This is a genomic window from Tritonibacter aquimaris, assembly GCF_009617595.1.
GTDB lineage: Bacteria > Pseudomonadota > Alphaproteobacteria > Rhodobacterales > Rhodobacteraceae > Epibacterium > Epibacterium aquimaris.
Genome location: NZ_WIXK01000001.1, coordinates 57,672 through 115,342 on the forward strand (window position 1 = coordinate 57,672; position 57,671 = coordinate 115,342).

A 57,671-nucleotide genomic window follows, 5' to 3' on the forward strand; every position below is an offset into this window, starting at 1 on the left:
CCCGCTGGCGGAGCTGGTGAAGATCGAACCCAAAAGCATTGGCGTGGGTCAGTATCAGCACGATGTGGACCAGCACAAACTGTCCAAATCGCTGGATGCGGTGATTGAAGATGTGGTGAACGCGGTTGGGGTTGATCTCAATATGGCCTCTGCGCCTTTGCTTGCGCGGGTCTCTGGCCTTGGGCCGGGCCTTGCCGAGGCTGTGGTGGCGCATCGCGATGTGAATGGCGCGTTCGGGTCCCGCCGGGAGCTGTTGAAGGTGGCGCGTCTTGGTCCCAAAGCCTATGAGCAATGCGCGGGGTTTTTGCGTATTCGCGACGGCAAAGAGCCGCTTGATGCTTCTGCGGTGCATCCCGAAGCCTATGCGGTGGCGCGCAAAATGGTCTCGGCCTGTGGTCGTGATATCCGCGCGCTGATGGGGGACAGTTCCGCGTTGAGCCGCCTGCGCGCCGAAGATTTTGTTGATGATAGCTTTGGTCTGCCCACCGTACGCGACATTCTGGCAGAACTTGACAAACCCGGGCGTGACCCGCGACCTTCGTTCAAGACTGCGACATTCACCGATGGGGTGGAAGAGATCACCGACCTGAAACCGGGTATGGTGCTGGAAGGCACGGTGACCAATGTGGCGGCCTTTGGCGCGTTTGTGGATATTGGCGTGCATCAGGATGGGTTGGTGCATGTGAGTCAGCTGGCGGATCGTTTTGTCAAAGACCCGCATGAGGTGGTGAAAACCGGGCAGGTGGTCAAAGTCACCGTGACTGAGGTGGATGTGGCGCGCAAACGCATTGGTCTCACCATGCGCAAAGATGGTGGGGCGTCGGCCAAAGAGGCCCGCAATGAGCGTGGCGGCGAGGCGTCGACGGGGCGCAACCCGCGCCAGGGCGGCAAACCCCAGGGGGGGCATTCAAAAGGCACCCAGGCAAAAGGCACCCACGCAAAAGGTGGTCGCGCGCAGAGCGGGCGGTCGCAGGGCGCGCGCAACGCTGGTGGTCAATCTGGTAAAACTGGCAGTGATACCGGCGCGCTGGGCGCTGCGCTGATGGATGCGTTCAAAAAACGCTAATCCATCAGCCGGTGATGACCTCAAGGCCAGCGTCGGAAAATGAAACCGTCTGGCCTTGGGCGAGCTCTTCTGAGAAACATTCTTGCAAGAACCCCTGCGCGGCGTCCCTGCCGCGTGCCGCAAAGTGGCGCGGTGAGGGCACATGGGCATTGTTGGCAAAGCCCGCCGCCGCATGGGCCCATTGCAGCGGGTGAATTTCTTGCAGGTGATAGCGGGCGAGCCAGTCAGCGGCGTGGGAAATCTCCATGCGTACCGCATCCGCCGTAAGCGACTGTCCCATATTACGCTGCACCCCAATGGCGCAGAATGCGAGCAGCAGGTTCACAGTTTCCTGCGCAGGACGGTTGTGCAGAATGTCGCGCAGCCCATCCATGAAAAACGCAAGATCCACGGTTTCGCAGGCGGTATCATCCAGCATCAACGCATCAAGATAGGTCCAGGTGTAGCCACCGGAGCCCCAGATGGTTTCGCTTTGTACTGCGGCGCGGCGGGCTTCGATTTCAAGCAGGTTTTTTTCGCCGCTCAGCGCTGGGCGCAGCGCTATGCCGAGGTGGCGCATATTGCGAAAGTTGATCGGATCAAGCGCAATCAGCTGGGCAAACCCATCCGCCAGTTTGATCGGAGCAATTTCCTGTGTGATCTGCGCGCTGCAGCGGGTGGATTGCACAAAGGGGCTTGGGGAATTGTCCAGCGCCGATACCAGCGACCAGGCCCGATCAAAATGCACTTTAGCGCGGCTTTCATGGGTCTTGGTGATCGCGGCGGCAGCTGCGCCGCGCCAGGCCCAGCCCAGATCCAGATGGGCCTGCGCCACAAAGGCCGCCATCAATGGGTTGTCTTTCACTGCGAGGCGGGCCGCTTCGAGCGCCATGATGCCATCAACATAGAGCCGGTTGTCGACCTCGGTCCCTTCTTCGAGGGCGTGATCCACCGCGTTCACCACGTCGGAACGGGCGCCAAAGGCCAGAAGATCCGCAATTGGCAACCCGGCACCGGTGGCGGCGCGCTCTGTATCGGCGCGCATTAGCTCATGTGTCAGATCTTCCCAGCGTTCTTGCCGGGCCAGAAAAACACCGCGGCCGCGGGCCGCATCACATTGCGCCTCATCCTCTCCTTTGTCTTGCACCGGGATCACCAGTTTGGCCGAAAGCACTTCTTCGCGGGGGAGATGTTTTTGCAAGGCTTTGGGCAAGCGGACCCGGCGCAAATCCTGTGCGAAGGGCACGCGTTTTGGCAGGAGACCTGTCAGAACAGCGGGCATTGAAACGGGCCGGGGGGTGGTTGAAATCCTGCGCAGCGCAGATTGCAGCGCAGGACGAAGAGCGTTGGGCATTTATTTTTTCCGCAGATTGGCAGCATCTTAGGTCCTGCCAAGATCGCCCCAATTTTGGGCGCAAAAGTGGCGCTCTTAAGGTTTCTACAGCCACAGTTGGAAAAAAATTAACTTTCTGCTCACATGTGTGAGAGCGGGGCGGCTGCAGCCTCAAAACCGGCTGCAGCCCTTTGTTTTATGCGTCCAGGATGCGGCTGACCATTTCATTTGTGTCACCGCTGAGGCCGTCGCTGGCCAGAATACGCTGCAATTGGGCGCGAATCTGTGTTTGGCGATCCGCGTCGTAACGTGTCCAGGTTTGGAAGGCGGAACACATGCGGGCGGTGGTTTGGGGATTAAGCTTATCCAAAGCTATCAGATTGTCGGCCAGCAGTTCATAGCCCGCACCGGTTGCCAGATGGAAACCCGCGTGATGGCCTGCAAGCGCGCCCATGACCGCGCGGAAACGGTTGGGGTTTTTGATGGTGAACAGCGCGTGCTGGGTCAGATCCCCGGCGACCTTGCTGGCGGTTTGTGGTTTTGCGGTGGCGACCTGCAGCGCAAACCATTTGTCCATTACCAGACGATCGTCTTTCCACTGCTGATAAAACGCCTCAGACTGGGCGGCACCGTTTTCAGCGCGCAAGAGGCAAGCAAGCGCCTGATACTGCAGCGTCATATTATCTGCGGCGTCAAACTGGCGCGCCGCCTGAGCACCACCATCAAGACGGGTCAACAAAGACAGAAGCGCGCCATTGAGCGAGCGTTTGCCCGCGCCTTCAGCATCAGGGACATAGGGGCCATCAACGGTGGTGTCGGCATAGAGGCGTGGCAAGCTGTCGGCGAGCGCCTGCGCCAGGCTTTGGGCAAAGGTTTCCGCCGCATCATGGATTTTTTCGGGATCCGGCGTGTGGCCTTTTTCAAACAGGACCTGTGCGATCTGCGACTGGCTGGGCGGTTGCAGCACCAGCGCGCGAAACGCCGGATCCTGACTGTCATCACGCACCAGTTTCACCAGCGCATCAAGATAGGCCGCATCAGGTGCCGCGCCGTTCAGGACCATTTTGATGCGGGTGTCAGTGGCGAGCGCATTGCCCGCCTCCCAGCGGTTAAACGGATCGGTGTCATGCGCCAGCAGGAAGGCGCGTTCACTATTGGTGCTCTCACGCTGCAAAATCACTGGCGCGGAAAACTCACGCAGGATTGACGGTACCGGTTTGCTGGCGAGCCCTTCAAAGGTGAAGCTTTGTTTTGCCTCGGTCAGCTCCAACACGGTGGTAGGCTGGATCTCATCACCGGTGTCACCCAAAAGCCCAACAGCGATTGGGATTACGCGCGGGTCTTTGTTGGGCTGGCCCGGTGTGGGGGCGGTTTCCTGGGCAAAGGTCAGTGTGAGAGTGCCGTTTTCATAGGCCTCATTCACCGTCACCCGTGGGGTGCCCGCCTGAGAGTACCAGAGTTTGAACTGGCTCATGTCGCGGCCGGTGGCGTCTTCGAAGACTTGCAGCCAGTCTTCGATGGTGCAGGCCTGACCATCGTGGCGATCAAAGTAAAGATCCAGCGCCTTGTAATAGGCCGCATCGCCAACCAGCAGTTTCAGCATGCCGATGACCTCGGCGCCTTTTTCGTAAACAGTGGCGGTGTAGAAGTTGTTGATCTCCTGAAAGGCCTCGGGGCGCGGGGGGTGCGCCAGCGGGCCGCCATCTTCGGGGAACTGGCGCGCGCGCAGCGCAATCACATCGTCAATGCGTTTCACCGGGGCAGAGCGCATATCAGAGGTGAACTGCGCATCGCGGTAAACCGTCAGCCCCTCTTTCAGGCAGAGCTGGAACCAATCGCGGCAGGTGATCCGATTGCCAGTCCAGTTGTGAAAATACTCATGGGCGATGATTGCCTCGATGCGTTCGAAGTTTGCATCGGTCGAAGTCTCGGGAGAGGCCAAAACACAAGAAGAGTTGAAAATGTTCAACCCTTTGTTCTCCATCGCCCCCATATTAAAGTCATCCACGGCGACAATGTTGAAAATGTCCAAGTCATATTCGCGACCGTAGACCTCTTCATCCCAGGTCATCGACTTTTTCAGCGCTTCCATACCAAAGGCGCATTTGTTTTCATCCCCCGGACGCACCCAGATGTTGAGCTCAACATCCTTGCCGGATTTGGTGGTGAAACGATCCGGGTGATTGATCAGATCGCCGGCGACCAGCGCAAAGAGATAGGCGGGTTTGGGCCAGGGATCGTGCCATTCAGCAAAGCCCGTGCCTGCCTCACCCGGATTGCCGTTGGACAGCAGCACGGGCGCGCTGCCCTCAATGCGTACGGTGAAGGTGGACATCACATCAGGACGGTCGGGGTAGAAGGTGATTTTGCGGAAACCTTCGGCCTCACACTGGGTGCAATACATGCCATTGGACATATAAAGCCCTTCGAGAGCGGTATTGCCCTGCGGGTTGATTTCAACCTCTGCTTCCCAGGTGAAAGGCTGGTCGGGCACGGCGCATTCCAGCCCGCCATTGATCAGATCGGGGGTGATGTCTTGACCGTCGATCTTGGCCCAGATCAGCTTCAGCTCTTCGCCATGCAGAAAAAAGCGCGGATCTGCGGCGTCTTTTTTCGGGCTGAACTGGATCTTGCTGATCACGCGGGTGGTTTCAGGTGCCAGTTTGAACGTCAGCGAAACCGCATCCACGTCAAAGCCAAAGGGTTTGTAATCCTTAAGGTAAATGGTTTCGGGCGCGGTGGCCGGTGCGGCATCTTTCATCGCAGCAGATCCTGTTTTGTCAGCTCTGTCTTATCAGTAGGAGTGATGCGCGCGCGCAGCAAGGGGCAGTTGCTGCACTATGCCCGCCTGTGCCACCCCTCGGCGATTTTTGAAACAGCTCCTGCCTGAGGGGTGAAAACCACCGGGCCAGGCTCATTGCTGGAGCGTGGGAATTGCGCTAGCCATTATGGAGACAGCCAGTTGGGAGAAGATCATGCGCGATATACACAACATCAAAGTGGCCGATGAACTGGCAGATTTTATTGAAGAAAAAGCCCTGCCGGGCACGGGTATTACCGCCGATCAGTTCTGGCGCGGTCTATCGGATCTGATCAACGGGCTGGGGGATGAAAACCGGGCGCTTCTGGCCAAACGATCTGAACTTCAGGGCAAGATTGATGCCTGGCATCTGGCGCACAAAGACAAACCTCATGATGCTGCCGCCTATGAGGCGTTTTTGCGCGAGATTGACTATCTCATCCCCGAGGGCGAGGCGTTTGAGATCGACACCGCCAATGTGGACCCTGAGATTGCCGAGATGTCCGGCCCGCAGCTGGTGGTGCCGATCACCAACGCGCGCTTTGCGCTGAATGCCGCCAATGCGCGCTGGGGCAACCTCTATGATGCGCTTTATGGCACCGATGCGCTGGGCGATCTGCCTGAGGGTGGCGGTTATGACGCCGCGCGTGGGGCAAAGGTCATTGCCTATGCCAAAGCGTTTTTGGATCAGGCGGTGCCGCTGCGGGGCACAACATGGGGTGAGGTGACAGATGTTGCTGCTGCGCCGCTGGCAGATAATGCGCAGTTTCTGGGCCAGATGCAGCAGGGTGACTGGCAGGGGTTCTTGTTCCAAAACAACGGGCTAAAGATCGAAATTCTGGTGAGTGCAGATAATGAAATCGGCCAAAATGATCCTGCACATATTGCCGCTGTAAACCTTGAGGCGGCCGTGTCGACCATCATGGATTGTGAGGATTCCGTGGCCTGTGTTGATGCGCCCGACAAGGCGCTGGCCTATTCCAACTGGCTTGGGCTGATGAAGGGCGACCTTAGCGAGACCTTTGAAAAAAATGGCAAGATCACCACGCGGGTGCTGTATCAGGATGAGACCTATACCGCGCCGGATGGCAGTGATTTCACGGTGAAATCGCGCTCGCTTTTGCTGGTGCGCAATGTGGGGCATCTGATGTCCACGCCTGCGGTGTTGGACAGCGCGGGCCGCGAGGCGGGCGAGGGCCTGCTCGATGCGATGGTCACCACGTTGATCGCGATGCATGATCTAAAGGCTGAGGGCGGCAATTCTCAAACCGGTTCGGTCTATGTGGTAAAGCCCAAGATGCACGGCCCCGAAGAGGTCGCTTTTGCGGTCAAGATCTTTGATAAGGTTGAAGACGCGCTGGGATTGCCGCGCAATACCGTCAAGCTTGGCATTATGGACGAAGAGCGGCGCACCTCGGTGAACCTGAAGGAATGCATCCGCGCGGCGAAATCGCGGGTGGCGTTTATCAACACGGGCTTCCTGGATCGCACCGGCGATGAGATCCACACCGCGATGGAAGCGGGGGTGATGCTGCCCAAGGGTGAGATGAAGGCAACGCCTTGGATCACTTCTTATGAGGACCGCAATGTTGATATTGGTCTGGCCTGTGGCCTGAAAGGGCGCGCGCAGATTGGTAAGGGCATGTGGGCGATGCCTGATTGCATGGAAGAGATGCTTGCGGCGAAGATTGGTCACCCAAAGGCGGGCGCATCTTGTGCCTGGGTGCCATCGCCAACGGCAGCGACATTGCACGCGATGCATTATCACATGGTGGATGTTGCGGCGGTGCAAGAGGGGCTGCGCGCAGCTGGCCCCCGTGGCACCTTGGCAGATCTGCTGACGCTGCCGCTGACAGCGGGGGAAACCCTTAGTGATGCGGAGATCACCAGAGAGATCGAAAACAACGCACAGGGCATTTTGGGCTATGTGGTGCGCTGGGTCGATCAGGGCGTGGGCTGCTCCAAAGTGCCTGATATCAACAATGTGGGGCTGATGGAGGATCGCGCCACCTGTCGGATTTCCAGTCAGGCACTGGCGAACTGGTTGCACCACGGGGTGGTGAGCGAGGCGCAGGTGATGGCGGCGCTGCAAAAGATGGCCGCCGTGGTGGATCAGCAGAATGCAGATGATCCGGCCTATCACCCAATGGCACCGGGGTTTGACGGTATTGCGTTTCAGGCGGCCTGTGATCTGGTGTTCAAGGGCCGGATGCAGCCTTCTGGTTATACCGAACCTGTGCTGCACAAACGCCGCCTTGAACTGAAAGCGGCAGGCTAGTCCTGAGCCGGAAACGGCGGGCTAGCCCCGAGGTGGAGGCGGCTTGGTCGCATTGAGCAAATGACAAAAGAGGCGTAAACCTCTTTTATCATTTTGGGAGGGGACCATGACGCTGACACTGGAACAGGCAAAGATCATTATTGAAACCACCCGCGCAAAGGGGCGCGAGATGGAGCTGAAGCCACTGTCTGTGGTGGTGCTGGATGCGGGTGGCCATGTGCTGGCGTTTGAACGCGAAGACAATGCGGCACCGGGGCGGTTTGGCATTGCGCAGGGCAAAGCCTATGGCGCGGTGATGCTGGGGATGGCAGGGACAGCGCAGATGGCACGTGCCGAAAGTCAGGCCTATTTTATGGCGGCGGTAAACGGCGTTTATGGTGGTCAGGTTGTGCCGGTGCCCGGTGGCATCCTGCTGCGCGACGCAGGCGGCGTGGTTGTGGGCGCGGTGGGCGTCACCGGTGATACCTCTGACAATGATGCAATTGCGGGGCAGGCCGGGGTCCAAGCGGCAGGGCTTGTTGCTGAGATCTGATCGCGCAAGGATGTGGTGTAATTTTACGCACAAATATTAGTGCGCCTGAAAACTGTGCGCAGGAAATTAACACTCAGTGTGCATTGTTGAACAATGGCTTGCGCTGGTCTGGGGAATTGGCAGGCTCAGTTAGTGGCGGTAAAACTGAGCCGTCAAGAAACAATAAAATAGGTGCCGTATGACGAGACCTCGCGTTGGGATCATCGGGAATTCTTATCTCTTGGATGACAGCTACCCGGTTCACGCCGGGGGCACCATGAATTCAGAGGCGGTGGCCGATGTGTCGGGCTGTATGCCGCTGATGATCCCGTCTGATCCGCGGTTTGTCTCGGTTGATGAATTGTTGGAAGCGTTTGACGGCTTTTTGCTGACTGGCGGGCGCCCCAATGTGCATCCCAATGAATATGGCGAACCCGAGACCGAGGCGCATGGCGCGTTTGACCGGGCGCGCGATGCGATTACCTTGCCGCTGGTGCGCGCCTGTGTGGAGCGGGGGCAGCCGTTTTTTGGCATCTGCCGCGGCTTCCAAGAGGTGAATGTCGCCATGGGCGGCACGCTGTACCCTGAGATCCGCGATTTGCCGGGGCGGATGAACCACCGGATGCCGCCGGATGGCACCATCGAGGAGAAATTCGCCCTGCGCCATTTTGTAGAGTTCACGCCGGGGGGCGAATTTGCCCGGCTGATGGGCTGCGACAAGGTGATGACCAACACATTGCACGGGCAGGGGATCAAACAGCCGGGTCAGCGTGTTGTGATTGATGGCACCGCCGAAGATGGCACGCCCGAGGCGATTTATATCAAGGATGCGCCGGGGTTCACCAAGGCAGTGCAATGGCACCCGGAATATCACGCGCCAACCGATCCGGTCTCACGTCCGCTGTTTGAAGCTTTTGGTGAAGCCGTACACAGCTGGGCCGGGCGGAGCTGATGTCTGGGTGGATCTGGCCGTACCGTATGTGATGGCCATTTGGCGTGGCCTGCTGGCTGGGGCATAAATGGCGATGACCCGCGCCCAATTGGGTGATGCAAGGTGCATCGCCGCCCGAATGATTGAAGATGATCCCCAAAAATGAGGCCCATCCTTGCGCGCCTGTGCGCAGGCTGAAGCCTATGGAGTGCGGGGCGCGCGCGGATCACAGCCGCGATGGATTGTAGAGATGTATTTGGCGGCCCTCTTGTCGCGGATGCCGCAGGGCGGTAGCCACATAGCGCCCGGTGGTGGGAGCCCCTCGCCGACTAGATAAAGGGGGCTCAACCGGCTGATGATTTGGCCGCTGATGCAACCCTTTTTGATGAATGCCTGTTGAGCGCCAGCATAAAAACGTACCGTGTTGATGTGAGGCAGAGCAGAGCCAACCAGCCCTGAATGCCGCGCAAATGTTACGGGGCATAGCAAAATTATCGCCAAAAGCGTCGCAAAAGGACTCAAAAAGGTCGAGAATTTTGGTGTACAAAGGTATGCATCCTGCAATATAAGCAAGCCTGAATGAATCAAAGCAGCCTGTGGTAGAACAAAATCGACCACAATGCCGCATTGCGGAAAATTTCCTTCCGCCAAGTCGTGTTTTACATGGCTTTTGTTCCCTATTGGGCTCCCTGTGACAGCTTGTCGCGGGACCAATTGCATTTTGTTCGCGAAACTATGTTGCGTGGCGAACAGGGAACCTTTCGGGTGTGATTAGCAAAATCGTAAAAAGATGGCTGGATATTCCGCCAGTGTGGTTGCTGTTGATGTGCGCAATTGTATGGACACAGGCAAAATTCTTGCCAATGGGTCCGCGCAATGCAATCTGGTTTCCCACAGGTCTTGTCTGGCTTGTGTGGGGCACCGCAGCAGCCTTGGTGGCAGCGGCGCTCTGGCAGATGTGGCGCCATCGCACCACGGTCCACCCGCATGATATGGCATCAAAGTTGGTGACCTCAGGGGCGTTCGGGATAAGCCGAAACCCCATCTACGTCGCTGATGTGCTGGTGCTTGTGGGTGTGGTTTTGCGGTTCGGCACTGTGGTGTCGACCCTCTGCGTCGGTGTTTTCATCTGGGTGTTGCAACGCAGATTTATCTTGGCAGAGGAGTTGCGGCTAAAGTCCCAGTTCCCGGCTCTATGGACGGAGTATAAAAATAAGACGCGAAGATGGATCTAGCGACTTTTTTGGGCAGTTCAGCACATAAATTGGGGATCGCGCGCTGCCTGATGTATCAGGTTACGCCATTTGGTTTGTATGACTTACGATCCGTGCCACTTCTCGGCGCGGACGTGACTAAAAAGGGGAACGTACGTGAAATTAGGTACGCCAAAGGAAACTTTTGCCGGGGAGGCGCGGGTGGCGCTGACCCCGGACTCGGCGCGCCAGCTGCAAAAGCTGGGGTATGAGTGTGCAATTGAAAGCGGTGCTGGTCAGGCCGCTGGCTTTAGCGACCAATCCTACACGGATGCGGGTGTTGAAGTCATCGAAGGTGCGGATGCGCTGTGGAAAGCAGTGGATGTTGTTGCCAAGGTGCGTGAGCCGGATGCAACCGAGCTGACTTACCTTGAAAAAGGCAAGACGCTGATCTCCTTCTTCAACCCTGCGGGCAATGAAGCGGGCATGGAAGCGGCCAAGGAATCCGGCGCAAATGTGATTGCGATGGAAATGGTTCCGCGTATTTCACGTGCGCAGAAAATGGATGCTCTGTCGTCCATGGCCAATATCGCGGGCTATCGCGCTGTGATCGAGGCAGGCAACAACTTTGGTCGTTTCTTCACCGGTCAGGTGACTGCGGCGGGTAAAGTTCCCCCGGCAAAGGTTCTGATTGTGGGGGCCGGTGTTGCTGGTCTGGCTGCAATTGGTACATCGACCTCGCTGGGTGCAATTACCTATGCGTTTGACGTGCGTCCCGAAGTGGCGGAGCAGGTCGAAAGCATGGGCGCGGAATTTGTCTATCTCGACTTTGAAGAAGAGCAGCAGGATGGCGCGGCCACCGGCGGTTATGCTTCTGTTCAGTCGGAAGAGTTCCGCAACGCACAGCTGGCGAAATTCCGTGAAATCGCCCCTGACATTGACATCGTGATCACCACCGCGCTGATCCCGAACCGTCCGGCCCCGAAACTGTGGCTGGAAGATATGGTTCAGGCGATGAAGCCGGGCTCTGTGATCATTGACCTTGCAGCCGAGCGTGGCGGCAACGTTGAAGGCACCGTCAAGGATGAGAAAATTGTCACCGACAATGGCGTGACCATTGTGGGCTACACCGATTTCCCAAGCCGGATGGCGACGCAATCGTCGAGCCTTTATGCCACCAACATTCGTCACATGATGACTGACCTGACCCCTGAAAAAGACGGTCAGATCAATCACAACATGGAAGACGATGTGATCCGTGGTGCAACTGTCACCCACGAAGGTGCAATCACCTTCCCGCCGCCTCCGCCAAAAGTGGCCGCGATTGCAGCCAAGCCCAAAGAAGTGGTGCCCGAGCTGACACCGGAAGAAAAACGCGCGCAAGAAGTTGCAGCGTTCAAAGCGCAGACCAAACAGCAGGTGACCTTGCTGACCATTGGTGCAGCGCTTCTGCTGGGTGTGGGCCTGATTGCGCCTGCAAGCTTTATGCAGCACTTCATCGTGTTTGTTCTGTCGGTGTTTGTTGGCTTCCAGGTGATCTGGAATGTTTCGCACAGCCTGCACACCCCGCTGATGGCGGTGACCAATGCGATTTCATCGATCATCATTTTGGGTGCATTGATGCAGATCGGCTCCGGCTCCTGGCTGGTGATCCTCTTGGGTGCGCTCTCGGTGTTTATGGCCGGGATCAACATCTTTGGCGGCTTCCTCGTGACACGGCGTATGCTCGCCATGTTCCAGAAATCCTAAGGAGTACAGGTAGATGGAATTCGGATTTACCACTGCGGCCTATGTTGTGGCTGCTGTTCTCTTCATCCTGTCCTTGGGTGGTCTCTCAGGTCAGGAAAGCGCGAAACGCGCGGTATGGTACGGCATTGTCGGCATGGCGCTGGCGGTGTTTGCAACCCTGATCGGCCCCGGTGCGGGTCTTTGGGTGCTGTCGCTTATCCTGATCGCCTGTGGCGGTTTGATCGGCTATATGCTGGCGTCCAAGGTTGAAATGACCCAGATGCCTGAGCTGGTTGCGGGCATGCACGCGCTTGTGGGTCTGGCTGCGGTATTTGTGGGCTTTAACGCCCATATCGAACTGGGCCGTGTTCTGCTGATGGATGACGCCGCCAAGAAAACGCTGGAAGGTTTTGCTGCGCTTCTCGCCAAGAAAGACGGTGTTGAGATCGGCATCCTGCGGGTTGAGCTGTTCCTTGGTGTGTTCATTGGTGCGGTGACATTTACCGGTTCTGTGGTTGCTTATGGCAAACTGTCTGGCCGGGTCACATCAGCGGCCACGAAACTGCCGGGCGGCCACCTGCTGAACATCGCAGCGGCTGTTATTTCGCTGCTGGCACTGTTCTGGTACATGGGCTCTGGCGGCTTCTTCCCGCTGTTCATCATGACACTGGCGGCGCTGTTCATCGGCTACCACCTGATCATGGGCATCGGCGGCGCCGACATGCCGGTGGTTGTTTCTATGCTGAACTCCTATTCAGGCTGGGCCGCGGCGGCGATTGGTTTCTCGCTTGGCAACGACCTGTTGATCGTTGTGGGTGCGCTTGTGGGCTCCTCTGGTGCGATCCTCAGCTACATCATGTGTAAGGCGATGAACCGTTCGTTCGTCAGCGTTATCCTGGGCGGCTTTGGCGGCACCTCTGGCCCTGCTATGGAAGTTGAAGGCGAACAGATCGCAATCGACGCCGATGGCGTGGCTGCGGCACTGGAAGAGGCCGACAGTGTGGTCATCATTCCGGGCTACGGCATGGCGGTTGCACAGGCACAGCAAAACGTGGCTGAGCTGACCCGTCGTCTGCGCGCCAAAGGCAAAGAAGTGCGCTTTGCGATCCACCCGGTTGCGGGCCGTCTGCCGGGCCACATGAACGTTCTTCTGGCTGAAGCAAAAGTGCCTTATGACATCGTGCTTGAGATGGAAGAGATCAACGATGACTTCCCGGAAACCGATGTGGCGATTGTTATTGGCTCCAATGACATCGTGAACCCGGCGGCACAGGAAGATCCCAACTCGCCGATCGCGGGCATGCCGGTTCTGGAGTGCTGGAAAGCCAAGCAGGTGTTTGTATCCAAGCGTGGTCAGGGTACCGGGTATTCCGGCATCGAGAACCCGCTGTTTTACAAAGACAACACCCGCATGTTCTACGGTGATGCAAAAGCCTCACTCGACTCTTTGCTGACCATGATCAGCTGATCTGGATCGATATAACAGATGAAAAGGCGCTCCATTCGGGGCGCCTTTTTTGTGGACTACTCTGCGGCCTGTTGCACGGCGGGATCCGGGAAACCTTTGTCGGGCAGCCAGCCCGCAGCATCCCATTTCAGTGCAACCTCATGCAGCGAGCGCAGCGCCTGATGCAGGTCGCGGCCCTGTTCGGTCAGCTCATAGCTGACCTCGGGCGGGATGGTGGATTTTTGTATCCTGAGCACAATGCCGTTTTTCTCAAGCATGCGCAGCCGGTCGGTCAGAACCTTGGCCGAGATCTGCGGCATCAGCCCCATCAGCTCACCAAATCGCAATGGCCCCTCGCAGGAGAGTTGCCACAAGATGCTGGTGGTCCAACGACCTGTAACGGCTTTGAGAACGGGATCCATCGGGCAGCCGGCAGAAGACATAATGTTCGGTTTCCTTTTGGTAACTGGTTACTTATTGGTAATTACTTACTTTTTGAATGTAGGTTTGCCATCTGTGCTGTGCAACCAGTAAGGAGAGTGCAGATGGCACGTATCGAAATTATTTATTTTTCTGGCTATGGGCATACGGCCAAACAGGCACAGGCGGTGCTGGACGGGGCGCAGAGCAAAGCTGATGCGCGTCTGTGGGCGGTTCCCGATGATGGTGTGGTGTCAGATGCGCTGTGGGCGGCGGCGGATGCGGCGGATGCGCTGATTTTTGGCGCGCCCACCTATATGGGCGGGGTGCCCTGGCAATTTAAGCGCTTTATCGATGCATCCTCTGGCCGCTGGCAGGAGCGCAAATGGGCCAGTAAAATCACCGGTGGTTTCACCAATAGCGCCAGCGCCGTGGGTGACAAAGGTGAGACCATGAACTACCTGCGCACCTTTACCGGCCAGCATGGAATGCTGTGGGTGCCGCTCAATCAGGCACCCGCCAATATGCTGAACTCGGGGCCGGATGATCGTAACTTTGCCGGGGGCTCCAGCGGCGCCTTGGCGATTTCGCCCGCGGATGCCAGGCCCGATCAGGCACCGGGCAAGGGCGATCTGCAATCGGCGCATGATTATGGAGCCTATATCGCCGGAATTGCCCAGCTGCATGCGGCGCGATAATCTGCGGTTTTGATCAGGCAGGGGGCCGTTGCGCCCCCTGTTTTTCTGTTGTTCCAGAGGTTTAGCGGGGGATGGGCCTGCCGAACCGTTTGGAACGTGTCGTATATGAATTTGGTGTTGTATACTTTGGTATCCAGTTAAGCCATTGAAACGAAAGTAATATTTACAAATTTAACGCGGTTGAATAGGGTCTGCAGGAAGATCAAGGAGCCGCGAATGACTTCCCTTCAAGACCACCCGCTGCGTTATCAGATGGCCAATGAGCTGCATGCGCGCCCATTTCCCGCAATGTCAGCACCCAGCACGGTGATCTTTTTTGCGGTGAAAAAGCCAAGCGAAGCGGTGGCGCGTGATCGCGGGCTGGATGTAGACCATCTGCTGGCACTGCTGGACCGTCACGGCCAGCCGCACCCCAAACCCGGTGCCACCCACCATTCCGCTGAGCTTGGTCGTTATAAGCTCAAATGGGAGCAACACACCGAATTCGTGAGCTATATGCTTTATTGTGAGGGGGTAGGGGATCGCGCCTTTGATTCGGCGGATTTTAATGCGTTTCCAGCCGATTGGATGGCACAGGCCCCCGGTCAAGTAATCGCTTCGGTGATGATCCGGGTGATGGAGCGACCTGGGGATAAGCAGGTGCGCAATACTCTCGAAAGCTGGCTGGTGACTGAAAGCCTGGCAGTGTCACAGGTGCTGGATGACAGTGCGGTGATTGCCGGTGATTTCCGCATTGATGCGGCGGGGCATATGCGGTTTGCGGTCTATGCAAATAAAGACACTGGCCCCAAGCGCATCGGCCGTGTGGTGCAGCGCCTGTGTGAGATTGAGACCTACCGCGCCATGTCGATGTTGGGGTTTTCGCGGGCGCGGGGCTTGATGCCAACAATTGGCGCGCTCGACAATCATCTGACTGATATGATGCAGGATATGACCGGGCAGACGGTGGATGCGGAGGCAACGCTGAAACATCTGCTGACGGTATCGGCCGAACTTGAATCCTTGGGCGCGCGGTCGTCCTTTCGGTTTGGCGCGACCGGGGCCTATCAGGCCTTGGTCAACCAGCGGGTGGAACTGCTGCGCGAAGAGCGGTTTCAGGGGTTTCAGACCTTTGCCGAGTTTATGATCCGCCGCTATGACCCCGCGATGCGCACGGTGAAATCGACCGAGGCACGTTTGCTGACACTGGCCGACAGGGCGCGGCGTGCCGGTGAATTGCTGCGCACACGGGTGGATGTGGAGCGCAGTGCGCAGAACCAGGCGCTTCTTGAAAGCATGGATCGGCGCGCGGATCTGGCGCTTAGGCTGCAGCACACGGTTGAGGGGCTCTCGGTTGTGGCAATCAGCTATTATGCGGTGTCGCTGGCGTCTTATGCGCTGTATCCGCTGACCAAAGCCTTTGGTATTTCCAAGGGGATGCTGACCGCTGGGGTGACAGTGCCGGTGATTTTTCTGGTGTGGTGGATGGTGCAGCGCATCAAGAAAAGCCTGCACTGAAAAAACATCACTGTGTCAGATATGAAAAAGCCGCGCTGCGAAGCGCGGCTTTGATGTTTCAGCGGCCCCGGATGCGCGGATCCAACGCGTCGCGCAGCCCATCACCCAGATAGTTCACGCTGAGCACGGTGAGCGAGATCAGCAGCCCCGGAAACACCACCCGTTCGGGATACAGCGTCATCCGATCAACCGAGTCATTCAACAGCCGTCCCCAGGTGGGAAAATCCGGTGGGAAGCCAAAGCCAAGGAATGACAGCGCGCTTTCGGTGATGATCGCCGTGGCAATGCCAAGCGTGGCCGAGACCATGATCGGTGACAGCACATTGGGCAGGATATGACGCATCACCATTTTAGAACTGGTGGTGCCAACCGAACGGGCGGCAAGCACAAATTCACGCTCTTTGATCGCCAGTACATCACCGCGCACAATCCGCGCGGTGGGCATCCAGCTGGTGATGCCGATGAGGCAGACGATCAGCACAAATACCCCACCTTCCGGGCCAATGGCCTGCGACAGGGATTCACGAAACAAAACCGCCGCAACCAGGATCATCGGCAGTAGCGGCAGTGCCAGAAACAGATCGGTGAGGCGCATGAGCACCCCGTCGAGGCGTTTGAAATAGCCTGCGGTGACACCCACAAGCGTGCCGAGGAACAGGGCCAGAACCATGGCGGCAAGCCCCACCGCAATAGACACACGCCCCCCCAGCATCAGCCGTGCCAGCGTGTCACGCCCAAGGTTGTCGGTGCCGAAAGGGTAGGCCCAGCTCACCTTGGCGCCGCTGTCCCAGATCAAACTGTAGATCGGGCGCATATCGCGCAGTTTGAGGAAATCGCGCCCGGTGGGCACAAATTTGGCATCATTCCAATAGATCCAGGGCCCAACCACCACCGTGAGCACGATGAAGAGGAACAAGAGCCCGCCCATCAACGCACCACGGTGAGATTTGAACTGGTCCCAGACATCCAGCCACTGGCTGCGGGGTTGGGCGGCGGTGGTGGTCAGATCAGTCATAGCGGATCCTCGGATCGAGAATGCCATAAAGCACATCGGCAATCAGGTTAAACAGCACGATAAGCACGGCAAAGATAAAGGTGAGGGTCTGCACCATCGGCAGGTCATTGGCTTCAATTGCGCCAATCAGCAGCTGGCCAATGCCATTAACCTTGAAGACCTGTTCAGTGATGATTGCACCGCCAAAGATCGAGGGAATGCCAAGGGCAATCACCGTGACCACCGGGATCATCGAATTGCGCAGCACATGCACCATAACAACGATGTATTCGCTGAGCCCTTTTGCGCGGGCGGTGCGCACATAGTCCTGATTGAGATTGTCGAGCATGGAGGCGCGCATAAACCGGCTGAGCTGCGCGGTGATCTGCAGCGCCAGCACCATCACCGGCATGATCATCTGCTTGAGCTGATAAGTGAAGCTCTCCCAATCCGTCACCTTGTGGGTGGTGTCATAGATCGACGGGAACCACCCCAGCTGCACCGAGAAGATCACAATCACCAGCACGCCGGAAAAGAACGGTGGCACCGAAAAGCCAACCATCGACACAAAGGTACCCATCTGATCAAACCAGCTGTACTGCCGGTAGGCGGAATAGATGCCAATAGGAATGGCAATCAGGATCGCCACCACATAGGCTGTGCCAACAACCCAGAGCGTCTGGGGAATGCGCTGCACCACAATATCCATGACCGGTGAACGGGTCTGCCAGGAAATCACCCGGAGATCGCCTTCGGAAAAGCTGGTGCCAAAAATCGCATCCACCAACACCTGGGGCTCGATCCAGAAGAATTGCACCAGCCATTTCCAGAACCGGATATGAATGGGTTCGCCCAGGCCCAGGGCCAGACGCATCTTTTCTTTAACTTCGGGGGGAACGGTGAGCGGGACCTGCGCCATCGGGTCGCCGGGGGCGAGCTCCAAAAGCAAGAAGATCACCAGGCTGATGAACAGTAGCGTTGGCACTGCCAGGATCAGCCGCCTGATTGTAAAGGTCAGCATCAGGTGGACGCCTTTATTGCGGTTTGTCTTTTGAAATGACGCCTACATCAGCGCCAATGTGCACCCTTTGGGGGGAGATGGATATGGGTGATCCCGACCAAAAGGCCGGGATCACCACGGGATAGCCCATCTTTATTTGATGCGGTACCAGTCTGCCGCGTTCCAGAATTCACTGTCCCAGACGTTCAGGTCCACACCACCCATAGTGTTGGAGTGTGCCGACAGACGACCACGGTGCACCAGCGGGATCATACCGCCGTTTTCAACCATGATATCGTTGAGTTTCTTGGCAATTTCAGAACGCGCTTCGAGACCAGCGGTTGTGGCAAGCTTGGCATAAAGCGCATCATATTCTTCGTTGCAGAAGCGGGAGATATTGTCACCCTGCCACTGGGTGGCTGGACGCGGTGCCTTGTCACACAGACCGTTGCCTTGATAGGTTTGCGGGTCGGTGCCAGAGAAGGTGTTCGCATACATCTGCACATCGGCATAGAACTTCTGGAAGGTATCCGGAGAGCCGGGATCGCCACCAAAGAAGACCGAGGCGTTGACATTGCGCAGCTCGGTGTCGATGCCGATTTCGCTCCACCACTGTTTGATCAATGCCTGGAAATCCTGACGCACCGCGTTGGTGGAGGTCTGATAGAGGATCTTCATCGGCTTGCCGTTGGCTTCGCGGATGCCGTCGCCATTGGTGTCGAGATAGCCCGCATCATCCAAAAGCTTGTTGGCGGCTGCAAGATCCTGGGTCGCGCAGTCAAATGTTTCAGAGTTATAGGCTGCAGGTGCGGGCACCCAGTTACAGGTGACTTTACCCGCCTGACCATAGCCGATTTCCACCAGCAGCGGACGGTCGATCGCCAGCGACATTGCGTTATAAACCGCCGGATCATTCAGGAAGGGGTGGCCGCGTTTGACCGAACGCTCATCCGGGCCAAGTTCGGGGCTGGGGTCGGTCTGGTTGATCATAATGCGTTCAACCAGCGGGCCAAAGCCAGCAACCGGCTTGCCTTTGCCGCCTGCTTCCATCTGCGCGATCACATCGGGGGCCAGCTGCAGGTTCCAGGCGTAGTCAAACTCGCCGGTTTCCATCACTGCACGACCTGCCGCGGTTGCGTCACCGCCGCCTTTCAGCAGAACCTTGGCAAAAGCAGGTTTGGCGGCATCGCGGTAGTTGTTGTTGGCTGAGAAAGTTACAACATCATTTGGCTTGAACTCATCAACCACAAATGGGCCGGTGCCGATCGGGCCAAAGTTTTCTGCGGTACATTCAGGCGCGCGTGCACCGGTGCAGTTTGCGAACTGTGCTTTTTGCAGGATGGGGGATTCAACACCCACAAAAGCGCCATAGGGGAAAGGGGTTGGTTTTTCATAGGTGATACGAACAGTCAGCGCATCCAGCGCCGCGACTTCGGTAATACCTTCAAAGAAGCGCAGCTGGGCGCAGCCGCCTTCTGGGTCCATGCAGTAATCAGCGGTGAATTTGACGTCCTGTGCGGTTACATCCGTGCCGTCAGACCATTTGACGCCCGGTCTCAGTTTCCAGGTGATCTGCGTGAGGTCTTCGCTGATGCCGCCGTTTTCAAGCGTTGGGATTTCGCTTGCGAGATAAGGCACCATTTTGCCGTTTGGATCGTACCGCGCGAGGGGTTCAATCACCAGCGATGCGGCGAGGCTGTCTTTGGTGCCACCAGACAAATATGGATTGAGGATCGAGGGCGCCTGCCACAGGATCAGGTTGACCTGACCGTCGCTGCCTCGTTCGGCAAAGGCGGCGGGCGACAGTGCGGTTGTCGCAATCGCGCCGAGCAGAAGGGACTTCAATTTCATAACACTCTCCTTGTCGGACAATTCAGTCCTGTTTCGCGGCAAGGTTGTTCCTCACCTGATGACGGCTTATGTGCTGTATTCTCGTGGGACGGGTAAGTCTCCCCCTTGTCCGCCCCTGGATCCTCTGCCTTCACATCAGATGAGAAGGAGCAGTGGAACCCCTGCGAATTTTAACGCTGGCACAACGCACCGCAGCGGTATCGAAGCAGAGTTCAGCAAAAATGCAACCCTTGGCTGGGCTAAAATTGACCATTTGGTTCAAATCGGATCAAAAAGTAGACCATTTAGTTTGATTTTGCCAAATCGCGTGCCATAGTCGGGGAAAAATAAGCTCAATCACACGGCCTCAAAAGATGTTGATTGCGCAACTATAGGGAGAAAAGCTGTGCTGGATCAACCGATTGCCCAGATCAATGGGCTGCGTGTAGAGTTCCAAACCAAAGACGGCCCAGTTGTTGGGGTGCAGGATGTCTCCTTTGACGTAAACCCCGGTGAAACCGTTTGTGTCGTTGGAGAATCCGGTTCCGGCAAGTCGGTTTCATCGCTGTCTCTGATGCGCCTTGTTGAATTTGGTGGCGGCACAATCGCAGCGGGTGAACTGCTCTTTAATCGCAAGAATGAAGGCGTTGCGGATCTCGCCAAAGCCGAGCAGGCGATGATGAAACAGATTCGCGGCAATGAGATCGGCATGATCTTTCAGGAGCCGATGACCGCGCTCAATCCGGTGTTTACCGTGGGGCGTCAGCTCAGCGAAGGGTTGCGCGTTCACAAAGGTATGAGCAAGAAACAAGCCGAGGCACGGGCGCTGGAGCTGCTCAAACAGGTGCGTATTCCCGAGGCTGAGCGCAGACTTAAGCAATATCCACATGAATTGTCGGGTGGCATGCGTCAGCGGGTGGTGATTGCGATGGCGATGGCCTGTGAGCCGCGCCTGTTGATCGCCGATGAACCCACCACCGCGCTGGATGTGACCATTCAGGCGGAAATTCTGGCGCTGATGGACCGGCTGAAGCGTGAAACCGGCACCGCAGTTCTGTTTATCACCCATGACATGGCGGTTGTGGCGCAGATGGCAGATCGCGTGGTGGTGATGTATCGGGGCAATAAGGTCGAAGAAGGCCCGGTGGAGCAGATCTTTACCGCGCCCCAGCACAGTTACACCAAGTCGCTTTTGGCGGCGGTGCCCAAACTCGGGGAGATGGCAGGCACCCATTATCCCGAACCCATGCGCCTGATGGGCGAAGAAGATGTTGAAGTTGCGCCGATCAAGGGCAGCGATGAAGTTCTTCTCGAAGTTGAAAATCTCGTCACCCGCTTTCCGGTCAAAGGCGGGCTGCTGAGACGCACCGTCAGCAATGTGCATGCGGTGGAGGATGTGTCCTTTAAGGTGATGAAAGGACAGACACTTTCGCTTGTTGGGGAATCTGGCTGCGGCAAATCCACCGTGGGGCGGTCGCTCTTGCGTCTGGTCGAGCCTCTGGCGGGGAAGGTCTCGTTTGAGGGGCGCAATATCATGGATCTTTCGCAGCGGGAGCTGCATAAGGCGCGCCAGGATATGCAGATGATCTTTCAGGATCCGTTTGCCTCGCTCAACCCGCAGATGCAGCTCTTGGATCAGGTGGCAGAACCTTTGCGCAACTATGGGTTAGCATCGGGGAGCGAATTGCAGGACCGGGTGGCCAATCTGTTTGATCGGGTGCATCTGCCGCGCAGTTTCATGCGCCGCTATCCGCATGAAATGTCAGGCGGGCAACGCCAGCGCATTGCGATTGCCCGGGCGCTTGCGCTCAATCCCAAGCTTATCGTTGCCGATGAAGCGGTATCGGCGCTGGATGTGTCGGTGCAGGCGCAGGTGCTTAATCTGATGATGGAGCTGCAGGCGGATCTGGGGCTGTCATTTTTGTTCATCAGCCATGATATGGCGGTGGTGGAACGGGTCAGCCATCAGGTCGGCGTGATGTATCTGGGGCGCCTGGTCGAAATCGGCCCGCGTGAGCGCGTGTTTGCCAATCCGCTGCATGCCTATACCCAGGCTCTGATGCGGGCGGTGCCGATTGCGGATCCAACCCAGCGCAAATCTGAGCGTGAGCTGAACTTCAAGCCGATCCCATCCCCCATCCATCTGATTGGGCATGAGCCGGAGCCCTCGCAGTATTTGGAAATTGAACCGGGGCATTTTGTTTTGTCCACCGATTGCGGCTACTGACAGTAAAGCAGGGGGAGGGTTCCCTGCTTTGACAGGATTTTTTGCGGTCTCCACCTTAGAGAGGCTTGTGAACGGGGCGACATATCATAGCTCATAGAGAGAGCCCTGTCGCCAAGGAGCGGCCCGGTGTGGCCAGCACCCTATTTTGATTAAAACACTTGCGCCCCGTGACGGGCTGCACCCAAAAGTAAGGAAGATACAGATGCCCGTTAAAAACCGATTTGCCGAGCTGCAGGAGGAAATCACGGCCTGGCGACGCGACATTCATGAACACCCGGAAATCCTGTTTGACACCCATCGCACCAGCGCTTTGGTGGCTGAAAAACTTAAGGAATTTGGTTGTGATGAAGTGGTCACCGGCATTGGCCGCACCGGTGTTGTTGGGGTGATCAAGGGCAAATCTGACAGCTCCGGCAAGGTCATTGGCCTGCGCGCAGATATGGATGCGCTGCCGATCCTTGAAGCCACCGGGCTGGAGTATGCCTCCAAAACACCAGGGGCGATGCACGCCTGTGGCCACGATGGTCACACTGCGATGCTGTTGGGGGCGGCGAAATACCTGTCTGAGACCCGCAATTTTGATGGCACCGCCGTGGTGATCTTCCAGCCCGCCGAAGAAGGCGGCGGCGGTGGCAAGGAAATGTGCGACGACGGTATGATGGAGCGTTGGAACATTCAGGAAGTCTACGGCATGCACAATTGGCCGGGGCGTCCTGTGGGTTCTTTTTCTATTCGTCCCGGCGCGTTTTTTGCAGCGACCGACACGTTTGAGATCATCTTTGATGGCCGCGGTGGTCACGCGGCAAAACCGCAGGAGGTAATCGATACCACCGTAATGGCCTCACAGGCGGTGCTGTCATTGCAGACCATTGCCTCGCGCAATGTTGATCCGGTGGAGCAGCTTGTGGTGTCGGTGACCTCGTTTGAGACCTCGTCCAAAGCGTTTAACGTGATCCCGCAGAGGGTGCATCTGCGCGGCACCGTGCGCACCATGGATAAAGCGGTGCGTGATCTGGCGGAAGAACGGGTGAGCGCGATCTGCAACGGGGTTGCAGCGACTTTTGGCGGCAGCGTTGAAGTGAAATACAACCGTGGCTACCCGGTGATGGTGAACACTGACGCGCAGACCGAATTCGCCGCCGAAGTGGCTGCATCGGTTTCAGGCAGCTGTGATGACGCGCCACTGATCATGGGCGGCGAGGACTTTGCCTTCATGCTGGAAGAGCGTCCCGGTGCCTATATTCTGGTGGGCAATGGTGACACCGCTGCGGTGCATCACCCGGAATATAACTTCAATGATGACGCGATCCCGGCGGGCTGTAGCTGGTGGGCGGAAATCGTTGAGCAGCGTATGCCAGCATCCTGATACAGGATAGCGTTGCAGGCGGGGGGCTCCCGCCTGTTTACTGCCGGTGGCAGACACAGTTGGGCGTGGCAGGGAAGCAAAGCCTCCCTGCGGGCGCTATTTTTGCAGCAGTTCGCGATAGATTTCGATGATGGCAGCGGCTTCGCCTGCGAGCTGGAAATTGTCGAGCACGTGCTGACGGCTGTCTTTTGACATCTGTGCAAGCTTTTCGGGATCGGACAGGCAGGCCGCAATGTCTGCGGTGATTTTCTGTAGATCTTCGATCTCGCATAGGGTGCCGGTTTTGCCGGGGACAACCAGCTCTTCAAAGGCGCCTACTTTGGTGGCCACCGCCGGGGCACCACAGGCCATCGCTTCAAGTGGGGTGAGGCCAAAGCCCTCCCAGCGTTGCGGCGCGACATAAAGATCAAGCGTCTGGAAATGACGCGCCAGATCTTCCACCGGCACCTCATCGCGAAACAGGATCTGATCCTGCAGCCCGGCGGCAGCAACCTGATCTTTCAGTCCTTGCAGAAACTCTGCATTGTCTGCGGTGGCGCGCCCCATCATCAGGGCACGCACATCCGGGCGGGATTTGCAGACTGCAATCATTGCCTGCACAAAGAGATCATTGCCCTTTTGGTGGCGAATGCGGCCGAAACAGCCCACCAAGAGCCCGTCTGTGGGCAGATCCAGCGCGGCGCGTAGCGCAGCCTTGTCAGGCACGGGTTTGAACTGATCGCAATCCACACCGTGGCGAATGACGGTGGCGTCGCGTTCCAGATAGCTGGCAGATTTGCCAGAGGTGGCAATCACATGATCCATTTGCCGGATCAGCCAGCGGGTGAAGCCGGTGTGGTGGCGTTGGGCGGCAGAGGTGAACAGCAGGCGCAGGCGTTTGCGCAGGATATGTTTCAGCGCAAGCCCAGCAATCATTTCCAGATTGCGCCGGGCATGCCACACGCGCGCACCAGAGGGGCCTGAGCGTGACATGGTCAGCAGTTTCACAGGGGCCACATTGGGCACCTCAGGCGGCAACAGCGGTGATGTGGCGGTTATGGCAATGTCGCGGGCCTGAATGGGCACCAGCCGGATCACTGTCGAAGTCACCCCAGAGTAGCGTTTTTTGAAACTGGGGGCGATCACATCGCAGGTGCGAAGATTTGCAGGGGCCATTTAGGTCTCTTCGTGTTGGAGCTGTTCCAGCAGCAGATCTGCTGTCTGTTCCAATAGGTCAGACTGGCGCGAAATGAAAGCACGCGCCGCGGTTTGCGCCTGTTTCAGCGCAACCTCATCGCGCAGCCAGAGATCGATTTGACGCGCCAGGGTTTCGGCGTTTTTGATTTTGCTGGCGGCACCGTCTGCGATCATTTCATCAAAGGTCTCGGCAAAGTTGAAATAGCCGGGGCCGGTGGTGACAGCACAGCCATGATGGGCTGGTTCAAACGGGTTGTGGCCGCCGATCTTTTGTAGCGAACCACCAAGAAAGACACGCGGGCACAGCGCATACCATGATCCGGTTTCCCCCAGCGTATCGGCAAGGTAGATCTTTGCATCCGGCTGCGGCAGCGCCCCACGGGAGCGACGGTTGTAGTTCTGGTTTGCTTCGGCAATCAGTGCCTCAACCGCATCGCCACGTTCGGGGTGGCGCGGCACCAGAATGAGACAAAGATCCGGATGGGAATACAGCAGCTGATCATGGGCCGCGAGAATGATTTCTTCTTCGCCTTTATGTGTCGAAGATGCGACCCAGGCCGGTCTGCCATTCAGCGCCGTGCGCACCTGTTCAACCAGCTCAGGGTTCACCGGCGGCGGAGCGGCGAGCGCTTTGAGATTGCTGCCGGGTTTGATGCGTGCGTCTGGTGCGCCGATGGCTTTTAGGTTGTCGGCCGTGGTTTGGTTCTGGGTCAGAAACAGGGTAAACTGCGACAGCAGGAACTCAGCTGTGCGCGGACGTTTCTGCCAGCCTGCAACGGATTTTGCCGAAAGCCGCGCGTTCAACAGTACCAGCGGGCAGCCGGTTGCGCGGGTTTGTACAATGAGATTGGGCCAAAGCTCGCTTTCGACCAGCACTGCCAGATCCGGCTGCCAGTGATCCAGAAAACGCTGCACAAAGGCGGGGGTGTCAAGCGGTGGAAACTGGTGGCGGCAGCGCGGTGGCATGCGTTGTTCGATCAGCTCTGCCGATGTGGGCGTGCCGGATGTGATCAGAAACTCAAGCGTGTCATCCTGTGCGCCCAGATGGTTGACCAGCGTCAGGATTGACAGGCTTTCTCCGACCGAGGCCGCATGAAACCAGATCAGACGGCCGGTGGGACGGGGCAGGGAGGCGACGCCTTTGCGTTCGCTCAGGCGGTTTTCAGCCACGCCGTAGCTGCGCAGCTTGGATACCACTTTGCGCAGCGCCAGCGGGGCAATCAGGCGAACGGCCGCCCCGTAAAGATGAAACAGCGGTGTTGGGTTGGACGTGCGCTCAGCACTCATCTATCAGCCGCCCGTGTGGCTCATGTGGCGTGACATCTGGCCCGCGACTTTCTGGCGGGAATAGTCAAAGTCATGCCCTTTGGGTTTCAGCGTAATTGCGGCGCGAATAGCCTCTTCGAGCTGGGTGGTGTCGTTTTCATCTGCACGCAATGGCGCGCGCAGGTCGGCCATGTCTTCTTGGCCGAGACACATATAAAGCTGGCCCGTGCAGGTCAGGCGCACGCGGTTGCAGCTTTCGCAGAAATTATGCGACAGCGGCGTGATAAAACCAATTTTCTGGCCGGTTTCCTCAAGGCGTGCATAGCGCGCCGGGCCACCTGTGCGCTCGGTCAGATCGGTCACCGTGTAGTGATCTTCATAGGCGCGACGCACCTCTTTCAGGGACCAAAACTGCCCAATGCGGTCATAATCGCCCATGTCACCCATTGGCATGACCTCAATCCAGGTGAGATCCAGACCCCGTTCGTTGCACCATTTGGTGATGGTGGGCAGCTCTTCTTCGTTGAACCCTTTGAGAGCGACCGCGTTGATCTTGATCTTGAGACCAACACGTTGCGCTTCATCGATGCCTTCAAGCACCTGTTTCAGACGACCCCAGCGGGTGACTTTTTTGAACTTTTCCTCATCCAGCGTGTCGAGCGAGATATTCACCCGGCGCACGCCAGCATCCCACAGGCTTTGGGCGTGTTTGGACAGCTGCGAGCCATTGGTCGTGAGCGTGAGTTCCTTCAGCGCGCCAGTTTCCAGATGCCGCCCCATTTTGGCAAAGAACTTGGTGATGTCGCGGCGCACCAGCGGCTCTCCTCCGGTGATGCGTAGTTTTTCCACCCCCATGCCAATGAAGGTCGTGCACATACGGTCCAGCTCTTCTAATGAAAGCAGGTCGCGTTTGGGCAAAAACGTCATGTTTTCGGCCATACAATAGACGCAGCGAAAATCGCAGCGGTCTGTGACAGAAACACGCAAATAGGTAATTGCGCGGGCAAATGGATCGATCAATGGCGCGGTCATCCCATTTAGGTAAAGCGCATTAACGCTTCCGGCAAGGGCGACGATAGGGTTATGATCAGAAAAATAGCGTTCGTTCTTGAGGTTTTCTTATGAGGCAATTTTGGTTTCTTATTATTGCGGGTCTGGGCTGCACGGGTTGTAATCAGATCTCGTGGAATTCAGATATTTTGAACGGGACAACCGGAGGCGGGATTTTTACGCGCCCGTCCGAGCCTGCGGGGCAATCTCCTGCACAAAATACAGGCGTCCCTTTGGACGCCACCGGTGGGGCCAATGCATCGGTTGATCAAAGCTATGCGCCGGTCGCACCTGCTGCGCCCACTCAGGGTGCTGTTGGGCAGTCTGGCACAACGGTTGCGACACTTGGCGATCCCGGTGTGCCGGGGCTTTGGCTGGAAACCGGGCTTGTCAGCCAGGCCGGTGCAGGGCGTGTGCGCACAGCCAGCGGCGCAACACTGGATCTGACGCTAAAACCGACCCCCGGTGATGGTGGCAGCCGTCTGTCGCTGGATGCAATGCGCGCGCTTGGGGTGCCGCTGACCGAGCTGGTTGAACTATCGGTGCAACCGCTTGGTTGAGATCTAGCTTGTTGGGGTTTGGTCTGAGGCTGTCAGATATTTGGCGGCTTCTTTCTGTGCGAAGGGTTTCATCTGGGCGCCATAGGTGGCGAGGAACTCTTGCACGCGCGCCGCGTCATGTTTGGACAGATCACGCAGCCACCAGGCGATGGCTTTCTGGATAAACCAATTGCGATCGGTTACATAACCTGCCGCCCAGCTGAGAATGCGGGTGCGGGCGTCGTCATCTGCGGGTTTGGGGTTGGGCAGTTTGGCCCAGGGCAATGTGGCCACCAGTGCCGCGCGCTGGGTCCAGATGTGATCAGAACCTGTCCAGCTTTCGACGGTGTCCAGACGGTCGGGGGTAGCAATCAGGCGCTTGCCAATGGCGGAGCAGGCCTGATCAGCAATGGCCCAGCTGTCAAAATCAGCAACCCAGCTTTGCAACAGATCCCAGGCCGCATCATCGTCTTTGATGCGCGACTGCGTCAGCAGTTTGCCCGCAGCAATGCGCGCTTCAAAAATATCGCTTTGCCACAGCGCGTCCGCCAACGCGACGCGTTCAGCAAGGGTGAGATCCTGCCGCCAGAGTTTGGTCAGATCATTCAGCGGACCATTGGCCACGCCCAGCACCACACGGCTTTGTTTGTGGTAGCTGGCCATGGCTTCAATGCGCTCTGGCTCAATATGGGTTTTAAGCGCAGACAGCGCATCTTCCAGCATCATTTTCGGCACATACCCATATCGTTGAAGTCATCCAGATGGAGGACTTACTCTACTGTCACCGATTTTGCCAGGTTGCGCGGTTGGTCTACGTCGGTGCCTTTGGCAATCGCGGTGTAATAGGCGATCTGCTGTGCTGGCACCGCATAAAGTATCGGGGCCAGAATATCGGGCAGCGCAGGCATCAGCACGGTTTTATGCACCCCGTCGCTTGCGAGTTTGGCACCTTCGGCATCTGTAACCAAAATGATCTTGCCGCCGCGCGCCATTACTTCCTGCATATTGGAGATGGTTTTTTCAAACAGCGCATCACGCGGAGCCAGAACCACAACCGGCACGTTTTCATCGATGAGCGCGATTGGGCCGTGTTTCAGCTCACCGCTGGCATAGCCCTCGGCGTGGATGTAGCTCAGCTCTTTGAGTTTGAGCGCGCCTTCCAGTGCAACCGGATATAGCGCACCGCGCCCAAGGAAGATCACATCGCGCGCACCTGCAAGATCACGGGCCACGGCCTGAATTGCAGTTTCACCACCAATAGCCTGATGGATCAGACCGGGCAGGGCACGGATATCTTCAAGTGCGTTTTCAGGCAGCGGCAGGCCACGGGTTTGCGCTGCTTGCAGGGCCATCAGCAACAACACGGTCAGCTGGCAGGTAAACGCTTTGGTCGAGGCCACGCTGATTTCAGGCCCGGCCTGAATGGGCAGGATGATATCGCTTTCGCGCGCAATCGAGCTTTCGGGCACGTTCACCAGACCTGCGATCTGTTTGGCTTTGCCATCGGTGTAGCGCAGCGCGGCAAGCGTATCCGCGGTTTCACCCGACTGGCTGACAAAAATTGCCAGCGTGTCATTGCTGATCGGCGGTTCGCGGTAGCGGAACTCAGATGCGACATCCACTTCAACCGGAATGCGGGCGATCTGTTCAAACCAGTATTTCGCCACCAGGCAGGAATAAAAACCGGTGCCGCAGGCCACCAGTGTCAGCCGTTCAATCTGGGTGAAATCAAGGTTTTCCGGCAGAGTGATGGTGTTGTCTTGCGCCAGATAGGTGGCCAATGCCCGATCAATTGCGGTGGGCTGTTCGGCGATCTCTTTGGCCATGAAATGCTTGTGGCCACCTTTTTCGATCCGCGCCATATCAAGCTGGATCTGGCGTTTTTCGCGATTGGCCAGACGGCCATCGCTGTCTTTGATTTCAAGCGAGTTGCGGGTGAGAACGGCGAAATCACCTTCTTCCAGATAGGTGATTTGATCGGTGAAAGGTGCCAGCGCAATCGCGTCAGAGCCGACAAACATCTCACCATTGCCGTAACCAATTGCCAGCGGTGATCCTTTGCGCGCGGCAACCATCAGATCCTGTTCGCCTTCAAACAAGAACGCCAGCGCAAAGGCACCATCAAGCCGGGCCACGGTTTTGGCAGCGGCTTCAATGGGCGCAATCCCTTCGCGCAGGAAGCTTTCAGCCAAAAGAGCTACGGTTTCGGTGTCGGTCTCGGTCTGAAAGTCGAGCCCCTTGGATTGCAGCTCTTCGCGCAGCTCTTTGTAGTTTTCAATAATGCCGTTGTGAACAACAGCCACATTGCCTGCACGATGGGGGTGTGCATTGTCGAGGGTTGGGGCACCGTGGGTGGCCCAGCGGGTGTGACCGATGCCCGATTTCCCGGCAAGTGGTTCATGCACCAGCGTGTCAGACAGATTCACCAGTTTCCCGGTAGCGCGGCGACGCCCCAGTTTGCCGTTATTGATCGTTGCAATGCCTGCGCTGTCGTAGCCACGGTATTCAAGGCGTTTCAGCCCCTCCACCAGAATGGGGGCCGCCTCGTGATTGCCTAATACACCAACAATTCCACACATGGGGTTCTCCTCTGACCGGGGTCTGCTCGATTATAATTGTAGTCAGTTTTATTCTCACTGACGTTCTTTTTTCGCCCGCAGCAAATCCATCAATTTGCGTGCGCGGCCAGGTTTATTGACCTGCGGCGTGCGTGCAAGCGCCAGATCACCTGCGGCAACGTCTTTGGTGATCACCGCGCCTGTGGCGGTCATGGCCTCATCACCAACTGAGACCGGCGCGACCAGCATGGTGTTGGAGCCGATAAAGGCCCCGCTGCCGATTTCGGTGCGATGCTTCATGAAACCATCATAGTTGCAGGTGATGGTGCCCGCGCCGATATTGGTTTTCTTGCCCACCGTGGCATCCCCGATGTAGCTGAGGTGATTGACCTTTGCCCCTTCGGCGATTTCCGCGTTTTTGATTTCAACAAAGTTGCCGATATGGGTGTTTTCTGCCAGTTCCGCGCCGGGACGCAGACGGGCATAGGGGCCAACCTTGGCGCCGCGGCTTACGTGACAGCCTTCCAGATGGGAAAACGCCCGGATCAAGGCACCGCTTTCAACCGTAACACCGGGACCAAACACAACATTGGGTTCAACTACAGTGTCGCGCCCGATGACAGTATCAAGCGACAGGTAGACCGTTTCAGGTGCCATCAGCGTGATACCAGTGTCGAGCAGTTCAGCCCGTGCTTTGGCCTGAAACACCGCATCCGCCTGTGCCAGATCTGCGCGCGAATTGATGCCCAGTGTTTCGGCCTCATCGCAGGAGACCGCCGTCACAGCCAGACCTTCACCACGGGCGATTTCAACCAGGTCGGTCAGGTAAAACTCCCCAGAAGCATTGTTGTTGCCAACCTTATCAAGCAAGGCAAACATCTGCGCAGCGTCACAGGCCATCAGTCCTGAGTTGCAGAAGGTAATGGCGCGCTCAGCATCTGTGGCGTCTTTGTATTCGACAATCTTTTCAAGGCTGTCGCCCTGCATCACCAGGCGGCCATAGCGGGCGGGATCTGCGGCTTCAAAACCAAGGATCACCAGATCAGCGCGTCCGCGGGCTGAAACCATCCGTTCGATGGTCTCAGATGAAACAAATGGGGTGTCGCCATAAAGCACAACCGCATCGCCTTCAAAACCTGCAAGCGCCTCTTTGGCCTGCAGCACCGCATGTCCCGTGCCAAGCTGCTCTTCCTGCAGCACAACCTGCGCGGCCTCATCAATGTCGCAAACAGCTGCGCGCACCAGATCAGCACCATGTCCGGCCACCACAATGGTGCGTTCGGGCGCAAGCGCCTGACCCGCGGCCATTGCATGTTCCAGCATGGGGGCCTGCGCAATGGGATGCAGCACTTTTGGCAAGTCTGAGTTCATCCGAGTGCCTTTGCCAGCGGCAAGGATGATAAGGGCAGTGCTCATGCGCGATTTCTCTTTGTATTTTGGTCATGTCCGTTTTATCCGCTGAGAGGCCGGGTGCAAGTCTCTGTGCCATCAAACAAGATTGCGCCTTGCAATATGTGGTGGCGAAATCATGCCGAAAGGGGCACAAATGAAGTCAGTTATCTTCGATCTCGATGGGACTTTGGCCGACACGTCCGGCGATTTGCTCGCCGCGGCAAACCATTGTTTCCGTCAGATGGGGCATGGCGATGTGCTCCTGGCCGCCACAGATGCGGGGGTTGCGCTGCGCGGCGGTCGGCGCATGCTGACCGTGGGGTTGGAACGGGTTGGCGCGTTTTCTGATACGCTGGTGGATGAGTTTTACCCGATCCTGCTGGAGGCTTACCGCCAGGATATTGCCAGCCACACCCAATTGTATCCCGGCGCGCTCGAGGCGATTGAAACGCTGAAAACCCGAGGCTACGGAATTGGCATCTGCACCAATAAACCCGAAGCCCTGGCCGAGCAGCTGTTGCAGGATCTGGGGGTGCGTGATGTGTTTGCGTCACTTGTGGGGGCAGATACACTCCCGGTGCGCAAGCCAGATCCTGAACCCTTGCGTGAGGCGGTGCGCCGTTTGGGTTGTGATCCTGCGCAGGCGGTATTAATCGGTGACAGTGACACAGATCGCAATACCTCTGCCAATGCGGGGCTCCCGTCTATTTTGGTGGAGTTTGGCCCGTCAGGCGCGGATATGGCCGCGCTTGAGCCGGAAGGGTTGATTTCGCATTTTGCTGAGCTGCCGGATCGTGTGGATCAGGTCATGGCGGCACATTTGGGAGCTTAAACAGATGAACGAGCGGTTTACCGGCAATTTCACCCAGCAAGAGCCCATCCCGGACGAGGCGATTGATGCAGCCGTTGCTGTGATGCGCAGCGGACGATTGCACCGCTACAATGTGTCTGAGGGAGAATTGGGCGAAGCCGCACTGCTGGAGCAAGAATTTGCCGCCCAGATGGGGGCAAAATACGCGCTTGCCGTCGCCTCAGGGGGCTACGCGCTGGCAACGGCGTTGCGCGCGGTAGGGGTGAAGCCTAGGGATAAGGTGCTTACGAATGCATTCACCCTGGCTCCGGTTCCGGGGGCAATTGCCTCAATTGGAGCAGAGCCGCTTTATGTTGAGGTTGATGAAGCGCTGACCATCGATCTGGAAGATCTTACCCGCAAACTTTCGGATGCACGGGTGCTGATGCTGTCGCATATGCGCGGGCATCTGTGCGACATGGATCGCCTGATGCAGCTGTGTGATGCCGCAGGTGTGGTGGTGATTGAGGACTGCGCCCATACGATGGGTGCGCGCTGGAATGGGATCTTGTCTGGTCGCCACGGGGCGATTGGGTGCTACAGCTGTCAAACCTATAAACATGTGAATTCCGGCGAGGGCGGGTTGATCATCACCGATGATGAGGAACTTGCCGCCCGGATGGTGATGCTGTCAGGCTCGTATATGCTTTATGAGCGTCATCTTGCGGCCCCCGCGCCAGAGGTGTTTGAGCGGGTGAAATACGACACGCCGAATATCTCGGGGCGGATGGACAATCTGCGCGCTGCTATTTTGCGCCCACAGCTGCGCGCGCTTGACGTGCAGGTTGCGCGTTGGAACGAACGCTACCAGGTGGTTGAAGATGGGTTGCGACATACGCCGGGTCTCACTGTGGTTGAACGCCCACAGGCGGAAACCTATGTGGGCTCGTCCATCCAGTTTCTGCTGCTTGATTGGAGTGAAGAGACCATTGAAGAGCTTTTGACGCGGTGCGCCGCCCGCGGGGTAGAGCTCAAATGGTTTGGTGTGCCTGAACCCACAGCCTTCACCTCGCGCTATGACAGCTGGCGCTATGCCGAGGTACCGGAACTTGTACAAAGTGACCGGGTGCTGCGGGCTATCCTTGATATGCGGGTGCCGCTGACCTTTAGTCTGGCCGACTGTGAGCAGATCGCGCGCATTATCCGAGCTGAGGTTGCAGCCCTGTTTCAGGCGCAGGGCTAGCAGCCACAGATTTGTAGCTTAACATCTTGAAATAAAACAGTGCCGGACATGTGTCCGGCGCAGGTTTTGCGCTGCGCCATGCGCATCGCGGTGGCGCAGGCCGCGCCTGCGGCGCGGCCTGCTGGGCCCAAGGGGAGAGCTCGCATTTTAATGCGATCCCGACGCGCGGGAGGGCTTTGCCCGTTGTTTGGCGCGCGGCATGTGACCCCACGTCCTTTTTCTCTCAGCTTGACCTGATGTGGTGTTTGTCGAGATAAATGAACAAACGTTCATTAATGGTGGTGCTGCACTGGCGATACTGCGCCACGGGGCCGGAGGAGAAAGCAATGTTCACGTCAAGCATGCAATTTGACCTGGGAGAAGACGTAAACGCCTTGCGCGATGTGGTGCATCGCTGGGCGCAGGAGCGGGTCAAGCCGATGGCGGCTGAGATCGACCGCAACAATGATTTCCCGGCCGAGCTTTGGCAGGAGATGGGGGAGCTGGGCCTGCTGGGCGTCACTGTGTCTGAAGAGTTTGGTGGCTCGGCCATGAGCTATCTCGCGCATGTGATCGCGGTCGAGGAAATTGCCCGCGCCAGCGCCTCGGTTTCGCTGTCTTACGGGGCGCATTCCAACCTCTGCGTCAATCAGATCAAGCTGAATGGCACTGAGGAACAGAAGGCCAAATATCTGCCGGGTCTGTGCAACGGCACCCAGGTTGGCGCGCTTGCCATGTCCGAGGCGGGCGCAGGCTCGGATGTTGTTTCCATGTCGCTGCGCGCTGAAAAACGCAATGATCGCTTTGTGTTGAACGGCAACAAATACTGGATCACCAACGGTCCGGATGCAGACACGCTGGTGGTTTACGCAAAGACGGATCCCGAAGCGGGCAAACGTGGCATCACCGCCTTTATCGTGGAAAAATCCATGAAGGGTTTCTCGACCTCGCCGCATTTTGACAAACTGGGGATGCGCGGTTCCAACACTGCTGAGCTGATCTTTGACGATGTAGAAGTGCCGTTTGACAATATCCTCGGCGAAGAGGGGCGCGGCGTTGCGGTGCTGATGTCCGGGCTCGACTATGAACGGGTTGTGCTTGCGGGCATTGGCACGGGCATTATGGCCGCCTGTTTGGATGAGGTGATGCCCTATGTGAAAGAGCGCAAACAGTTCGGCGAACCCATCGGCAACTTCCAACTGATGCAGGGCAAGATCGCCGATATGTACACCGCGCTCAATACCGCGCGCGCCTATACCTATGAGGTGGCCAAAGCCTGTGATGCGGGCACTGTCACCCGTCAGGACGCCGCTGCCTGCTGTCTTTATGCGTCCGAGGTTGCAATGACCCAGGCGCATCAGGCGGTGCAGGCGCTGGGCGGCGCAGGGTATCTGAATGACAACCCGGTTGGGCGATTGTTCCGCGATGCCAAGCTGATGGAAATCGGCGCAGGCACCAGTGAAATCCGCCGGATGCTGATCGGACGTGAGTTGATGCACCTGCAATAGGGCGCAGCATGGAAAAGGCCCGCGTGGGATGCGCGGGCCTTGTGAGGAGTGGATCTCTGTCAGAGATCGGGAGGTCGTTCAGACCGGGAGTTGGATCAGAAGCGATGCACGTAGGCGACACCCACGGTAACCGGATCAATCTCGGCGGTGCCGATGTCTGCCCCGTCCAGGGTTACATCGGTGTCGATTTTGATGTAGCGAACGTCAAATCGGATGGCACCGGTGTCACTGATCAGCCAGTCAGCGCCCACAGTGGCGGCGAGGCCAAAACTGTCGTCGAGCTTCAGTTTGCCCAGGCGCGATTCTTCTTCAAAGAAGGTGGTGTAGTTCACCCCAACGCCAACAAAGGGCTTAAAGTTGTTCTGGGTGGTGAAGTGATATTTGACCGACAGGGTGGGCGGCAGTTGCTTTGCCGAGCCAACATCGCCCAGGCCAGCCAGATTGATGTCATGTTCAAACGGCGACGCCGCCAGCAATTCGATGCCAATATTATCGGTGACGAAATATTCCGCGGTGAATTGCAACGCGGTGGCGTCTTCGACATCTGCGTCGCGGCTTGCAACCGTGCCATTGTCGGATTTGGGGTTCACGTTGACCACACCCACACCCAGGGTCCAGTCACCGGCGGATTGGGCAAAGGCAGGGGCGGTCAGCGCAAGGCTTGCGGCACCAAGGCAAAGCGCGGTCATCAAACGTGTCATGGGTCTTTTCCCTCATTCTCTTTTTGCGCGGCCAAGATCGGCGCAAACGGGGGTGCTCACTCTGATCTAGATCAACAAATATTCACCTTAAGTGACTGTGAAAGAACAGAAAAACACATGTCGGAAATGTATCAATTGGACGGTGGTCCTTTGGTGGCGCTATCATGGAAGGGGAGAGCCGCATGAAACTGACCTCTCGTATTGTAACTGGATCTGCTGAGTTCAAATCCAACCAGGAGGCGCATCTTTCGGCGCTGGGGGCGGTGGAAACCGTGGCGGCGCAGGCCGCACTGGGGGGCGGGGAGAAATCCCGTGCCCGCCATCTGTCGCGCGGAAAAATGCTGCCGCGTGATAGGGTTGCAGCCCTGCTGGATCCGGGCACGCCGTTTCTGGAAGTGGGCGCAACCGCTGCGCATGGGATGTATGATGATGTGGCCCCCGCAGCTGGGGTGATTGCGGGCATCGGGCAGGTCTGTGGCCAGCAGGTGATGGTGGTCTGCAATGACGCGACCGTGAAGGGCGGCACCTACTATCCGATGACGGTGAAGAAACACCTGCGCGCCCAGGAAATCGCCGAAGAGAACCATCTGCCCTGTGTCTATCTGGTGGATAGCGGTGGTGCGAACCTGCCCAATCAGGATGAGGTCTTTCCAGATCGTGATCACTTTGGCCGCATCTTTTACAACCAGGCCCGCATGAGCGCAAAGGGAATCGCCCAGATCGCGGTTGTGATGGGCTCCTGCACTGCAGGCGGGGCCTATGTGCCCGCCATGTCAGATGTCACGATTATTGTGCGCGAACAGGGCACGATTTTCCTGGCTGGTCCGCCGCTGGTGAAGGCCGCCACCGGTGAGGTGGTCTCTGCCGAAGACCTTGGTGGTGGCGATGTGCACACGCGCCTGTCTGGCGTTGCTGATTATCTCGCCGAAGATGACGCCCATGCGCTGGCACTGGCGCGTCAGGCCGTCAGCAATCTCAACCGCACGCTCCCCAGCACGGTTGCCTGGCAAAGCCCGGAAGAGCCTGCCTATGACCCCGACGAGATCCTGGGCCTTGTGCCTGCGGATCTGCGCACGCCCTATGATGTGCGCGAAGTGATTGCGCGCCTTGTGGATGGCTCCCGTTTTGATGAGTTCAAGGCGCGTTTTGGTGAAACCCTGATCACAGGCTTTGCCCATGTGAACGGCTGCCCGATCGGTATCATTGCCAACAATGGTGTGCTGTTTTCAGACTCGGCGCAAAAAGGCGCGCATTTTGTTGAACTATGTTCGCAGCGCAAAATCCCACTGGTGTTTTTGCAAAATATCACCGGCTTTATGGTGGGACGCGCCACGGAAAACGAAGGCATTGCCCGTCATGGTGCAAAACTTGTCACTGCCGTGGCCACCACATCCGTGCCCAAGATCACACTGCTGATTGGTGGTTCTTTTGGCGCGGGCAACTATGGCATGGCCGGGCGCGCCTATTCCCCGCGCTTCCTGTGGAGCTGGCCCAACAGCCGCATTTCGGTCATGGGCGGCCCACAGGCGGCAGGTGTTCTGGCCACGGTCAAACGTGACGCGATTGAACGCAGTGGCGGCAGCTGGTCCGCTGAAGAAGAAGCCGCGTTCAAACAGCCGACCCTGGATATGTTCGAACATCAAAGCCACCCGCTCTATGCCTCTGCCCGGCTTTGGGACGATGGCATCATTGATCCCCGAAAAACGCGCGATGTGCTGACATTGTCTTTGCGCGCCGCTCTGAACGCCCCGATTGAGGAGACCCGCTATGGCGTATTCCGCATGTGATCTTCACCTTTTCACAAATACTCCGGGGGTGCGGGGGCTGGCCCCCGCCATAAAAGAGGGCAACGCAGATGTTTGATAAAATCCTGATCGCAAACCGCGGTGAAATCGCCTGTCGCATTATGGAAACCGCGCAGCGCCTCGGCGTCAGCTGCGTCGCGGTCTATTCCGACGCGGATGCAAATGCGCGCCATGTGGCGCTTGCGGATGAGGCCTATCACATTGGGGGTGCCGCTCCAGCCGAAAGCTACCTTCAGGGCGCACGCCTGATTGAGGTTGCGCTGAAATCGGGGGCGCAGGCCATCCATCCCGGCTATGGATTCCTTTCGGAAAACCCTGATTTTGTCGACGCGGTTGAGGCTGCGGGTCTGGTGTTTATTGGCCCGTCTGCTGCGGCGATCCGCACCATGGGGTTGAAAGATGCCGCCAAGGTCGAGATGGAGCACGCAGGCGTTCCGGTTGTGCCGGGCTATCACGGCTCTGATCAGGCCCCCGATCTGTTGCTGCGAGAAGCCGCGCGCATCGGCTATCCCGTTTTGATCAAAGCGGTCGCAGGCGGCGGCGGCAAAGGTATGCGCCTTGTGGAGCAGGAGAACGATTTTCTGGATGCGCTCGAAAGTGCGCAGCGCGAAGCCACCACGGCCTTTGGCAACCCGGCGGTCTTGATCGAGAAATACATCACCTCACCGCGCCATATCGAGGTGCAGGTCTTTGGTGATGGCACCCGCGCGGTGCATCTGTTTGAGCGCGACTGCTCATTGCAGCGCCGCCATCAGAAAGTCATCGAAGAAGCCCCCGCACCGGGCATGAGCACTGAAATGCGCGCCGCCATGGGCGAGGCCGCGGTCAAAGCTGCCGAGGCAATATCTTACAGCGGTGCGGGCACAATCGAATTCATTGTGGATGGTTCCAACGGTCTGCACCCGGATGGGTTCTGGTTCATGGAGATGAACACCCGCCTACAGGTGGAGCACCCGGTGACCGAGGAAATCACCGGCGTGGATCTGGTGGAATGGATGCTGCGCGTGGCCTCAGGTGAGCCGCTGCCTGCGCAACAATCCGATCTCACCATCTCAGGTCATGCCTTTGAAGCGCGCCTTTACGCCGAGGACGTGCCCGCAGGGTTTTTGCCCGCAACCGGGCATCTCAGCCATGTGAGCTTCCCTGACCACGGCGCGCGCATCGATACCGGTGTCAGAACTGGCGATGATATCAGCCCCTGGTATGATCCCATGGTGGCTAAGATCACCGTGCATGGGCCCACCCGAACAGCTGCGCTCAACCAATTGCAGCGCGCGCTGCAAAACACCAATATTGCGGGCACCATCACCAATCTCGAATTCCTGTCGGCACTGGCTGCGCATCAGGGATTTGGCGCGGGCGACGTCGACACGGGGTTGATTGATCGCGATCTTGCCGCGCTGACCAAACAGGTTGCACCGACCGCTGTCAGCCTGATTGCAGCCGGGCAGGCGGCATTGGGCCTTGGCGGGCATGTCGATGCGCAGATGGGCTTCTCGCTTTGGGCGCCATTGCGCCAGAATGTGACCCTGCTCAGTGGCGAGGATGAAATCACCCTCGCGGTTGAAGTTCTGGGGCCAGATCATCAGCGCTGGCAGGTGGCTCAGGACACGGTTGAAATCACCCGTCATGGTGACATTTGGCGCGCGGCCGGGTTGGCGTTGCCCGATGTGCATCTGGCTAAGGATGGTCAGATCAGCGTCTTTGACGCCGCGATCACCCATGTGTTTTCCCAGTCTGATCCGCTGGCACGTGGCGGTGATGATGTGGATCAGGGTGATCAAATCATTGCACCGATGCCCGGCTTGATCAAAGCTGTGTTTGTAGAAGCGGGGCAGCAGGTCGCGCAGGGCGATCGCCTTGTGGTGCTGGAAGCGATGAAAATGGAGCACACATTGGTTGCGGGTCGGGACGGGCAGGTGGAGGAGGTTCTTGCCGCCGTTGACGATCAGGTTCTGGTGGGTGCGCCTTTGATCAAGCTTTTGGATGAAGAATGATCTGCACGCCCGGCAGTCAGTTCAGGAGGCATAGAGATGAGCGAATTTGTTGAGATCTTTGAGGTGGGACCACGGGACGGGCTGCAAAACGAGCCCGGCCTCATCGCCACAGAAGATAAGATCAATCTGGTCAACCAGCTGAGCACGGCCGGGTTTACCCGCATTGAAATCGCAAGCTTTGTGTCGCCCAAATGGGTGCCACAGATGGCAGATAGCGGTGAGGTGCTGCAGGGGATCACGCGCCATGAGGGCAAGCGTTATGCGGCGCTAACGCCCAATATGCGCGGCTATGAGCGGGCGCTTGCGGCCAAGGCAGATGAAATCGCGGTGTTTGCCTCAGCCTCCGAGGGGTTTTCCCAGGCCAATCTCAACACTGACATCGCGGGCAGCTTTGAACGCTTTGCGCCAATCCTGGACGCTGCGCGCCATATAGATCTGCCGGTGCGGGGCTATGTCTCATGTGTGGCGGAATGCCCCTATGATGGCGCGGTTGCGCCTGAACAGGTGGCGCAGGTTGCCGAAAAGCTCTTTGCGATGGGCTGCTATGAGATCTCCCTCGGTGACACCATTGGCCGTGCCAGCCCAGATCAGATCGCCAAGATGCTTTTGGCGGTGCGCGAAGTGGTGCCAGCGTCACGTCTGGCCGGGCACTTCCATGACACCAGCACCCGCGCGCTCGACAATGTGGATTGTGCGCTTTCGCTTGGGGTGCGTGTGTTTGATGCGGCTGTGGGTGGTCTTGGCGGATGTCCCTTTGCGCCGGGCGCGGCTGGCAATCTCGCCACAGAGGCGCTCAACGATCACCTGCTCCGGCTGGGCTATGAAACCGGTGTTGATCCCGCAGAGCTGAGCAAGGCTGCGGATCTGGCACGCTCCATGCGCAGCCAAGGTGCCAAAACAGAAAGAGATTAAAATGACCCCTTTTGAAAATCTGGAAACCCTGCTGCTGGATGTGGATGCACGCGGGGTGGCTACGGTCACCCTGAACCGGCCGGATAAACACAATGCGCTTTCGGCGCAGATGATTGCCGAACTTTCGGATGTGGCCGATTGGCTGGCGCAGGAACGCGCTGTGCGGGTGGTGGTTCTGGCGGCCAATGGCAAAAGCTTCTGCGCTGGTGGTGATCTTGGTTGGATGCAAGCACAGGTTGATGCAAATCAACAGGTGCGGGAGAGCGAAGCGCGCAAATTGGCAGAGATGTTGCAGCGTTGGAACGAGCTTCCCAAAGCTGTGATTGCGGCGGTGCAGGGAAATGCCTTTGGCGGCGGTGTGGGGATGATTTCGGTCTGCGATATTGCCATCGCCAGCCATGAGACCAAATTCGCCCTGACCGAAACGCGCCTTGGCCTGATCCCGGCCACCATCGGCCCCTATATCGTGGCGCGCATGGGCGAGGTTTTTGCCCGCCGGGTCATTTTGTCCGGTCGGATCTTTGATGCAAATGAAGCGGTTAGGTTCAATCTTCTGGCGCAGACCGTTGCGGGCGACTCTTTGTCCCTTGCGGTGGAAAAAGAGGTCGAACACCATCTGCAAAGTGCCCCGTTAGCGGTCGCTGATTCAAAGAAATTGCTGCAGATGCTCGGTTCAAAAGGTGATACCCAAAATATATCTCGCACAATTGAGGCCCTGTCCGAGTGCTGGGCAAAGGGTGAAGCAGAGGCAGGGATAAGAGCTTTCTTCGCCAAGGAGCTTCCCGCTTGGCGGAAGTAAGTCATTGAAAATATGCCGCTTTATTGATCTGAAGTAATTTGGAGAACGAAGCGGCATTATCCTTATGAAATTAATCAGAAATTCGGTTTTCTGCACTCTTTTCGCGACACCATTTACAGAACAGTTAGCTATTAACCATGCGTTGGTTGACGCACCCCTGAGCGAGGGATAGACACAACTCCAAGCCAACACGCCAATTGACGGTGCGCAACAATATGCGTGCTCGGAAAGGAGCTAATCGTGGAAGAGATGTTGCGGGAATATCTCCCAATCCTAGTGTTTCTGGCCATTGCGGTCGGCCTTGGACTTGTTCTTATTCTGGCTGCGGTTATTCTTGCCGTGCGCAACCCGGATCCTGAAAAAGTCAGCGCGTATGAATGTGGTTTCAACGCCTTTGACGACGCTCGGATGAAGTTCGATGTGCGCTTCTATCTGGTCTCCATTCTGTTCATCATTTTTGACCTCGAAATTGCCTTCCTGTTCCCATGGGCTGTGGGCTTTCGCGACCTAAGCGATGTGGGGTTCTGGTCAATGATGGTTTTCCTGGGTGTGTTGACCATCGGATTCGCCTATGAGTGGAAAAAAGGAGCGCTGGAATGGGAGTGATGGCAGGGGCAAACACCGCTGGTGTCGACAAAGAGGTTGTCACCCGCGCGATTAACACTGAGCTGCAGGATAAAGGTTTCCTGTTGACCTCTGCTGAAGACATTATCAACTGGGCTCGCACCGGTTCGCTGCACTGGATGACCTTTGGTCTGGCCTGCTGCGCGGTTGAGATGATGCACACCTCCATGCCACGTTATGACGCTGAGCGCTTTGGCATTGCGCCGCGCGCTTCCCCGCGTCAGTCCGATGTGATGATCGTTGCGGGCACGCTGACCAATAAAATGGCCCCGGCGCTGCGCAAAGTCTACGATCAGATGCCTGAGCCGCGCTACGTGATCTCGATGGGATCCTGTGCAAATGGCGGTGGCTACTACCATTATTCCTATTCCGTTGTGCGTGGTTGTGACCGCGTCGTGCCAGTGGATATCTACGTGCCGGGCTGCCCGCCCACGGCTGAAGCACTGCTGTATGGCCTGATGCAGCTGCAACGCAAGATCCGCCGTACCGGTACACTCGTACGCTAAAGGGGGCGCAGATATAGCAATGAGCGAAGCACTAAATGAACTCGGAGCCCAGATCGAAGCCAAACGTCCAGAGTGCGTTCTAGCCTGGGACGTCACCCACGGTGAACTCAACGTAGACGTAAAGCCTAGCAATATTGTTGGCTTGGTGGATTTCCTTCTGGCGGACCCGGCGTGTAAATTCTCGTCACTTGTTGACATTACCGCAGTGGATTACCCGGAACGCACCAAACGCTTTGATGTGGTGTATCACTTCCTGTCAATGTACCAGAACCAGCGCATCCGCCTGCGGGTTTCTGTCCGCGAAGATGAGATGCTGCCATCTATCGTCAATGTACACCCATCGGCGAATTGGTTTGAACGCGAAGTCTTTGACATGTTCGGCATCCTGTTCACAGGCCACCCAGATCTGCGCCGCCTGCTGACGGACTATGGCTTCCGCGGCTACCCGATGCGCAAGGACTTCCCGACCACAGGTTATACTGAGGTGCGCTATGACGAGGCGCAAAAACGTGTTGTCTATGAACCGGTGAAGCTGGTTCAGGAATATCGCCAGTTTGATTTCATGTCTCCCTGGGAAGGTGCTGAATACGTGCTGCCGGGTGACGAAAAAGAGGGGGCAAACTGATGGACGGCTCCAAATTTGACGACGGCAGCGTTGACGCGCTGAGCGGCGAACAGAAAATCCGCAACTTCAACATCAACTTCGGCCCGCAGCACCCTGCGGCACACGGGGTTCTGCGTCTGGTTCTGGAACTGGACGGTGAAATTGTTGAACGCTGCGATCCTCACATCGGTCTGCTGCACCGCGGCACCGAAAAGCTGATGGAAAGCCGCACCTACCTGCAGAACCTGCCGTATTTCGACCGCCTCGATTATGTGGCGCCGATGAACCAGGAACATGCCTGGTGTCTGGCGATTGAAAAGCTTACGGGTGTTGAAGTTCCGCGCCGTGGCCAGCTTATTCGGGTGCTTTATTCTGAAATCGGCCGTATCCTGAACCACCTTCTGAACGTGACCACCCAGGCGATGGATGTGGGCGCGCTGACCCCGCCGCTTTGGGGTTTTGAAGAGCGTGAAAAGCTGATGGTGTTTTACGAACGTGCCTGTGGTGCGCGTCTGCACGCAGCTTATTTCCGCCCCGGTGGTGTGCATCAGGATCTGCCGGATGAGCTTCTGGATGATATCGAGGAATGGGCGATTGAATTCCCCCGCGTACTTGACGACATCGACGGGCTTTTGACCGAAAACCGCATCTTCAAACAGCGTAACTGTGACATTGGCGTTGTGACCGAAGATGACATTCTGAAATACGGCTTTTCTGGCGTGATGGTACGTGGTTCCGGCTTTGCCTGGGATCTGCGCCGCGCCCAGCCTTATGAATGCTACGACGAGTTCGACTTCCAGGTGCCCGTGGGCAAAAATGGCGACTGCTATGATCGCTATCTGTGCCGTATGGAAGAGATGCGCCAGTCGCTGTCGATCATGCGTCAGGCCATTCACAAACTGCGCGAAGCCACTGGCGACGTGCTGGCGCGTGGCAAGCTGACACCGCCGAAACGCGGTGACATGAAACAGTCGATGGAAAGCTTGATCCACCACTTCAAGCTTTACACCGAGGGCTTTCACGTGCCCGCCGGTGAGGTCTACGCCGCAGTTGAAGCCCCCAAGGGTGAGTTTGGCGTTTATCTTGTTGCCGATGGCAGCAATAAACCCTACCGCGCCAAGCTGCGCGCACCGGGCTTTTTGCACCTGCAGGCAATGGATCACCTGGCCAAAGGTCACCAGCTTGCGGATGTTGCCGCCATTATTGGCACCATGGATATCGTATTTGGGGAGATCGACCGCTAATGCTGCGCCGTCTGCACCACGAACAACCTGAAAGCTTCGCCTTTACGCCAGCCAACCAGGCCTGGGCTGAAGCGCAGATCACAAAATTCCCCGAAGGGCGCGAAGCCTCAGCAGTGATCCCGCTGCTGTGGCGCGCACAAGAACAGGAGGGCTGGGTCAGCAAGCCTGCGATCGAATATATCGGTGACATGCTGGGCATGGCGCATATTCGCGTGCTTGAGGTTGCGTCCTTCTATTTCATGTTCCAGCTGCAGCCCACGGGCTCTGTAGCGCATGTTCAGATCTGCGGCACCACGTCTTGCATGATCTGCGGGGCCGAGGATCTGGTTGCGATCTGCAAAGAAAAGATTGCACCAACCCCTTACACCCTGTCCGAAGATGGCAAATTTACCTGGGAAGAGGTGGAATGCCTTGGCTCTTGCACCAATGCGCCTATGGCTCAGATCGGCAAAGACTACTACGAAGATCTGACCGCCGTTGGGTTTTCGCAGATGCTGGATGACCTTGCCGCTGGCAAGCTGGTGGCACCGGGGCCGCAAAACGGGCGCTACGCTGCAGAACCCAAAGGTGGGCTGACCTCGCTGACTGAATATGAAGCGGGCAAACCTGCACACAACGCTTCGGTTGAGCTGGCGCTGTCCATCAAAGATGGTGTGAAGCGCATTCAGGGCGATGAGGTGCCGTTGCTGACCCCTTGGGTTGGCAAAGATGGCGTTGTTGCCGGTCGCGCCGCAGCTGAGCCCACGCCCAAAGCGCCTGCGCGCCCCAAGCCTGCGGTGAAACAGGCGGCAGAGGCCAAGCCAGCAGCCAAACCCGCTGAGGTGGCCGAAGCCGAACCCGAACTGCTGAAAGCAGCACGTGACGGCAAGGCGGATGATCTCAAGCTGCTCAAAGGGGTTGGCCCCAAGCTGGAAGAGACCCTGAACGAACTGGGCTTTTTCCACTTTGATCAGGTTGCTGCCTGGAGCGAGGCCGAGGTCGCCTGGGTCGACAGCCGACTGAAATTCAAAGGCCGGATCGAACGGGACGGCTGGATTGAACAAGCCAAGCAACTTGCTGCTGGGGAAGAGACCGAATTCTCTGCTCGGGCCAAGAAAGATGGCGTTTACGAAAAATAACCAGCTGGCCCCGATAAGGGGCCGCTAAACCTAGATTGGACCATATGAGCACGCATCAAGATCAAGCCATTGCAGCAAAAGGTCGGCACATTGCTATCGTCATTGCTGCCACGATCTGCATCTGGCTGGGTCTGTCGCTTTTTGTTGGCCCCGCATTGGGGCTGCCGGGGCGCTATGCATTGCTCTTTGATTTCGCAGCCCTTGGTGGGCTCATCTATGCGATGGTCAATATCTTGCAACTCTGGCGCATGCGTCGGGACAGTGAACAGAAGAACCAAAGGTAGGCAGACATGCTGAAGGACCAGGACCGGATCTTTACCAACCTTTATGGGATGCACGAACGCACGCTGAAAGGCGCCCAGGCCCGTGGACATTGGGACGGCACTGCCGGTCTGATCGAAAAGGGTCGTGACTGGGTTGTGCAAACCATGAAGGACAGCGGTCTGCGCGGCCGGGGCGGCGCGGGCTTTCCCACTGGTTTGAAATGGTCGTTCATGCCCAAAGAAAGCGATGGTCGCCCGTCTTATCTGGTGATCAACGCCGATGAATCGGAGCCGGGCACCTGTAAAGACCGCGAAATCATGCGCCATGATCCGCATACGCTGATCGAAGGTGCGCTGATTGCGTCTTTCGCGATGAATGCACATACCTGCTACATCTACCTGCGCGGTGAATATATCCGCGAACGCGAAGCGCTGCAGCACGCCATTGATGAGGCCTATGACGCAGGTCTTCTGGGCAAAAACGCAGCTGGCTCCGGCTGGGATTTTGATGTCTTCCTGCACCATGGTGCCGGGGCCTATATCTGCGGCGAAGAAACCGCGCTGATCGAAAGCCTCGAAGGCAAAAAAGGCATGCCGCGGATGAAACCGCCGTTCCCGGCGGGTGCGGGCCTTTATGGTTGCCCGACCACGGTGAACAACGTTGAATCCATTGCTGTTGTTCCGACAATCCTGCGCCGCGGCGCGGAATGGTTTGCAGGCTTTGGCCGCCCGAACAATGCGGGCACCAAACTGTTTGCGATCTCGGGTCACGTCAACAACCCCTGTGTTGTCGAAGAGGCAATGTCGATCTCCTTTGAAGAGCTGATCGAAAAACACTGCGGTGGTATCCGCGGCGGCTGGGACAATCTGCTGGCGGTTATTCCGGGCGGCTCGTCCGTGCCATGTGTGCGCGGCGAGAACATGCGCGATGCGATCATGGATTTTGACTATCTGCGCGGTGAACTTGGCTCGGGTCTTGGCACAGCGGCGGTGATCGTCATGGACAAGCAGACCGACATCATCAAAGCGATCTGGCGGCTGAGCTATTTCTACAAACACGAAAGCTGCGGCCAATGTACACCGTGTCGCGAAGGCACCGGTTGGATGATGCGGGTGATGGATCGTCTTGTTAAAGGCGAAGCAGAGCCCGAAGAAATCGATATGTTGTGGGATGTAACCAAACAGGTCGAAGGCCACACGATCTGTGCTTTGGGTGATGCGGCGGCTTGGCCAATTCAGGGTCTTATCCGCAATTTCCGCGAAGAGATTGAGGATCGGATCAAGGCAAACAAAACGGGCCGCATGGGCGCGTTTGCAGCCGAGTAAGGATGCGGCGCTTCGGCGTCGTTGAACTGTAAAGGACGAAGGAAACATGGTTCAAAAACGGAAACTGAGTGTAGCGACAGCGGCTATCTGCGCGACCCTTGTGGTTGCTGGATGTGGCGCAAAAGCCAAAGACGATCGCACGCGCTACGACGGTATTCCGTTTCGGGCTTCTGCCAAGGCGCTCAACAAAAAGGAAAACCTGGCGGAATTTCGTGTGGCTGTCAAAGATGCACTGCGGTCTGAAAACGGCGCGCGCGCGGCAGCCCACCATGAAGGCACAGCCTATTGCATCGCAAACTACGGCCTGTCTGACATCAATTGGCGCAATGATCCGCTCAATCTCGACAGTGCTTTGGTGCTCGACGGGAAAGATGCGATCTTTGAAGGGGTCTGCGACGCGTGAGCGGATTAGCGACATATCTGGGGCAGGGATGCGCATGGTTATTGAATAACCACACGCATTTTGCGCGCAGTGGCGGCTCTTGTTCAAAGGAGTCGATCATGCGTTTGCCTATTTACGTTGCAGCAGCCCTTATTGGGCTGGGAACCCCTCTTGCAGCGGGGGATAGACCGTCGCTGCGTGATGTGCCTGAAATCGAGAACCCGCTGTTTGCGGTTGCGGTGGCCAAGGAAGTGGCCGACCAGTGCAACAGCATCAGCGCGCGTTACCTTCGAGGTCTGGGAGAGCTGCAGCGTCTGCGCTCTCGGGCCAACAAGCTGGGATACTCAGACGCGGAAATCCGCGCCTATGTGGAATCCGACAGCGAAAAGGACCGTATGCGTGCCAAAGGCGAAAAGCTTCTGGCGCAAAATGGCGTGTCTTATGCCAACCCGGAATCCTTCTGCACCTATGGGCGTGCGGAAATCAAAAGTAACAGCGCGATCGGCGTATTATTGAGGGCGAAATAGACCATGTCTGACCTCCGCAAGATCAACATTGACGGAACCGAGCTTGAAGTGGAAGGGGCACTGACCCTGATCCAGGCCTGCGAAGAGGCCGGGGTGGAAATTCCACGTTTCTGCTATCACGAGCGCCTTTCCATTGCTGGCAACTGCCGCATGTGTCTGGTGGAGGTCGTTGGCGGCCCGCCAAAACCTGCGGCCTCTTGCGCCATGCAGGTGCGCGATCTGCGCCCGGGCCCCGAAGGCCAGGCACCGCAGGTTAAAACCAATTCACCTATGGTGAAAAAGGCGCGCGAAGGGGTGATGGAGTTCCTCCTGATCAACCACCCGCTGGATTGCCCGATCTGTGATCAGGGCGGCGAATGTGACCTGCAGGATCAGGCCATGGCCTACGGCATGTCGGGCTCGCGCTTTAATGAAAACAAACGCGCCAGCGATGATCTTGATCTGGGGCCGTTGGTATCAACCACCATGACCCGCTGCATCAGCTGTACCCGTTGCGTGCGCTTCACCACCGAGGTGGCGGGCATCACCCAGATGGGCCAGACCGGGCGCGGCGAAGATTCAGAGATTACCTCTTATCTCAATGAAACGCTGAACTCGAACCTGCAGGGCAATATCATTGATCTCTGCCCGGTTGGGGCGCTGACCTCAAAACCCTATGCGTTTACCGCGCGCCCGTGGGAGCTCTCCAAGACCGAAACCATCGATGTGATGGATGCGCTTGGCTCCAACATTCGCGTTGATACAAAGGGGCGCGAAGTGATGCGCATCCTGCCGCGCAACCACGACGGCGTGAACGAGGAATGGATTTCCGACAAGACCCGTTTTGTCTGGGATGGCCTGCGCCGTCAGCGCCTTGATCGCCCCTATGTACGTGAAAACGGTCGCCTGCGTCCTGCAAGCTGGGCTGAGGCTTTGACAACGGTTGCCACTGCGATGAAAGGCAAACGTGTTGCTGGTCTCATTGGTGATCTTGTTTCGGTTGAAGCAGCCTTTGCGTTGAAACAACTCGTCGAAGGGTTGGGTGGCAAGGTTGAATGCCGCACGGATCGTACCCGCCTGCCACTGGACGCGCGTTATAACTATGTTGGCAACGCCAGCGTCGAAGATTTTGATGATGCAAAATTCATCCAGCTCATTGGCACCAACCCACGCGATGAAGCGCCGGTTCTGAATGCGCGCATCCGCAAAGCCTGGCTCAAAGGGGCGCAGGTTGGCCTGGTTGGTCCTGAGGTCGATCTGACCTATGACTACAACTATCAGGGTGCAGATCGCGCATCACTGCAGAACCTCTTGGACAATGGCCTGCCCGAAGCCCAAGACGTCCCATCGGTAATCGTGCTGGGGCAGGGTGCCCTGCGCGAAGCAGATGGTCTTGCGGTTCTGGCAGCTGCACAGAAACTGGCGGCGGACACTGACAGCAAACTGATGATCCTGCACACCGCCGCCTCGCGCGTTGGGGCGATGGACATTGGCGCGGTGACGGAGGGTGGCGTTGATGCCGCCACTGATGGCGCAGAGGTGATTTATAACCTTGGTGCAGATGAGATCGAAATCGCGCCTGGCGCCTTTGTGATCTATCAGGGCAGCCACGGTGACATGGGCGCGCATCGCGCTGATGTGGTGCTGCCAGGTGCTGCCTATACCGAAGAAAACGGTCTGTTTGTTAACACCGAAGGTCGGCCACAGCTGGCCATGCGGGCTGGTTTTGCCCCCGGCGAAGCCAAGGAAAACTGGGCCATCCTGCGTGCGCTCAGCGCCGAAGTGGATGCCAAACTGCCCTATGACAGCCTTGCTCAGCTGCGCACAGCACTGATCAAAGAGGTGCCTCATCTCGCCAAGATCGACGAGGTGATCGACAACCCGGTCGAGGCGCTGCCGCTGGAAGCCATGGGCAAGGCAACTTTCCTGCCTGCGGTGCGCGATTTCTACCTGACCAACCCGATTGCGCGTTCATCACAATTGATGGCCGAACTTTCGGCAATGGCGAAATCACGCCAAAGCACGCAGAAGATGGCGGCTGAGTAATGCGTTTGGCTGCAATCATATCCCTGGCGCTTTTGGGCGCCTGTGCGGAGGGGGATAATGCCCCACCGCCTGTTTATGAGGGTGTGGAAACACGTCTTCTGAACGGGGATCTGGTGCAGTTCAATGTACAGATGCGCAATGCGCGCAGTTCTGATGATGTTGATCGTTATGCAGAATGTGCAGCGGCGCAATACGCGCTGATCCGGGATTATGGTTTTGCCCGGCACCTGCGCACAAATTTGAAACACGAAGGTGGTAACTGGAGCGCGGACGCGGTCTATACCATCTCCCCTTCTTTGCCGCGCGGGCTGCGCACCATCGACGCTGAAGTCGTGGTCGCATCCTGTGAGGCCAACGGAATACCTACGGTGTGAGGACAAATGACTGACTTCTTTAACACCCCAGGCGGCATTGCAGTTCTGATCCTGGCGCAGACCCTTGCGGTTGTAGCTTTTGTGATGATCTCGCTTCTGTTTCTGGTCTATGGCGACCGCAAGATCTGGGCAGCGGTGCAGATGCGTCGTGGCCCCAATGTGGTGGGGGTTTATGGCCTGCTGCAAACGATCGCGGATGCGCTGAAATACGTAGTGAAAGAGGTGGTCATCCCGGCCGGCTCTGATCGCACAGTGTTCATGCTGGCACCGCTTACATCTTTTGTGCTGGCGATGATTGCCTGGGCGGTGATCCCGTTCAACGACAGCTGGGTGCTCTCGGACATCAATGTCGCGATCCTCTATGTCTTTGCGGTCTCTTCATTGGAAGTGTACGGCGTGATCATGGGGGGCTGGGCGTCAAACTCCAAATACCCATTCCTCGGCAGCTTGCGCTCAGCGGCGCAGATGATTTCTTATGAGGTCTCGATCGGCCTGATCATCATCGGTGTGATCATTTCAACCGGGTCGATGAACTTTGGCGATATCGTGCGGGCGCAGGACGGTTCGGCCGGGCTGTTCAACTGGTACTGGGTGCCGCATTTCCCGATGGTCTTCCTGTTCTTCATCTCCTGCCTGGCGGAAACCAACCGTCCACCGTTTGACCTTCCCGAAGCGGAATCAGAACTGGTTGCGGGCTATCAGGTGGAATATTCCTCAACACCGTTCCTGCTGTTCATGGCTGGTGAATATATCGCCATCTTCCTGATGTGCGCGCTGACCTCGCTGTTGTTCTTTGGCGGCTGGCTCTCCCCCATTCCATTCATCGCCGATGGGGCGCTGTGGATGGTGGCGAAGATGGCGTTCTTCTTCTTCCTTTTTGCAATGGTGAAAGCCATCACCCCACGCTACCGCTACGACCAACTGATGCGCCTTGGCTGGAAAGTCTTCCTGCCGTTCTCGCTGGTATGGGTGGTCTTTGTATCCTTTGCTGCACGTTTCGATTGGTTCTGGGGGGCATTTGCCCGCTGGAGCACAGGAGGCTGATATGACCCAGATCGACTATACCCGCGCTGCCAAATACTTCCTGCTGCAGGATTTCTGGCAAGGTTTTAAACTGGGAATGAAGTATTTCTTTGCTCCCAAGGCAACGATCAACTACCCGCACGAAAAGGGGCCTTTGTCCCCGCGTTTCCGCGGTGAACACGCGCTGCGCCGCTATCCCAACGGCGAAGAACGCTGCATTGCCTGCAAGCTCTGCGAAGCGGTTTGCCCGGCGCAGGCGATCACCATTGATGCGGAACCGCGCGAAGACGGCAGCCGTCGCACCACGCGGTATGACATCGACATGACCAAATGCATCTATTGCGGTTTCTGCCAGGAAGCCTGCCCGGTAGATGCCGTGGTCGAAGGACCCAATTTTGAGTTCGCCACTGAGACCCGCGAAGAGCTGTTTTATGACAAGGAAAAACTCCTGTCGAACGGCGAACGCTGGGAAGCAGAAATTGCCCGTAACCTCGAATTGGATGCGCCTTACAGATGAGTGATCCCAAAAACCCATTTGAAGCGATGATGAGCCAAGCCCAGGAGATGGCCAAAGCGCTGAACCCTGCGCTTGAAGAGTTCTCGCCCAAAGGGTTTGAGGCGCTCTGGCCCACCATGCCCAAAGAGGTCATGGAAATGATGTTTGGCAATTCCGTCAATAAAGACGGTCTTGATGCCAAGACCCGGCTTCTGCTGACGTTGGCAGGGCTGATCTGTCAGGGGGCGCAGGCTGATACGGCGCTGCGCCAGACTGTGAAACACGCCCTTGAGGCGGGAGCAAAGAAACAAGAGATCGTGGAAGCGATTGGACATATGTCGGTCTTTGCCGGCATTCCGGCCATGAACCGCGCGCTGGAACTGGCGCAGGAAGTCATGGGCGACAACAAGGACGACGAGACATGAGCGTGTTTGCCTTTTACCTCTTCGCCATCAGCGCGATCACCGGGGGTCTGTTTACTGTAATCAGCCGCCAGCCGGTGCATTCGGTGCTGTGGCTGATCCTAGCCTTTATTTCCTCAGCGGGGCTGTTTGTGCTTTTGGGCGCAGAGTTTGTCGCCATGCTGCTGGTGATTGTTTACGTGGGGGCGGTCGCGGTGCTGTTCCTGTTTGTGGTGATGATGCTGGATGTGGATTTTGCCGAACTCAAGGCGGAGATGGCAAAATACATGCCGCTTGCGCTGTTGATCGGCCTGGTGATCCTGATGCAGTTTGTCCTCGCCTTTGGCGCCTGGGAAACAGCGCCCGCCGCAAGCTCGCTTCTGGCGCAGCCGACACCGGCTGACCGACACAACACCGAGGCGCTTGGCCTCATCATCTATGATCAATATTTCCTTTTGTTCCAGCTGGCAGGTCTGATCCTACTGGTGGCCATGATTGGCGCCATCGTTCTGACCCTGCGCCATCGCCAGGACGTCAAACGCCAAAATGTTCTGGCTCAGATGTACCGCGACCCGGCCGAAGCCATGGAGCTGAAAGACATCAAACCGGGGCAGGGACTTTGAGAACATGATCGGTCTTGAACATTATCTTACAGTGGCGGCGGTGCTATTTGTCATCGGCATCTTCGGGCTCTTTTTGAACCGCAAGAACGTCATCATCCTGTTGATGAGCATCGAACTGATGCTCCTGGCGGTAAACATCAACCTGGTCGCCTTTTCTTCCTTCTTGGGCGACCTCGTCGGGCAGGTCTTTACTCTGTTCGTTCTGACCGTCGCGGCTGCTGAGGCTGCGATTGGTCTGGCGATCCTGGTTTGCTTCTTCCGTAACCGCGGCACCATCGCCGTCGAAGACATCAACGTGATGAAGGGCTAAGGCGTCATGGAAACCATCCTTCTCTTTACCCCGCTGGTCGGGGCCCTGATTTGCGGCTTTGGCCAAAAATTCATCGGCGAAAAAGTTGCAACGATCACGGCCACCGCGCTTTTGTTCCTGACGGCGCTTCTGTCGTGGGTCGTGTTCCTGACCTTTGATCCAAGTGCCCATGAAAATGGCTACTATGTGGTTGAAATCCTGACATGGATCCAGTCGGGCTCGCTTGATACCTCCTGGCAGTTCCGGGTGGATCGTCTGACCGCGATCATGCTGATCGTGATCACCACAGTGTCGGCGCTCGTGCATCTGTATTCCTTTGGCTACATGGATCACGACCCGCAGTGGAAAGACGGCGAAAGCTACAAGCCGCGCTTCTTTGCCTACCTGTCCTTCTTTACCTTCGCGATGCTGATGCTCGTCACTTCTGACAACCTGGTGCAGATGTTCTTCGGCTGGGAAGGCGTGGGCGTGGCCTCATATCTGCTGATCGGCTTTTACTACCGTAAGCCGTCTGCCGGTGCTGCGGCGATGAAAGCGTTCATCGTCAACCGTGTCGGTGACTTTGGCTTCTCGCTGGGTATCTTTGGCCTGTTTTTCCTGACCGACAGCATCAGCTTTGGTGAAATCTTCGCCGCTACCCCAACCTTGGCCGAAACCACGGTGACCTTCTTGTGGACTGACTGGAACGCGGCCAATCTGATTGCCTTCCTGCTGTTTGTGGGTGCGATGGGTAAATCGGCGCAGCTGATCCTGCACACGTGGCTGCCGGACGCGATGGAAGGCCCAACACCCGTGTCGGCGCTTATTCACGCGGCGACCATGGTTACCGCAGGTGTGTTCCTGGTCTGCCGCATGTCACCGCTGATGGAGGTTGCCCCGCAGGCCACCGCATTCATCACCGTGCTTGGCGCCACAACCGCATTCTTTGCCGCCACCGTCGGTCTGGTTCAGACCGACATCAAACGCGTGATTGCATATTCGACCTGCTCGCAGCTCGGCTATATGTTCGTGGCCGCTGGTGTTGGTATGTATTCCGCAGCCATGTTCCACCTGTTCACGCACGCGTTCTTTAAGGCGATGCTGTTTTTGGGCGCGGGCTCGGTCATCCATGCGATGCACCATGAACAAGACATGATGAACTACGGCAACCTGCGCAAAAAGATCCCCTATACCTTCTGGGCGATGATGATTGGTACGCTGGCCATTACTGGTGTTGGCATTCCGCTCACGCATTTTGGTTTCGCGGGCTTCCTGTCCAAAGACGCCATCATCGAGAGCGCCTATGCAGGCGGATCCATGTATGGTTTCTGGATGCTGGTGATTGCAGCTGCGATGACGTCTTTTTACTCTTGGCGCCTGATCTTCCTCACCTTCTACGGCGAGGCACGCGGCAACAAACATACGCATGAACATGCGCATGAAAGCCCGATGGTTATGCTGATCCCGCTTGGTGTTCTGGCCGTGGGTGCGGTGCTGGCCGGTATGGTCTGGTACGGCAGCTTCTTTGGTCACGCAGATAAGGTGGGCAAATTCTACGGTATTCCGGTGGCTGAAGCGTCGGAACATGGTGCAGGTCACGACGATCACGCCGAAACTAAAGCCCATGATGATCACGCGCATGATGATCACGCTGACGATCATGCAGATACCCATGCTGCAAAAGACGATCACGCAGATGACCATGGCGGCGATCACCACTACGCCTTTGTGGGCAAGCCGGGTGAAGGTGCGCTGTATATCGCGCCAGATAATCACGTGCTCGATGATGCCCATGCGGCCCCGAAATGGGTCAAAGTGGCACCGTTCATTGCGATGCTCTTGGGCTTTGCACTGTCATATCTCTTCTACATCGTAAAACCGGATCTGCCCAAACGCCTGGCAGAGCAGCAAAAGCCGCTTTACCTGTTCCTCAAGAACAAATGGTACTTCGACGAGCTTTACACCGCTGTCTTTGTCAAACCGGCGCTGGCACTTGGTCGCTTCCTGTGGAAACGCGGTGATGGTGGCACCATTGATGGCTTCCTCAATGGTCTGTCCATGGGGGTCATCCCCTTCTTCACCCGCCTCGCTGGGCGCGCGCAATCTGGTTATATCTTCACTTATGCCTTCTGGATGGTGCTTGGGATAGCTGCCCTTGTCACCTGGATGTCGATCGGCGGAGGATCGCACTGATGGACAATCTCCTCTCTATCGTCACCTTCATTCCAACGGTGGCGGCTATTATCATGGCCCTGTTCCTGCGCGGCGAAGACGAAGCAGCGCAGCGCAACGCCAAATGGACCGCGCTGTTTGCCACTTCAATCACCTTCCTGGTGAGCCTGGGCATCTATTTCCAGTTCGACCCCAATGATACGGGCTTTCAGTTCCTTGAGGAACGCGACTGGCTGATGGGGCTGAAATACAAGATGGGCGTAGATGGCATCTCGGTGCTGTTTGTGCTGCTGACCACCTTTGTCATGCCGCTCACCATCCTGTGCAGCTGGGACATCAAAACCCGCGTCAAAGAATATATGATCGCCTTCCTGGTGCTGGAAACCATGATGCTGGGCGTGTTTATGGCGCTGGATCTGGTGCTGTTTTACCTGTTCTTCGAAGCAAGCCTCATCCCGATGTTCCTGATTGTGGGCATCTGGGGCGGCAAAAACCGCATCTACGCCTCGTTCAAATTCTTCCTCTATACCTTCTTTGGCTCGGTGCTGATGCTGGTGGCGATGGTGTCGATGTTTGCGGATGCGCAGACCACCGATATTGTGGCGCTCTTGTCGCATAGTTTCTCGGCGGGATCCTTTGATGTTCTGGGCATCCACGTTGTGGGTGGCATGCAGACGCTGATGTTCCTTGCGTTCTTTGCCTCATTTGCGGTGAAGATGCCGATGTGGCCGGTACACACCTGGCTGCCAGATGCCCACGTGCAGGCCCCAACTGCGGGTTCGGTCGTGCTGGCGGCAATCATGCTGAAGATGGGGGGCTATGGCTTCCTGCGCTTCTCACTGCCGATGTTCCCGGTGGGTGCCGAAGTGATGACCGATGTCATCCTCTGGATGTCTGCGATTGCGATTGTCTACACCTCGCTGGTGGCGATGGTGCAGGACGATATGAAAAAGCTGATCGCCTATTCTTCGGTTGCGCACATGGGCTTTGTTACCATGGGGATCTTTGCCATGAACCAGCAGGGGATCGATGGCGCGATCTTCCAGATGCTGAGCCACGGCTTTATCTCGGCGGCGCTGTTCCTTTGTGTGGGTGTGATCTATGACCGCATGCACACCCGTGACATCGACGCCTATGGCGGCCTCGTGATCCGTATGCCTGCTTATGCGCTGGTGTTCATGTTCTTCACCATGGGCAACGTTGGTCTGCCGGGCACCTCGGGCTTTATTGGGGAATTCCTCACCCTGGTGGGCACCTTCCAGAAAAACACCTGGGTGGCCTTTGTTGCGACCTCTGGTGTGATCCTCTCGGCGGGCTATGCGCTTTGGCTCTATCGTCGGGTGGTGTTTGGCGATCTGATCAAGGAGAGCCTGAAAACCATCACCGATATGAACGCGCGTGAAAAACTGATCTTTGCGCCACTCATTGCCATGACCCTGATCCTCGGCGTCTACCCGGCACTGATCACTGATATTATTGGCCCGTCCACTGCGGCGCTGGTCGAAAACGTTAACCAATCCCTGGCTGCTGCAGACACTTCGCCTGTAGCGACCCGGATTGCGTCGCACTAAGGGAGTGCATGGCAAATGACCCAAGCTGATCTCTCCGTAATCCTGCCAGAGATTATTCTGGCGCTCTTTGCGATGGGCGCGCTGCTGCTCGCGGTCTATACGGGCAAAGACAAACTGGCGGTGCCGCTGCTATGGTCCACCGCTGGCCTGATGCTGGTGCTGGCGATTGTGATTTCAACGCTGCCAGCGGGCACCAATATCGCCTTTAACGGCATGTTCGTGGATGACGCCTTTGCGCGTTTCTCCAAATCCGCGATCTTGGTGGTCACGGCCATCGTGCTGGTGATTGGTCAGGACTATATGCAGCGTCGTGACATCCTGCGGTTTGAATACCCGCTGCTGGTTGCACTGTCGGCTGTTGGCATGATGATGATGGTCTCTGCGGGCGATCTCATGTCGCTTTACATGGGGCTCGAACTGCAGTCGCTGGCGCTTTACGTTGTGGCGTCCTTGCGCCGTGACAGTGCCAAATCCACCGAGGCCGGTCTGAAATACTTCGTGCTGGGCGCGCTGTCTTCGGGTCTGCTGCTGTATGGCGCATCCTTGGTATACGGCTTTGCGGGCACCACGAAGTTTGCAGGTATCATCGCCGTTGTTGAACATGGTGAGATGAGCCTCGGCCTGCTGTTTGGTCTGATCTTCCTGATCTCGGGCCTTGCGTTCAAAGTCTCGGCGGTTCCGTTCCACATGTGGACACCAGATGTGTATGACGGTGCGCCAACCCCGATCACAGCCTTTTTCGCCACCGCACCCAAAGTGGCGGCAATGTCGCTCTTTGCGCGGGTGATGTTTGACGCTTTCGGCGGCGCGGTGCAGGACTGGCAGCAGGTGCTGGTGGTGCTTTCGGTGCTGTCGATGTTCCTTGGTGCAATTGCCGCAATCGGCCAGCGCAACATCAAACGCCTGATGGCCTATTCCTCGATTGCCCACATGGGCTATGCGTTGATTGGTCTGGCTGCGGGTACTGAGCAGGGTGTTGCCGCCATGCTCACCTATCTGGTGATCTATATCACCATGAACGTTGGCACCTTCTCCTTCATCTTGATGCTGGAAAAAGATGGCAAACCCGTCACCGACATCCATGCGCTCA

51 protein-coding genes (2 of these 51 cut by a window edge) are annotated in these 57,671 nt (G+C 57.3%); 38 read left to right on the forward strand and 13 right to left on the reverse strand.

The window, feature by feature from the left end:
• A protein-coding gene (locus tag GG681_RS00240; RefSeq protein ID WP_153543912.1) for a Tex family protein crosses the window boundary here: on the forward strand, positions 1–1,066 show its final stretch. 1,349 nt of this gene lie to the left of the window's left edge; only the last 1,066 of its 2,415 coding nucleotides appear in the window; its start codon lies beyond the left edge, outside the window; the stop codon is at positions 1,064–1,066.
• 4 nt (positions 1,067–1,070) lie between these two features.
• Here the strand turns inward: GG681_RS00240 and GG681_RS00245 are convergent, their stop codons facing one another.
• Positions 1,071–2,399 (reverse strand): hypothetical protein, encoded by a 1,329-nt coding sequence (locus tag GG681_RS00245; RefSeq protein ID WP_153543914.1) that lies wholly within the window; start codon positions 2,397–2,399, stop codon positions 1,071–1,073.
• A 175-nt stretch (positions 2,400–2,574) separates the two neighbouring features.
• The gene (pepN, locus tag GG681_RS00250) at positions 2,575–5,139 is read right to left on the reverse strand and encodes an aminopeptidase N (protein ID WP_153543916.1); all 2,565 of its coding nucleotides are present in this window, start codon (positions 5,137–5,139) and stop codon (positions 2,575–2,577) included.
• 214 nt (positions 5,140–5,353) lie between these two features.
• On the opposite strand from pepN, the gene GG681_RS00255 reads away from it, so the two are divergent.
• The 6 genes from GG681_RS00255 (at position 5,354) to GG681_RS00280 (ending at position 13,287) form a co-directional block, all read left to right on the forward strand.
• Positions 5,354–7,456, forward strand: coding sequence for a malate synthase G (locus tag GG681_RS00255; RefSeq protein WP_153543918.1), 2,103 nt, complete (start codon positions 5,354–5,356; stop codon positions 7,454–7,456).
• Between the two features lie 106 nt (positions 7,457–7,562).
• On the forward strand, positions 7,563–7,988 hold the full coding sequence (locus tag GG681_RS00260) for a GlcG/HbpS family heme-binding protein (RefSeq protein WP_153543920.1): 426 nt from the start codon (positions 7,563–7,565) through the stop codon (positions 7,986–7,988).
• Between the two features lie 178 nt (positions 7,989–8,166).
• Positions 8,167–8,919 (forward strand): gamma-glutamyl-gamma-aminobutyrate hydrolase family protein, encoded by a 753-nt coding sequence (locus GG681_RS00265; RefSeq protein ID WP_153543922.1) that lies wholly within the window; start codon positions 8,167–8,169, stop codon positions 8,917–8,919.
• Positions 8,920–9,761: 842 nt separating this feature from the next.
• Positions 9,762–10,133 (forward strand): methyltransferase family protein, encoded by a 372-nt coding sequence (locus tag GG681_RS00270; protein ID WP_268968969.1) that lies wholly within the window; start codon positions 9,762–9,764, stop codon positions 10,131–10,133.
• Positions 10,134–10,268: 135 nt separating this feature from the next.
• On the forward strand, positions 10,269–11,840 hold the full coding sequence (locus GG681_RS00275) for a Re/Si-specific NAD(P)(+) transhydrogenase subunit alpha (RefSeq protein WP_328593210.1): 1,572 nt from the start codon (positions 10,269–10,271) through the stop codon (positions 11,838–11,840).
• A gap of 13 nt (positions 11,841–11,853) precedes the next feature.
• On the forward strand, positions 11,854–13,287 hold the full coding sequence (locus GG681_RS00280) for an NAD(P)(+) transhydrogenase (Re/Si-specific) subunit beta (RefSeq protein WP_153543924.1): 1,434 nt from the start codon (positions 11,854–11,856) through the stop codon (positions 13,285–13,287).
• Between the two features lie 56 nt (positions 13,288–13,343).
• Here the strand turns inward: GG681_RS00280 and GG681_RS00285 are convergent, their stop codons facing one another.
• Positions 13,344–13,709 (reverse strand): winged helix-turn-helix transcriptional regulator, encoded by a 366-nt coding sequence (locus GG681_RS00285; protein WP_153543926.1) that lies wholly within the window; start codon positions 13,707–13,709, stop codon positions 13,344–13,346.
• Positions 13,710–13,811: 102 nt separating this feature from the next.
• Here GG681_RS00285 and GG681_RS00290 point away from each other — a divergent pair, with 102 nt between their 5' ends.
• Positions 13,812–14,384: a flavodoxin family protein gene (locus GG681_RS00290; protein WP_153543928.1), complete on the forward strand. Its 573-nt coding sequence runs from the start codon at positions 13,812–13,814 to the stop codon at positions 14,382–14,384.
• A gap of 216 nt (positions 14,385–14,600) precedes the next feature.
• A complete protein-coding gene (locus GG681_RS00295; RefSeq protein WP_153543930.1) occupies positions 14,601–15,881 on the forward strand; it encodes a DUF3422 family protein in 1,281 nt (426 codons plus the stop codon).
• Positions 15,882–15,939: 58 nt separating this feature from the next.
• Here GG681_RS00295 and GG681_RS00300 read toward each other — a convergent pair whose 3' ends face one another.
• The 3 genes from GG681_RS00300 to GG681_RS00310 all read right to left on the reverse strand — a co-directional run bounded on the left by GG681_RS00300 (position 15,940) and on the right by GG681_RS00310 (position 19,726).
• The gene (locus GG681_RS00300) at positions 15,940–16,896 is read right to left on the reverse strand and encodes an ABC transporter permease (RefSeq protein WP_153543932.1); all 957 of its coding nucleotides are present in this window, start codon (positions 16,894–16,896) and stop codon (positions 15,940–15,942) included.
• Positions 16,889–17,896, reverse strand: a complete 1,008-nt coding sequence (locus GG681_RS00305; protein WP_153543934.1) for an ABC transporter permease — start codon at positions 17,894–17,896, stop codon at positions 16,889–16,891. The genes GG681_RS00300 and GG681_RS00305 overlap by 8 nt, the downstream gene beginning before the upstream one ends.
• Positions 17,897–18,028: 132 nt before the next feature.
• Positions 18,029–19,726, reverse strand: a complete 1,698-nt coding sequence (locus tag GG681_RS00310) for a peptide ABC transporter substrate-binding protein (protein ID WP_153543936.1) — start codon at positions 19,724–19,726, stop codon at positions 18,029–18,031.
• Positions 19,727–20,111: 385 nt separating this feature from the next.
• Here GG681_RS00310 and GG681_RS00315 point away from each other — a divergent pair, with 385 nt between their 5' ends.
• Complete coding sequence (locus GG681_RS00315; protein ID WP_328593211.1) at positions 20,112–21,932, forward strand: ABC transporter ATP-binding protein; 1,821 nt, start codon at positions 20,112–20,114, stop codon at positions 21,930–21,932.
• A gap of 202 nt (positions 21,933–22,134) precedes the next feature.
• Complete coding sequence (locus tag GG681_RS00320) at positions 22,135–23,298, forward strand: M20 aminoacylase family protein (RefSeq protein ID WP_153543938.1); 1,164 nt, start codon at positions 22,135–22,137, stop codon at positions 23,296–23,298.
• Positions 23,299–23,394: 96 nt separating this feature from the next.
• On the opposite strand, the gene GG681_RS00325 is transcribed toward GG681_RS00320, so the two are convergent.
• Genes GG681_RS00325 through moaA form a run of 3 tightly spaced genes read right to left on the reverse strand, consistent with a single transcriptional unit; the run spans position 23,395 to position 26,772 of the window.
• The gene (locus GG681_RS00325) at positions 23,395–24,453 is read right to left on the reverse strand and encodes a glycosyltransferase family 4 protein (protein WP_153543940.1); all 1,059 of its coding nucleotides are present in this window, start codon (positions 24,451–24,453) and stop codon (positions 23,395–23,397) included.
• Positions 24,454–25,761 carry a 3-deoxy-D-manno-octulosonic acid transferase gene (locus GG681_RS00330; protein WP_153543942.1) on the reverse strand — a complete coding sequence of 436 codons (1,308 nt, stop codon included), beginning with the start codon at positions 25,759–25,761 and terminating at the stop codon, positions 24,454–24,456.
• A 3-nt stretch (positions 25,762–25,764) separates the two neighbouring features.
• Positions 25,765–26,772 carry a GTP 3',8-cyclase MoaA gene (gene moaA, locus GG681_RS00335; RefSeq protein ID WP_153543944.1) on the reverse strand — a complete coding sequence of 336 codons (1,008 nt, stop codon included), beginning with the start codon at positions 26,770–26,772 and terminating at the stop codon, positions 25,765–25,767.
• A 251-nt stretch (positions 26,773–27,023) separates the two neighbouring features.
• On the opposite strand from moaA, the gene GG681_RS00340 reads away from it, so the two are divergent.
• Positions 27,024–27,350 (forward strand): hypothetical protein, encoded by a 327-nt coding sequence (locus GG681_RS00340; RefSeq protein ID WP_235899684.1) that lies wholly within the window; start codon positions 27,024–27,026, stop codon positions 27,348–27,350.
• 3 nt (positions 27,351–27,353) lie between these two features.
• Here GG681_RS00340 and GG681_RS00345 read toward each other — a convergent pair whose 3' ends face one another.
• The 3 genes from GG681_RS00345 to glmU are packed head-to-tail and all read right to left on the reverse strand — an operon-like array spanning position 27,354 to position 31,303.
• Positions 27,354–28,055 (reverse strand): DNA alkylation repair protein, encoded by a 702-nt coding sequence (locus GG681_RS00345; RefSeq protein WP_153543948.1) that lies wholly within the window; start codon positions 28,053–28,055, stop codon positions 27,354–27,356.
• A gap of 44 nt (positions 28,056–28,099) precedes the next feature.
• On the reverse strand, positions 28,100–29,908 hold the full coding sequence (glmS, locus tag GG681_RS00350) for a glutamine--fructose-6-phosphate transaminase (isomerizing) (protein ID WP_153543950.1): 1,809 nt from the start codon (positions 29,906–29,908) through the stop codon (positions 28,100–28,102).
• A 54-nt stretch (positions 29,909–29,962) separates the two neighbouring features.
• Entirely contained in the window at positions 29,963–31,303 is a 1,341-nt protein-coding gene (gene glmU, locus GG681_RS00355) for a bifunctional UDP-N-acetylglucosamine diphosphorylase/glucosamine-1-phosphate N-acetyltransferase GlmU (RefSeq protein ID WP_153543952.1), read from the reverse strand.
• A gap of 130 nt (positions 31,304–31,433) precedes the next feature.
• Here glmU and GG681_RS00360 point away from each other — a divergent pair, with 130 nt between their 5' ends.
• From GG681_RS00360 to GG681_RS00370, 3 genes are all read left to right on the forward strand, one after another.
• On the forward strand, positions 31,434–32,111 hold the full coding sequence (locus GG681_RS00360) for an HAD-IIIA family hydrolase (protein ID WP_153543954.1): 678 nt from the start codon (positions 31,434–31,436) through the stop codon (positions 32,109–32,111).
• 4 nt (positions 32,112–32,115) lie between these two features.
• Positions 32,116–33,312, forward strand: a complete 1,197-nt coding sequence (locus GG681_RS00365; protein WP_153543957.1) for a DegT/DnrJ/EryC1/StrS family aminotransferase — start codon at positions 32,116–32,118, stop codon at positions 33,310–33,312.
• 326 nt (positions 33,313–33,638) lie between these two features.
• On the forward strand, positions 33,639–34,799 hold the full coding sequence (locus tag GG681_RS00370; protein WP_153543959.1) for an isovaleryl-CoA dehydrogenase: 1,161 nt from the start codon (positions 33,639–33,641) through the stop codon (positions 34,797–34,799).
• A gap of 95 nt (positions 34,800–34,894) precedes the next feature.
• On the opposite strand, the gene GG681_RS00375 is transcribed toward GG681_RS00370, so the two are convergent.
• Positions 34,895–35,500 carry an OmpW/AlkL family protein gene (locus GG681_RS00375; RefSeq protein ID WP_153543961.1) on the reverse strand — a complete coding sequence of 202 codons (606 nt, stop codon included), beginning with the start codon at positions 35,498–35,500 and terminating at the stop codon, positions 34,895–34,897.
• 182 nt (positions 35,501–35,682) lie between these two features.
• Between GG681_RS00375 and GG681_RS00380 the strand changes: the two genes are divergently transcribed.
• The 23 genes from GG681_RS00380 to nuoN form a co-directional block, all read left to right on the forward strand.
• Positions 35,683–37,287 (forward strand): carboxyl transferase domain-containing protein, encoded by a 1,605-nt coding sequence (locus GG681_RS00380; protein ID WP_153543963.1) that lies wholly within the window; start codon positions 35,683–35,685, stop codon positions 37,285–37,287.
• A gap of 68 nt (positions 37,288–37,355) precedes the next feature.
• Complete coding sequence (locus GG681_RS00385; RefSeq protein WP_153543965.1) at positions 37,356–39,302, forward strand: acetyl/propionyl/methylcrotonyl-CoA carboxylase subunit alpha; 1,947 nt, start codon at positions 37,356–37,358, stop codon at positions 39,300–39,302.
• Between the two features lie 36 nt (positions 39,303–39,338).
• Positions 39,339–40,214: a hydroxymethylglutaryl-CoA lyase gene (locus tag GG681_RS00390; RefSeq protein WP_153543967.1), complete on the forward strand. Its 876-nt coding sequence runs from the start codon at positions 39,339–39,341 to the stop codon at positions 40,212–40,214.
• A gap of 1 nt (position 40,215) precedes the next feature.
• Positions 40,216–41,013, forward strand: a complete 798-nt coding sequence (locus GG681_RS00395) for a crotonase/enoyl-CoA hydratase family protein (RefSeq protein ID WP_153543969.1) — start codon at positions 40,216–40,218, stop codon at positions 41,011–41,013.
• A 240-nt stretch (positions 41,014–41,253) separates the two neighbouring features.
• Positions 41,254–41,619, forward strand: a complete 366-nt coding sequence (locus GG681_RS00400) for an NADH-quinone oxidoreductase subunit A (protein WP_328593212.1) — start codon at positions 41,254–41,256, stop codon at positions 41,617–41,619.
• Positions 41,610–42,143, forward strand: coding sequence for a NuoB/complex I 20 kDa subunit family protein (locus tag GG681_RS00405; protein WP_194287108.1), 534 nt, complete (start codon positions 41,610–41,612; stop codon positions 42,141–42,143). Before GG681_RS00400 ends, GG681_RS00405 begins: the two co-directional genes overlap by 10 nt.
• Positions 42,144–42,162: 19 nt before the next feature.
• Positions 42,163–42,768: an NADH-quinone oxidoreductase subunit C gene (locus tag GG681_RS00410; protein ID WP_153543971.1), complete on the forward strand. Its 606-nt coding sequence runs from the start codon at positions 42,163–42,165 to the stop codon at positions 42,766–42,768.
• Complete coding sequence (locus tag GG681_RS00415; protein WP_194287109.1) at positions 42,768–43,991, forward strand: NADH-quinone oxidoreductase subunit D; 1,224 nt, start codon at positions 42,768–42,770, stop codon at positions 43,989–43,991. The genes GG681_RS00410 and GG681_RS00415 overlap by 1 nt, the downstream gene beginning before the upstream one ends.
• On the forward strand, positions 43,991–45,109 hold the full coding sequence (gene nuoE / locus GG681_RS00420) for an NADH-quinone oxidoreductase subunit NuoE (protein WP_153543975.1): 1,119 nt from the start codon (positions 43,991–43,993) through the stop codon (positions 45,107–45,109). The genes GG681_RS00415 and nuoE overlap by 1 nt, the downstream gene beginning before the upstream one ends.
• A gap of 44 nt (positions 45,110–45,153) precedes the next feature.
• Positions 45,154–45,393 carry a DUF5337 domain-containing protein gene (locus tag GG681_RS00425; RefSeq protein ID WP_153543977.1) on the forward strand — a complete coding sequence of 80 codons (240 nt, stop codon included), beginning with the start codon at positions 45,154–45,156 and terminating at the stop codon, positions 45,391–45,393.
• A 6-nt stretch (positions 45,394–45,399) separates the two neighbouring features.
• Positions 45,400–46,698 carry an NADH-quinone oxidoreductase subunit NuoF gene (gene nuoF / locus GG681_RS00430; protein ID WP_153543979.1) on the forward strand — a complete coding sequence of 433 codons (1,299 nt, stop codon included), beginning with the start codon at positions 45,400–45,402 and terminating at the stop codon, positions 46,696–46,698.
• Positions 46,699–46,744: 46 nt separating this feature from the next.
• Positions 46,745–47,101 (forward strand): hypothetical protein, encoded by a 357-nt coding sequence (locus tag GG681_RS00435; protein ID WP_153543981.1) that lies wholly within the window; start codon positions 46,745–46,747, stop codon positions 47,099–47,101.
• A 98-nt stretch (positions 47,102–47,199) separates the two neighbouring features.
• Positions 47,200–47,607 (forward strand): DUF5333 domain-containing protein, encoded by a 408-nt coding sequence (locus GG681_RS00440; RefSeq protein WP_153543983.1) that lies wholly within the window; start codon positions 47,200–47,202, stop codon positions 47,605–47,607.
• A 3-nt stretch (positions 47,608–47,610) separates the two neighbouring features.
• Positions 47,611–49,632: an NADH-quinone oxidoreductase subunit NuoG gene (nuoG, locus tag GG681_RS00445; protein WP_153543986.1), complete on the forward strand. Its 2,022-nt coding sequence runs from the start codon at positions 47,611–47,613 to the stop codon at positions 49,630–49,632.
• Positions 49,632–50,006: a hypothetical protein gene (locus tag GG681_RS00450; RefSeq protein WP_153543988.1), complete on the forward strand. Its 375-nt coding sequence runs from the start codon at positions 49,632–49,634 to the stop codon at positions 50,004–50,006. Before nuoG ends, GG681_RS00450 begins: the two co-directional genes overlap by 1 nt.
• A 6-nt stretch (positions 50,007–50,012) precedes the next feature.
• On the forward strand, positions 50,013–51,050 hold the full coding sequence (nuoH, locus tag GG681_RS00455; protein ID WP_153543990.1) for an NADH-quinone oxidoreductase subunit NuoH: 1,038 nt from the start codon (positions 50,013–50,015) through the stop codon (positions 51,048–51,050).
• A gap of 1 nt (position 51,051) precedes the next feature.
• Positions 51,052–51,546 (forward strand): NADH-quinone oxidoreductase subunit NuoI, encoded by a 495-nt coding sequence (nuoI, locus tag GG681_RS00460; protein WP_153543992.1) that lies wholly within the window; start codon positions 51,052–51,054, stop codon positions 51,544–51,546.
• The gene (locus GG681_RS00465; RefSeq protein ID WP_153543994.1) at positions 51,543–51,950 is read left to right on the forward strand and encodes a carboxymuconolactone decarboxylase family protein; all 408 of its coding nucleotides are present in this window, start codon (positions 51,543–51,545) and stop codon (positions 51,948–51,950) included. Before nuoI ends, GG681_RS00465 begins: the two co-directional genes overlap by 4 nt.
• The gene (locus GG681_RS00470; protein WP_153543996.1) at positions 51,947–52,549 is read left to right on the forward strand and encodes an NADH-quinone oxidoreductase subunit J; all 603 of its coding nucleotides are present in this window, start codon (positions 51,947–51,949) and stop codon (positions 52,547–52,549) included. The genes GG681_RS00465 and GG681_RS00470 overlap by 4 nt, the downstream gene beginning before the upstream one ends.
• A gap of 4 nt (positions 52,550–52,553) precedes the next feature.
• Positions 52,554–52,859 (forward strand): NADH-quinone oxidoreductase subunit NuoK, encoded by a 306-nt coding sequence (gene nuoK, locus GG681_RS00475; RefSeq protein ID WP_153543998.1) that lies wholly within the window; start codon positions 52,554–52,556, stop codon positions 52,857–52,859.
• A 6-nt stretch (positions 52,860–52,865) separates the two neighbouring features.
• On the forward strand, positions 52,866–55,031 hold the full coding sequence (gene nuoL, locus GG681_RS00480; protein ID WP_153544000.1) for an NADH-quinone oxidoreductase subunit L: 2,166 nt from the start codon (positions 52,866–52,868) through the stop codon (positions 55,029–55,031).
• Entirely contained in the window at positions 55,031–56,581 is a 1,551-nt protein-coding gene (locus tag GG681_RS00485; protein ID WP_153544002.1) for an NADH-quinone oxidoreductase subunit M, read from the forward strand. The genes nuoL and GG681_RS00485 overlap by 1 nt, the downstream gene beginning before the upstream one ends.
• 15 nt (positions 56,582–56,596) lie before the next feature.
• Positions 56,597–57,671: the 5' portion of an NADH-quinone oxidoreductase subunit NuoN gene (gene nuoN / locus GG681_RS00490; RefSeq protein ID WP_153544004.1), read on the forward strand. Its footprint extends 365 nt past the window's final position; only the first 1,075 of its 1,440 coding nucleotides appear in the window; it begins with the start codon at positions 56,597–56,599; its stop codon lies beyond the right edge, outside the window.

Bases quoted from the DNA above. Each gene is read 5' to 3' on its own strand.
- GG681_RS00245 (WP_153543914.1), bottom strand. From the start codon at position 2,399: ATGCCCAACGCTCTTCGTCCTGCGCTGCAATCTGCGCTGCGCAGGATT.
- pepN (WP_153543916.1), bottom strand. From the start codon at position 5,139: ATGAAAGATGCCGCACCGGCCACCGCGCCCGAAACCATTTACCTTAAG.
- GG681_RS00255 (WP_153543918.1), top strand. From the start codon at position 5,354: ATGCGCGATATACACAACATCAAAGTGGCCGATGAACTGGCAGATTTT.
- GG681_RS00260 (WP_153543920.1), top strand. From the start codon at position 7,563: ATGACGCTGACACTGGAACAGGCAAAGATCATTATTGAAACCACCCGC.
- GG681_RS00265 (WP_153543922.1), top strand. From the start codon at position 8,167: ATGACGAGACCTCGCGTTGGGATCATCGGGAATTCTTATCTCTTGGAT.
- GG681_RS00270 (WP_268968969.1), top strand. From the start codon at position 9,762: ATGGGTCCGCGCAATGCAATCTGGTTTCCCACAGGTCTTGTCTGGCTT.
- GG681_RS00280 (WP_153543924.1), top strand. From the start codon at position 11,854: ATGGAATTCGGATTTACCACTGCGGCCTATGTTGTGGCTGCTGTTCTC.
- GG681_RS00285 (WP_153543926.1), bottom strand. From the start codon at position 13,709: ATGTCTTCTGCCGGCTGCCCGATGGATCCCGTTCTCAAAGCCGTTACA.
- GG681_RS00290 (WP_153543928.1), top strand. From the start codon at position 13,812: ATGGCACGTATCGAAATTATTTATTTTTCTGGCTATGGGCATACGGCC.
- GG681_RS00295 (WP_153543930.1), top strand. From the start codon at position 14,601: ATGACTTCCCTTCAAGACCACCCGCTGCGTTATCAGATGGCCAATGAG.
- GG681_RS00300 (WP_153543932.1), bottom strand. From the start codon at position 16,896: ATGACTGATCTGACCACCACCGCCGCCCAACCCCGCAGCCAGTGGCTG.
- GG681_RS00305 (WP_153543934.1), bottom strand. From the start codon at position 17,896: ATGCTGACCTTTACAATCAGGCGGCTGATCCTGGCAGTGCCAACGCTA.
- GG681_RS00310 (WP_153543936.1), bottom strand. From the start codon at position 19,726: ATGAAATTGAAGTCCCTTCTGCTCGGCGCGATTGCGACAACCGCACTG.
- GG681_RS00320 (WP_153543938.1), top strand. From the start codon at position 22,135: ATGCCCGTTAAAAACCGATTTGCCGAGCTGCAGGAGGAAATCACGGCC.
- GG681_RS00325 (WP_153543940.1), bottom strand. From the start codon at position 24,453: ATGGCCCCTGCAAATCTTCGCACCTGCGATGTGATCGCCCCCAGTTTC.
- GG681_RS00330 (WP_153543942.1), bottom strand. From the start codon at position 25,761: ATGAGTGCTGAGCGCACGTCCAACCCAACACCGCTGTTTCATCTTTAC.
- moaA (WP_153543944.1), bottom strand. From the start codon at position 26,772: ATGACCGCGCCATTGATCGATCCATTTGCCCGCGCAATTACCTATTTG.
- GG681_RS00345 (WP_153543948.1), bottom strand. From the start codon at position 28,055: ATGATGCTGGAAGATGCGCTGTCTGCGCTTAAAACCCATATTGAGCCA.
- glmS (WP_153543950.1), bottom strand. From the start codon at position 29,908: ATGTGTGGAATTGTTGGTGTATTAGGCAATCACGAGGCGGCCCCCATT.
- glmU (WP_153543952.1), bottom strand. From the start codon at position 31,303: ATGAGCACTGCCCTTATCATCCTTGCCGCTGGCAAAGGCACTCGGATG.
- GG681_RS00360 (WP_153543954.1), top strand. From the start codon at position 31,434: ATGAAGTCAGTTATCTTCGATCTCGATGGGACTTTGGCCGACACGTCC.
- GG681_RS00365 (WP_153543957.1), top strand. From the start codon at position 32,116: ATGAACGAGCGGTTTACCGGCAATTTCACCCAGCAAGAGCCCATCCCG.
- GG681_RS00370 (WP_153543959.1), top strand. From the start codon at position 33,639: ATGTTCACGTCAAGCATGCAATTTGACCTGGGAGAAGACGTAAACGCC.
- GG681_RS00375 (WP_153543961.1), bottom strand. From the start codon at position 35,500: ATGACACGTTTGATGACCGCGCTTTGCCTTGGTGCCGCAAGCCTTGCG.
- GG681_RS00380 (WP_153543963.1), top strand. From the start codon at position 35,683: ATGAAACTGACCTCTCGTATTGTAACTGGATCTGCTGAGTTCAAATCC.
- GG681_RS00385 (WP_153543965.1), top strand. From the start codon at position 37,356: ATGTTTGATAAAATCCTGATCGCAAACCGCGGTGAAATCGCCTGTCGC.
- GG681_RS00390 (WP_153543967.1), top strand. From the start codon at position 39,339: ATGAGCGAATTTGTTGAGATCTTTGAGGTGGGACCACGGGACGGGCTG.
- GG681_RS00395 (WP_153543969.1), top strand. From the start codon at position 40,216: ATGACCCCTTTTGAAAATCTGGAAACCCTGCTGCTGGATGTGGATGCA.
- GG681_RS00405 (WP_194287108.1), top strand. From the start codon at position 41,610: ATGGGAGTGATGGCAGGGGCAAACACCGCTGGTGTCGACAAAGAGGTT.
- GG681_RS00410 (WP_153543971.1), top strand. From the start codon at position 42,163: ATGAGCGAAGCACTAAATGAACTCGGAGCCCAGATCGAAGCCAAACGT.
- GG681_RS00415 (WP_194287109.1), top strand. From the start codon at position 42,768: ATGGACGGCTCCAAATTTGACGACGGCAGCGTTGACGCGCTGAGCGGC.
- nuoE (WP_153543975.1), top strand. From the start codon at position 43,991: ATGCTGCGCCGTCTGCACCACGAACAACCTGAAAGCTTCGCCTTTACG.
- GG681_RS00425 (WP_153543977.1), top strand. From the start codon at position 45,154: ATGAGCACGCATCAAGATCAAGCCATTGCAGCAAAAGGTCGGCACATT.
- nuoF (WP_153543979.1), top strand. From the start codon at position 45,400: ATGCTGAAGGACCAGGACCGGATCTTTACCAACCTTTATGGGATGCAC.
- GG681_RS00435 (WP_153543981.1), top strand. From the start codon at position 46,745: ATGGTTCAAAAACGGAAACTGAGTGTAGCGACAGCGGCTATCTGCGCG.
- GG681_RS00440 (WP_153543983.1), top strand. From the start codon at position 47,200: ATGCGTTTGCCTATTTACGTTGCAGCAGCCCTTATTGGGCTGGGAACC.
- nuoG (WP_153543986.1), top strand. From the start codon at position 47,611: ATGTCTGACCTCCGCAAGATCAACATTGACGGAACCGAGCTTGAAGTG.
- GG681_RS00450 (WP_153543988.1), top strand. From the start codon at position 49,632: ATGCGTTTGGCTGCAATCATATCCCTGGCGCTTTTGGGCGCCTGTGCG.
- nuoH (WP_153543990.1), top strand. From the start codon at position 50,013: ATGACTGACTTCTTTAACACCCCAGGCGGCATTGCAGTTCTGATCCTG.
- nuoI (WP_153543992.1), top strand. From the start codon at position 51,052: ATGACCCAGATCGACTATACCCGCGCTGCCAAATACTTCCTGCTGCAG.
- GG681_RS00465 (WP_153543994.1), top strand. From the start codon at position 51,543: ATGAGTGATCCCAAAAACCCATTTGAAGCGATGATGAGCCAAGCCCAG.
- GG681_RS00470 (WP_153543996.1), top strand. From the start codon at position 51,947: ATGAGCGTGTTTGCCTTTTACCTCTTCGCCATCAGCGCGATCACCGGG.
- nuoK (WP_153543998.1), top strand. From the start codon at position 52,554: ATGATCGGTCTTGAACATTATCTTACAGTGGCGGCGGTGCTATTTGTC.
- nuoL (WP_153544000.1), top strand. From the start codon at position 52,866: ATGGAAACCATCCTTCTCTTTACCCCGCTGGTCGGGGCCCTGATTTGC.
- GG681_RS00485 (WP_153544002.1), top strand. From the start codon at position 55,031: ATGGACAATCTCCTCTCTATCGTCACCTTCATTCCAACGGTGGCGGCT.